This window comes from Cobetia sp. 5-25-4-2, from assembly GCF_013374075.1.
In the GTDB taxonomy this organism is placed as follows: Bacteria; Pseudomonadota; Gammaproteobacteria; order Pseudomonadales; family Halomonadaceae; genus Cobetia; species Cobetia marina.
Genome location: NZ_BLWK01000008.1, coordinates 57,672 through 115,342, shown reverse-complemented (window position 1 = coordinate 115,342; position 57,671 = coordinate 57,672). Strand labels below are relative to the sequence as shown.

48 protein-coding genes (1 of these 48 only partly in view) are annotated in these 57,671 nt (G+C 63.2%); 28 read left to right on the top strand and 20 right to left on the bottom strand.

Annotated elements, in window-relative coordinates; genetic code table 11:
- The 4 genes from tgt to secF all read left to right on the top strand — a co-directional run.
- Positions 1-387, top strand: the final stretch of a protein-coding gene (tgt, locus tag HXS65_RS15395) for a tRNA guanosine(34) transglycosylase Tgt (protein WP_084207905.1). The gene continues 750 nt to the left of window position 1, outside the view; the window shows 387 of its 1,137 coding nt (coding positions 751-1,137); its start codon lies beyond the left edge, outside the window; it ends in the stop codon at positions 385-387.
- A 131-nt stretch (positions 388-518) separates the two neighbouring features.
- A complete protein-coding gene (gene yajC, locus HXS65_RS15390; protein WP_077380041.1) occupies positions 519-854 on the top strand; it encodes a preprotein translocase subunit YajC in 336 nt (111 codons plus the stop codon).
- 73 nt (positions 855-927) lie between these two features.
- Positions 928-2,778: a protein translocase subunit SecD gene (secD, locus tag HXS65_RS15385; RefSeq protein ID WP_176494326.1), complete on the top strand. Its 1,851-nt coding sequence runs from the start codon at positions 928-930 to the stop codon at positions 2,776-2,778.
- A gap of 12 nt (positions 2,779-2,790) precedes the next feature.
- The gene (secF, locus tag HXS65_RS15380; protein WP_077380045.1) at positions 2,791-3,696 is read left to right on the top strand and encodes a protein translocase subunit SecF; all 906 of its coding nucleotides are present in this window, start codon (positions 2,791-2,793) and stop codon (positions 3,694-3,696) included.
- Positions 3,697-3,819: 123 nt separating this feature from the next.
- On the opposite strand, the gene HXS65_RS15375 is transcribed toward secF, so the two are convergent.
- Entirely contained in the window at positions 3,820-4,614 is a 795-nt protein-coding gene (locus HXS65_RS15375) for an inositol monophosphatase family protein (protein WP_077380047.1), read from the bottom strand.
- Between the two features lie 362 nt (positions 4,615-4,976).
- Between HXS65_RS15375 and trmJ the strand changes: the two genes are divergently transcribed.
- From trmJ to der, 14 genes are all read left to right on the top strand, one after another.
- On the top strand, positions 4,977-5,774 hold the full coding sequence (gene trmJ / locus HXS65_RS15370; protein WP_077380049.1) for a tRNA (cytosine(32)/uridine(32)-2'-O)-methyltransferase TrmJ: 798 nt from the start codon (positions 4,977-4,979) through the stop codon (positions 5,772-5,774).
- 9 nt (positions 5,775-5,783) lie between these two features.
- Complete coding sequence (gene cysE, locus HXS65_RS15365) at positions 5,784-6,680, top strand: serine O-acetyltransferase (RefSeq protein WP_077380051.1); 897 nt, start codon at positions 5,784-5,786, stop codon at positions 6,678-6,680.
- A 142-nt stretch (positions 6,681-6,822) separates the two neighbouring features.
- Positions 6,823-7,296, top strand: coding sequence for a Fe-S cluster assembly transcriptional regulator IscR (gene iscR / locus HXS65_RS15360; protein WP_077380053.1), 474 nt, complete (start codon positions 6,823-6,825; stop codon positions 7,294-7,296).
- Positions 7,297-7,326: 30 nt separating this feature from the next.
- Positions 7,327-8,475: an aminotransferase class V-fold PLP-dependent enzyme gene (locus tag HXS65_RS15355; RefSeq protein ID WP_136939675.1), complete on the top strand. Its 1,149-nt coding sequence runs from the start codon at positions 7,327-7,329 to the stop codon at positions 8,473-8,475.
- A 15-nt stretch (positions 8,476-8,490) separates the two neighbouring features.
- Positions 8,491-8,817 (top strand): iron-sulfur cluster assembly accessory protein, encoded by a 327-nt coding sequence (locus HXS65_RS15350; protein WP_176494313.1) that lies wholly within the window; start codon positions 8,491-8,493, stop codon positions 8,815-8,817.
- A gap of 260 nt (positions 8,818-9,077) precedes the next feature.
- The gene (gene ndk, locus HXS65_RS15345; RefSeq protein ID WP_043333812.1) at positions 9,078-9,503 is read left to right on the top strand and encodes a nucleoside-diphosphate kinase; all 426 of its coding nucleotides are present in this window, start codon (positions 9,078-9,080) and stop codon (positions 9,501-9,503) included.
- Between the two features lie 357 nt (positions 9,504-9,860).
- A complete protein-coding gene (gene rlmN / locus HXS65_RS15340; protein ID WP_077380059.1) occupies positions 9,861-11,018 on the top strand; it encodes a 23S rRNA (adenine(2503)-C(2))-methyltransferase RlmN in 1,158 nt (385 codons plus the stop codon).
- Between the two features lie 332 nt (positions 11,019-11,350).
- Positions 11,351-12,097: a type IV pilus biogenesis/stability protein PilW gene (pilW, locus tag HXS65_RS15335; protein ID WP_127734460.1), complete on the top strand. Its 747-nt coding sequence runs from the start codon at positions 11,351-11,353 to the stop codon at positions 12,095-12,097.
- Between the two features lie 362 nt (positions 12,098-12,459).
- On the top strand, positions 12,460-13,470 hold the full coding sequence (locus tag HXS65_RS15330; RefSeq protein ID WP_176494312.1) for a RodZ domain-containing protein: 1,011 nt from the start codon (positions 12,460-12,462) through the stop codon (positions 13,468-13,470).
- 11 nt (positions 13,471-13,481) lie between these two features.
- Positions 13,482-14,597 carry a flavodoxin-dependent (E)-4-hydroxy-3-methylbut-2-enyl-diphosphate synthase gene (ispG, locus tag HXS65_RS15325; protein ID WP_077380065.1) on the top strand — a complete coding sequence of 372 codons (1,116 nt, stop codon included), beginning with the start codon at positions 13,482-13,484 and terminating at the stop codon, positions 14,595-14,597.
- Between the two features lie 113 nt (positions 14,598-14,710).
- On the top strand, positions 14,711-15,994 hold the full coding sequence (gene hisS, locus HXS65_RS15320; protein WP_127734456.1) for a histidine--tRNA ligase: 1,284 nt from the start codon (positions 14,711-14,713) through the stop codon (positions 15,992-15,994).
- An 87-nt stretch (positions 15,995-16,081) separates the two neighbouring features.
- Positions 16,082-16,738, top strand: coding sequence for a tetratricopeptide repeat protein (locus tag HXS65_RS15315; RefSeq protein WP_084207900.1), 657 nt, complete (start codon positions 16,082-16,084; stop codon positions 16,736-16,738).
- A complete protein-coding gene (gene bamB / locus HXS65_RS15310) occupies positions 16,735-17,895 on the top strand; it encodes an outer membrane protein assembly factor BamB (protein WP_077380072.1) in 1,161 nt (386 codons plus the stop codon). Before HXS65_RS15315 ends, bamB begins: the two co-directional genes overlap by 4 nt.
- A gap of 399 nt (positions 17,896-18,294) precedes the next feature.
- Positions 18,295-19,719 carry a ribosome biogenesis GTPase Der gene (gene der / locus HXS65_RS15305; RefSeq protein WP_077380074.1) on the top strand — a complete coding sequence of 475 codons (1,425 nt, stop codon included), beginning with the start codon at positions 18,295-18,297 and terminating at the stop codon, positions 19,717-19,719.
- 142 nt (positions 19,720-19,861) lie between these two features.
- Here the strand turns inward: der and HXS65_RS15300 are convergent, their stop codons facing one another.
- Positions 19,862-20,725: an ATP-binding protein gene (locus HXS65_RS15300; RefSeq protein WP_077380076.1), complete on the bottom strand. Its 864-nt coding sequence runs from the start codon at positions 20,723-20,725 to the stop codon at positions 19,862-19,864.
- Positions 20,726-20,964: 239 nt separating this feature from the next.
- Between HXS65_RS15300 and HXS65_RS15295 the strand changes: the two genes are divergently transcribed.
- Together HXS65_RS15295 and HXS65_RS15290 are read left to right on the top strand one after the other, a co-directional pair.
- On the top strand, positions 20,965-21,804 hold the full coding sequence (locus tag HXS65_RS15295; RefSeq protein WP_170877501.1) for a M48 family metallopeptidase: 840 nt from the start codon (positions 20,965-20,967) through the stop codon (positions 21,802-21,804).
- Between the two features lie 284 nt (positions 21,805-22,088).
- Positions 22,089-23,276, top strand: a complete 1,188-nt coding sequence (locus HXS65_RS15290; protein ID WP_176494311.1) for an EAL domain-containing response regulator — start codon at positions 22,089-22,091, stop codon at positions 23,274-23,276.
- Between the two features lie 232 nt (positions 23,277-23,508).
- On the opposite strand, the gene HXS65_RS15285 is transcribed toward HXS65_RS15290, so the two are convergent.
- Both HXS65_RS15285 and HXS65_RS15280 read right to left on the bottom strand, forming a co-directional pair.
- On the bottom strand, positions 23,509-25,920 hold the full coding sequence (locus HXS65_RS15285; protein ID WP_176494310.1) for an ATP-binding protein: 2,412 nt from the start codon (positions 25,918-25,920) through the stop codon (positions 23,509-23,511).
- A gap of 48 nt (positions 25,921-25,968) precedes the next feature.
- Positions 25,969-26,508: a hypothetical protein gene (locus HXS65_RS15280; protein ID WP_240499648.1), complete on the bottom strand. Its 540-nt coding sequence runs from the start codon at positions 26,506-26,508 to the stop codon at positions 25,969-25,971.
- A 230-nt stretch (positions 26,509-26,738) separates the two neighbouring features.
- On the opposite strand from HXS65_RS15280, the gene HXS65_RS15275 reads away from it, so the two are divergent.
- Positions 26,739-27,464, top strand: a complete 726-nt coding sequence (locus HXS65_RS15275; protein WP_077380082.1) for a response regulator transcription factor — start codon at positions 26,739-26,741, stop codon at positions 27,462-27,464.
- A 144-nt stretch (positions 27,465-27,608) separates the two neighbouring features.
- On the opposite strand, the gene aroE is transcribed toward HXS65_RS15275, so the two are convergent.
- From aroE to HXS65_RS15260, 3 genes are all read right to left on the bottom strand, one after another.
- Positions 27,609-28,442, bottom strand: a complete 834-nt coding sequence (gene aroE, locus HXS65_RS15270; RefSeq protein ID WP_176494325.1) for a shikimate dehydrogenase — start codon at positions 28,440-28,442, stop codon at positions 27,609-27,611.
- A 45-nt stretch (positions 28,443-28,487) separates the two neighbouring features.
- A complete protein-coding gene (gene hemF / locus HXS65_RS15265; RefSeq protein WP_077380086.1) occupies positions 28,488-29,408 on the bottom strand; it encodes an oxygen-dependent coproporphyrinogen oxidase in 921 nt (306 codons plus the stop codon).
- Positions 29,409-29,562: 154 nt separating this feature from the next.
- Complete coding sequence (locus HXS65_RS15260; RefSeq protein WP_176494309.1) at positions 29,563-30,144, bottom strand: L-threonylcarbamoyladenylate synthase; 582 nt, start codon at positions 30,142-30,144, stop codon at positions 29,563-29,565.
- A gap of 255 nt (positions 30,145-30,399) precedes the next feature.
- On the opposite strand from HXS65_RS15260, the gene HXS65_RS15255 reads away from it, so the two are divergent.
- Positions 30,400-31,293, top strand: coding sequence for a 5'-nucleotidase, lipoprotein e(P4) family (locus HXS65_RS15255; protein ID WP_176494308.1), 894 nt, complete (start codon positions 30,400-30,402; stop codon positions 31,291-31,293).
- A 190-nt stretch (positions 31,294-31,483) separates the two neighbouring features.
- On the opposite strand, the gene dprA is transcribed toward HXS65_RS15255, so the two are convergent.
- Entirely contained in the window at positions 31,484-32,743 is a 1,260-nt protein-coding gene (gene dprA, locus HXS65_RS15250) for a DNA-processing protein DprA (RefSeq protein WP_254696564.1), read from the bottom strand.
- Between the two features lie 56 nt (positions 32,744-32,799).
- Entirely contained in the window at positions 32,800-33,852 is a 1,053-nt protein-coding gene (locus tag HXS65_RS15245; RefSeq protein ID WP_218015102.1) for a LysM peptidoglycan-binding domain-containing protein, read from the bottom strand.
- 239 nt (positions 33,853-34,091) lie between these two features.
- On the opposite strand from HXS65_RS15245, the gene def reads away from it, so the two are divergent.
- The 5 genes from def (at position 34,092) to HXS65_RS15220 (ending at position 40,294) form a co-directional block, all read left to right on the top strand.
- A complete protein-coding gene (gene def / locus HXS65_RS15240) occupies positions 34,092-34,601 on the top strand; it encodes a peptide deformylase (protein ID WP_077380095.1) in 510 nt (169 codons plus the stop codon).
- 175 nt (positions 34,602-34,776) lie between these two features.
- Positions 34,777-35,781, top strand: a complete 1,005-nt coding sequence (gene fmt / locus HXS65_RS15235) for a methionyl-tRNA formyltransferase (RefSeq protein WP_176494307.1) — start codon at positions 34,777-34,779, stop codon at positions 35,779-35,781.
- Complete coding sequence (gene rsmB / locus HXS65_RS15230; RefSeq protein ID WP_084207894.1) at positions 35,778-37,229, top strand: 16S rRNA (cytosine(967)-C(5))-methyltransferase RsmB; 1,452 nt, start codon at positions 35,778-35,780, stop codon at positions 37,227-37,229. Before fmt ends, rsmB begins: the two co-directional genes overlap by 4 nt.
- A 160-nt stretch (positions 37,230-37,389) precedes the next feature.
- Positions 37,390-38,763 (top strand): Trk system potassium transporter TrkA, encoded by a 1,374-nt coding sequence (trkA, locus tag HXS65_RS15225; RefSeq protein ID WP_077380101.1) that lies wholly within the window; start codon positions 37,390-37,392, stop codon positions 38,761-38,763.
- An 82-nt stretch (positions 38,764-38,845) separates the two neighbouring features.
- Positions 38,846-40,294 (top strand): TrkH family potassium uptake protein, encoded by a 1,449-nt coding sequence (locus HXS65_RS15220; RefSeq protein WP_077380103.1) that lies wholly within the window; start codon positions 38,846-38,848, stop codon positions 40,292-40,294.
- A 106-nt stretch (positions 40,295-40,400) separates the two neighbouring features.
- Here HXS65_RS15220 and HXS65_RS15215 read toward each other — a convergent pair whose 3' ends face one another.
- From HXS65_RS15215 to HXS65_RS15170, 10 genes are all read right to left on the bottom strand, one after another.
- The gene (locus HXS65_RS15215) at positions 40,401-41,165 is read right to left on the bottom strand and encodes a tRNA-uridine aminocarboxypropyltransferase (RefSeq protein ID WP_176494323.1); all 765 of its coding nucleotides are present in this window, start codon (positions 41,163-41,165) and stop codon (positions 40,401-40,403) included.
- 218 nt (positions 41,166-41,383) lie between these two features.
- The gene (locus tag HXS65_RS15210) at positions 41,384-42,328 is read right to left on the bottom strand and encodes a bile acid:sodium symporter family protein (RefSeq protein WP_077380107.1); all 945 of its coding nucleotides are present in this window, start codon (positions 42,326-42,328) and stop codon (positions 41,384-41,386) included.
- Positions 42,329-42,408: 80 nt separating this feature from the next.
- Complete coding sequence (locus tag HXS65_RS15205) at positions 42,409-43,158, bottom strand: Sir2 family NAD-dependent protein deacetylase (RefSeq protein ID WP_077380110.1); 750 nt, start codon at positions 43,156-43,158, stop codon at positions 42,409-42,411.
- 81 nt (positions 43,159-43,239) lie between these two features.
- Entirely contained in the window at positions 43,240-45,012 is a 1,773-nt protein-coding gene (aceK, locus tag HXS65_RS15200; protein WP_077380112.1) for a bifunctional isocitrate dehydrogenase kinase/phosphatase, read from the bottom strand.
- A gap of 230 nt (positions 45,013-45,242) precedes the next feature.
- The gene (ttcA, locus tag HXS65_RS15195; RefSeq protein WP_077380114.1) at positions 45,243-46,208 is read right to left on the bottom strand and encodes a tRNA 2-thiocytidine(32) synthetase TtcA; all 966 of its coding nucleotides are present in this window, start codon (positions 46,206-46,208) and stop codon (positions 45,243-45,245) included.
- Positions 46,209-46,350: 142 nt separating this feature from the next.
- Positions 46,351-46,572, bottom strand: coding sequence for a hypothetical protein (locus tag HXS65_RS15190; protein ID WP_077380116.1), 222 nt, complete (start codon positions 46,570-46,572; stop codon positions 46,351-46,353).
- Between the two features lie 546 nt (positions 46,573-47,118).
- Complete coding sequence (locus HXS65_RS15185; RefSeq protein ID WP_077380118.1) at positions 47,119-47,775, bottom strand: 3'-5' exonuclease; 657 nt, start codon at positions 47,773-47,775, stop codon at positions 47,119-47,121.
- A gap of 29 nt (positions 47,776-47,804) precedes the next feature.
- Positions 47,805-49,760, bottom strand: coding sequence for a DUF294 nucleotidyltransferase-like domain-containing protein (locus HXS65_RS15180; RefSeq protein WP_176494306.1), 1,956 nt, complete (start codon positions 49,758-49,760; stop codon positions 47,805-47,807).
- 147 nt (positions 49,761-49,907) lie between these two features.
- The gene (locus HXS65_RS15175; RefSeq protein WP_077380122.1) at positions 49,908-51,710 is read right to left on the bottom strand and encodes a sodium:solute symporter family protein; all 1,803 of its coding nucleotides are present in this window, start codon (positions 51,708-51,710) and stop codon (positions 49,908-49,910) included.
- 129 nt (positions 51,711-51,839) lie between these two features.
- Positions 51,840-52,097: a DUF4212 domain-containing protein gene (locus HXS65_RS15170; RefSeq protein ID WP_077380124.1), complete on the bottom strand. Its 258-nt coding sequence runs from the start codon at positions 52,095-52,097 to the stop codon at positions 51,840-51,842.
- A gap of 550 nt (positions 52,098-52,647) precedes the next feature.
- Here HXS65_RS15170 and HXS65_RS15165 point away from each other — a divergent pair.
- The gene (locus HXS65_RS15165) at positions 52,648-56,646 is read left to right on the top strand and encodes a NahK/ErcS family hybrid sensor histidine kinase/response regulator (RefSeq protein ID WP_077380126.1); all 3,999 of its coding nucleotides are present in this window, start codon (positions 52,648-52,650) and stop codon (positions 56,644-56,646) included.
- 148 nt (positions 56,647-56,794) lie between these two features.
- Here HXS65_RS15165 and HXS65_RS15160 read toward each other — a convergent pair whose 3' ends face one another.
- On the bottom strand, positions 56,795-57,457 hold the full coding sequence (locus tag HXS65_RS15160) for a response regulator transcription factor (RefSeq protein ID WP_077380128.1): 663 nt from the start codon (positions 57,455-57,457) through the stop codon (positions 56,795-56,797).
- Positions 57,458-57,671: the final 214 nt, after the last annotated feature.

Genomic DNA, 57,671 nt, shown 5'->3' with positions numbered 1-57,671 from the left:
GGCAAGCCGGAGGATCTCGTGGAAGGCGTGCGCCGTGGTGTCGACATGTTCGATTGCGTGATGCCGACCCGCAACGCGCGCAACGGCCACCTGTTCACGCCGACCGGTACGGTCAAGATCCGCAATGCCGTCCACAAGCACGATACGTCACCGCTGGACCCGGACTGCGATTGCTACACCTGCACCAACTTCTCACGCGGCTACCTGCATCACCTTGATCGCTGTGGAGAAATGCTCGGTTCCATGCTCAACACCATCCACAATCTGCGCTACTACCAGACCGTGATGGCTGGTTTGCGCGGTGCAATTGAAGCGGGTACATTGCAGGACTTCGTGGAACAGTTCTATGCCGCGCGCGGCCTGCCGGTGCCGCCGCTGGCCGACTGATCGAATCGAAGCGCGACCGGAGAGCAACCCGCTCCGGTCGCCTTGGTATCTGACTCGAGACAGGCGTGAAGCAGCGCTCGAATCACGCTCATTGCATAACAACAGTTCACTCGTAACCTCTGGAGATACACATGCTGGAATTCCTGATTCCTGCCGCACACGCGGAAGCCGAAGCGGCTGTCGCCGGCGGCGGCGCCATCGGCCAGATCGTCATGCTGGTCGGCTTCGTGGTCATTTTCTATTTCCTGCTCTGGCGTCCGCAGTCCAAGCGCGCCAAGGAACACAAGAACCTGATCAGCAACCTGGCCAAGGGTGACGAGATCGTCATCGGTGGTGGCCTGGTCGGCCGCATCACCAAGGTCAGCGAGCAGTTCATCACCATGGAGCTGAACGAAGGCAACGAAGTCAACGTGCAGAAGTCCGCCGTGGCTGCGGTCCTGCCGAAGGGCACCATCAAGTCCATCTGATCTCCCTCCTGCTGCCGGCCCCTGTGCCGGCAGCATGCTATTTCTCTCCCGCTCCACCAAGGACAGGGCTGCCATGCTCAACCGCTATCCGCTTTGGAAGTACCTGGTGATCTGCCTGGTACTTGCCGTCGGCGTGATCTACGCATTGCCGAATCTCTACCCCGAAGACCCGGCCGTGCAGATCAGTGCCGCCAGCGGCGCCGATGCCATCGACCAGCAAGATCTCGATCGCGCCACCAGCGCCCTCGAAAACGCCGGCATCACGCCCAAATCCGAGGAACTCAATGGTTCCACCGGCCTGATTCGCCTCACCAGCAACGACCAGCAGCTGCGTGCCAAGGAACTGATCAGCGACACCCTTGGCGATGACGCCATCGTCGCGCTGAATCTGGCTGATGCCACGCCGTCCTGGCTTTCCAGTCTCGGCGCCTCGCCGATGAAGCTGGGGCTTGATCTGCGCGGCGGGGTCCACTTCCAGCTGGAAGTCGACATGGACGCCGCGGTCAAGCAACGCCTGGAAGTCAACGCCAGCGCCATCAAGGAAACCCTGCGCGAGGAGCGTATCCGCTACCGCGGCAGTGAGGTCAACGATGGCACGCTGAGCCTGACCTTCTCCGACGACGAAGACCGCTCGAAGGCACGTTCACTGGTCTCGCGCGACTTCCAGAACTTCGAATACGATGAGCGCGATGTCGATCGTGGGGCCGTACTGGATCTCACTCTGACGACCGCCGCCATCAAGGAGATTCAGGATTACGCGGTCAATCAGAACCTGACCACGATCCGCAATCGCGTCAACGAGCTGGGCGTCTCCGAGCCGCTGGTGCAGCGTCAGGGCCCGAACCGCATCGTGGTCGAGCTGCCGGGCGTGCAGGACACGGCCGCCGCCAAGCGCGTACTGGGTGCCACCGCCAACCTCGAGTTCCGTCTCGAAGCGGCCAGCGACACGCCCTCCAGCGAGATGGAAACCTTCGCCTTCCGCAACCAGCCGGGGCGCACCGCCAGCATCATGAAAGACGTGATCATCAGCGGTGACAGTGTCTCCAGCGCCAGCACCAGCTTCGATGAAAGTGGCCGTCCGCAGGTCAACATCAACCTGGATGGCACCGGTGGCTCGATCATGAACCGCGTCACGCGTGCTGCCATCGGCCGCAACATGGCGGTGCTGTTCATCGAGCACAAGACCCGCACGCGCACCGTGATGGAGGATGGCGAGGAAGTCGAGAAGCGCATCCCCTACACCGAGAAGGGCCTGATCAGTCTGGCGACCATCCAGAGCGCGCTGGGCAACAGCTTCCGCATCACCGGTCTGGATTCCCCGACCGAGGCGAAGGAGCTGTCGCTGCTGCTGCGTTCCGGCTCGCTGGCCGCGCCGATCTACTTCGTGCAGGAACGCACCATCGGCCCGAGCCTGGGTGCCGAGAACATCTCGCGCGGCATCCTGTCCGTCGAGCTGGGCCTGCTGCTGGTCGTGCTGTTCATGCTGGCCCGCTACAAGGCCTTCGGTGTCGTCGCCAACGTGGCCCTGACCGCCAACCTGGCGATCCTGATCGCCGCGATGTCGATGCTGGGCGCTACCCTGACCCTGCCGGGCATTGCCGGTATCGTGCTGACGCTGGGCATGGCGGTGGATGCTAACGTGCTGATCTTCGAGCGTATCCGCGAGGAAATGCGCTCCAAGATGCCGCTGCACCAGGCCGTGCATACCGGCTTCGAACGCGCCTTCACCTCCATCGTCGATGCGAACATCACCACCCTGCTGGTCGCGGTGATCCTGTTCTCCATCGGCAGTGGCCCGGTCAAGGGCTTCGCGGTCACGCTGTCCATCGGCATCCTGACGTCAATGTTCACGGCGATCATGGTCTCGCGCGGCATCATCAATCTTGCCATTGGCGGCAAGACACTCAAGAAACTCTGGATCTGAGGGGCCATCGTGATGCGACAGTTTGACTTCATGAGCAAGCGGCGCGCGGCCTTCATCGTCTCCATCGTGCTGACGATCGTGGCCATTGGCGCCCTTGTGATTCACGGCCTGAACCTGGGCCTCGACTTTACCGGTGGCACCCTGGTGGAAGTGCAATACCAGGCGGCGCCGGCGCTGGACAGCGTACGCCAGACACTGGAAGCCGCCGGCTACAAGGACGTCTCGGTTCAGACCTTCGGTGCCAGCAACGAGATTCTGGTGCGTCTGCAGCAGAGCTTCGAGGCCGGCATCGGCAATGACATCGTGGCGCACCTGCAGGCCACCGGCGATAGCGTGAACCTGATCCGCGCCGAGTTCGTCGGTGCTCAGGTCGGTGATCAGCTGCGTGACCAGTCCGGTCTCGGCATGCTGCTCGCCCTGGCCGTGGTGATGGTCTACGTGGCCTTCCGCTTCCAGTACAAGTTCGCCCTCGGCGCCCTCATCTCGCTGGGTCACGACGTCATCATCCTGCTGGGCATCTTTGCCCTGTTCGGACTCGACTTCGACCTGACGGTACTGGCCGCGGTGCTGGCCGTGATCGGCTACTCATTGAACGACACCATCATCGTCTACGACCGCATTCGCGAGAACATTCGCAAATCACGTACCGATGACATGCCGTCGATCTTCAATGACGCGATCAACGCGACGCTGTCACGCACGCTGTCCACCTCCGGCACCACCTTGCTGGTGCTGCTGGCGCTGTTCTTCCTGGGCGGCGACATGATCCACAACTTCGCCATCGCGCTGATCATCGGCGTGGTCGCGGGGACCTTCTCGTCCATCTACGTGGCAGCGGCGCTGTTACTGGTGGTCGGCCTGAAGCGCGTGGATCTGATTCCCCCGCCCAAGGAGCAGTTCGAGGACGGCGCGCCGTAAGCGCCTCGCTCGACCGCCCGGCACGGATCGCCAGGCACAAAAAAACCCCACCTCGCATGAGGTGGGGTTTTTTTTCGTTCTCCGCGTCGCCCTGCGGCTGGCAGGACTGCGAATCACGGCATCTTACAGGTGCGGCTGCATGGTCTGCGCCAGCGCCTTGTACAGGCGGGCACCCGCGGCCATCAGCGTGCCTTCCGCCACGACAACCGGCGTACCATCGGCGCTGCCGGCCAGTGCGCCACATTCCTTCAGGAACAGGCTGACGATCTCGCTGTCACCGGCTTCCAGGCCCAGCACGTAGACGGCATCGACACGGCCGGCGGCCAGTTCGAGCACATCCAGCAGTGCACAGCCATTGGCACGCAGGGTATCGAGCTGCGGGCCGACCTGCTGGACGATGGACAGGTAGGTGGCCAGATGACGCGGACGCTGCCAGCTTTCCGGCAGACCCATCGCCAGACGCGCACCTTCGATGGAGGTGGCATTGGTCACGCGGATACGGTGACCGGAATGCTGGGCGCCACGACCACGGCTGACGATGTACTCTTCGTCGGTGAACGGCGCGATGACCACGGCGTGCTCGGCACGCCCCTTGAACAGGCAGACCACGGACAGCGCGAAGCCGGAAGAGGCGGATGCGAGGTTGGAATACCCGTGCACCGGCTCGATGCGCCAGTGGTAGTCAGCGCCTTGGCCTTCGCCATCACGATGGTCGGTGTAACGGCCGGAGAGGCCGTGCTGCGGATAGCCGCGTTCCAGCTGACGCACGATGTGCGCTTCGGCGCGGCGTGCGGTGTCAGCGATGAAGGTATCGAGATCGTTGTCGTTGCGCGCGACTTCGATACGTTCACGAACACGGACGAACTGCTCTGCGGCGCCGCGTGCAGCACGCAGCGCAAATTGGACCATCGGATGCATGATCAAGGCCTTGACGAGTCGGAAGCTGTTAAAGAACGGTGTGTAACGCAGTAAGGCGGCTGGCCCGGGAATCTGCCAGCGGGTGCAACGGCCACGCTCATGGCACCTGCCGGACACGGGGGTCGGCAATGCAGGAGAGCGAATACGCTACAACAGGACGGCGAAGTCTAGCAGATGCGACGCCCGGCTGCCATCGCCATCCCCGACCTTCGGCGAAGAGAGCCGGCCTGATCGGTCAGCGCCTGACTGCTCCCCGCGCCGGCTTCATGCTAGGATATCGGGTCCTGACGCACGTCCCGCCCTGCCCGGTGTCCGGGCCGCGTCGATTGCCCCGCCCTTCAATCGCTATCCTGGAAGTCCTCATGCTTGAACGTCTGCGCATTGTCCTGATCGGTACCAGCCATCCCGGCAACATCGGTGGTGCAGCCCGCGCCATGCTCAACATGGGCCTGGCCGACCTCGCTCTGGTCGCGCCGCGCTGTCAGGTGCAATGTCAGGAGTCCGCCTCACGCGCCTCCGGTGCCGATACTCTGGTCGCCAATGCCCACGTGCATGAGACGCTGGAAGAGGCCGTGGCGGACTGCAGTCTGGTGGTCGGGTGCAGCGCACGCTCCCGCAATCTGCCATGGCCGATGATCACGCCGCGCGCCTTCGGCGCCACCCTGGCCGATGAGACCCGCCTGCCGGAGGCCCGCGTGGCCATCGTGTTCGGGCGCGAGGACTCCGGGCTCTCCAATGAAGAGCTGCAACGCTGCCATCGTCACGTCCACATCCCGACCAATCCGGACTTCAGCTCGCTGAATCTGGCCGCGGCCGTGCAGGTGCTGGCCTACGAGTGCCGCCAGGCATGGCTGGCTGATCAGGAAGCCGCCGGCGAGACCCCGCGGGCCGAGGATGACCAGCCATTCGGCATCGACTGGGACAGTCCGTTGGCCAGCCACGCAGACCTCGAGCGCCTGTTCGAGCATCTGGAAAAGACGCTGATCAGCATCGATTTCCTGGACCCGGAACAACCGCGCCAGCTGATGGCACGCCTGCGCAGACTGTACCTGCGCGCCCGCCCCGACAGCATGGAAATCAACATCCTGCGCGGGATTCTCTCGTCAGTCGACAAGCAGGTCCGCCTGGCACAGACCGACGCGGCAAACCGCACTCTTTGAGGACACGCCATGTTCACTCGACTGCGTGAAGACATCAACAGCGTCTTTGCTCGCGACCCGGCGGCACGCAATTTCTTTGAAGTCCTGACCAACTATCCGGGTCTGCACGCCCTGCTGGCGCATCGCATCAATCATTGGTTGTGGCGTCACAACGCCAAGTGGCTGGCGCGCACCGGTTCGACCCTGATGCGCTGGCTGACGGGCATCGAGATCCATCCCGGTGCCACCATCGGACGCCGCTTCTTCATCGACCACGGCATGGGCGTCGTGATCGGCGAGACGGCGCTGATCGGTGATGACGTGACGCTCTATCACGGCGTCACCCTCGGCGGCACCACCTGGAATGCCGGCAAGCGTCACCCGACCCTCGGCGATGGCGTCATCGTCGGGGCCGGCGCCAAGATTCTCGGCCCGTTCACGGTCGGCGCCGGGGCCAAGGTCGGCTCCAACGCCGTGGTCACACGCGAAGTCCCGGCCGGTGCCACCGTGGTCGGGATTCCCGGCAAGATCGTCAAGCGCGCCGAACCGGACGTGGCGGAGGAGCCGCCCGTCGATCCGGAAAGCCGCGAAGCCATGAAGGAGAAGTTCGGCTTCGATGCCTACGGCATGGGCCAGGACATGCCCGACCCGGTCGCGCGCTCCATGCACGCGATGCTCGATCACATGCATGCGGTGGACAAGCGGATCGAACAGATGTGCGGCACGCTGCGCAAGCTGGATGCCAGCTATCGCGCCGGCCACCTTCCCGAGCTGGATGATGCCGATTTCGCGCAGCTGATCGATGAGCTGGGCCCCTGTGGTGGTGAGCCCGCGGACAAGCGTCCGCAGGCCCGGCCGGTCACCCGCGAAGCCGACGCCACACCCAGCGCCTCCGGTCATGGCGAGTCCGAGCGCCAGCACGGATAAAGTTGACCAAATCAGTCGGGATTGACCCCCTCGCCGCGTCTCACCATAATGGACAGTCTGATGCGCCGTCTGCCTGCAGACGGCGCCGACACTGCGGCCCTGTCGCCGATGCCATTCGCTCCACCAGCTCACGAGTTCCGCCATGCGCCTGACCACCAAGGGACGCTACGCCGTCACCGCGATGCTCGATCTGGCGCTTCATGCCAGTTGTGGTCCGACCTGCCTTGCCGACATCTCCGTGCGCCAAGGCATTTCCCTGTCCTATCTCGAGCAGCTGTTCGCTCGCCTGCGCCGTGCCGGGCTGGTCAAGAGCGTACGCGGCCCGGGTGGCGGCTACTTGCTGGACGTCGAGCTGGAAAGCACCTCCGTGGCGCGCATCATCGATGCCGTGAATGAATCGGTGGATGCCACCCGCTGCCAGGGACTCTCGGACTGTCAGGCAGGCGACACCTGCCTCACGCACCATCTGTGGTGTGACCTGTCCGATGAGATCCATGGCTTTCTCGATGGCATCAGCCTGGCGGACCTTGTCGCACGTGAGGAGGTTCGCCAGATTGCCAGTCGTCAGCGCAAGGCCTGCGAGCCGACACCGATCACCGTCATGCCCGGCAGCTGAACCCGTTCGTCATGTCTTCAGGAAGTCACCATGTCCCAGCCGATCTACCTTGACTATGCTGCCACCACGCCCGTCGACCCACGCGTCGCCGAGCTGATGATGCGTCACCTGACGCAGGACGGCACCTTCGCCAACCCGGCCTCGCGCAGTCACATGCCGGGCTGGCTGGCCGAGCAGGCGGTCGAGGGCGCGCGTCGTCAGGTAGCCGACGCCATCGGCGCCGACCCGCGCGAGATTGTCTGGACCAGCGGTGCCACCGAAGCCGACAACCTGGCGCTGACCGGCTACATGCGCGCCAATGCCGAGCGTGGGCGTCACCTGATCACCTCGACCATCGAGCACAAGGCGATTCTGGATACCGCCAGTGCGCTGGAAGCCGAGGGCTTCGAGGTCACGCGTATCGCACCGCAGCCGGATGGCCGCATCAGCCCCCAGAGCCTGCGTGACGCTCTGCGCGCCGACACGATCCTGGTATCGCTGATGGCAGTGAACAATGAGCTGGGCAGCCTGAATGATCTCGATGCCCTCGGCGATATCGCCCGCTCGCATGGCGCGGCCTTCCATGTCGATGCCGCCCAGGCTCCCGGCAAGGTGCAGCTCGATGTCGGCCGACAGCCCATCGACATGCTGTCGCTGTCCGCGCACAAGGCCTACGGCCCCAAGGGGGTTGGCGCGCTGTACGTGCGACGTCAGCCGCAGATCAAGGTAGAGGCCCTGATCCACGGCGGCGGGCATGAGCGCGGCATGCGCTCCGGCACCCTGCCCACCCATCAGATCGTCGGCATGGGCGAGGCCTACCGCCTGTGCGCCGAACAGTTCGATGCCGACCACCAGCACCTGATCGCGCTGCGCCAGCAATTCGTCGCCGGACTATCCGGCCTTGAAGGCGTGCATTTCAATACCGATATAGACGTCAGCGCCCCCGGCATCCTCAACCTCGCCTTCGAAGGCGTGGACGGTGAGGCGATGCTGATGGCACTGCGCGGCATCGCGATTTCCACCGGTTCGGCCTGCAATTCCGCCAGTGTCGAACCGTCCTTCGTACTCACCGGCATCGGGGTGCCCCGTCCACTGGCGCTGGCGTCACTGCGCTTCAGCTTCGGACGCTTCACCACCGCCGCCGACATTGAATCCGCGCTCGGCGAGCTCAGGCATGCCCTGACCTCGCTGCGCGCCTGACCCGGGAGACTGCTCATGGCACACCTGTCGATTTCCCCCTCCGCCGCCGACCAGATCCGTGTCGTGCTGGCCGAGCGCGGCCACGGCCTTGGCCTGCGCGTCTCGGTCAAGCCCAGCGGCTGCTCCGGCTACAGCTACGTGCTCGACTTCGCCGATGAGGCCAACGAGGAAGATGTGGTCTTCGTCGATCACGGCGCGACTGTCTATGTCGACAGCGAAGCGCTGGCCGTGCTCGACGGCTCCGAAGTGGACTACATCAAGGACGGTCTGAACCGCTACTTCCGCTTCAACAACCCCAACGTCAAGGACGAGTGTGGTTGTGGCGAGAGCTTCAGCGTGTAGACCTGGCTCAGCGTGTAGATCCAGCTTCAGCGTGTAGATCCAGCGTCAGCGTGTAGAGCTGGCTCAGCGCGTAGAGCGTCATTGCAGACAAGACGCCTGCCATCCGCGTGTCATCCAGTATCCGCATGATGGATGCAGTGGATGACGCGAGCAGCTATAATGCCGCCCACTTTTGTCGAGCCCTGCGTCGACAGAGCCCTTTTTCCGCCGCAAGGCCCCAGGCCGTGCGGCTCTTCAAAGCTTGTCTCAGGAGATTCACCATGACCCAGCGTACTCTGTCCATCATCAAGCCGGACGCCGTCGCCAAGAACGTGATCGGCGAGATCTACTCTCGCTTCGAGAAGGCCGGTCTGCAGATCGTCGCTTCCAAGATGGTTCACCTGTCCAAGGAACAGGCCGAAGGCTTCTACGCTGAGCACAGCGAACGTGGCTTCTTCGGTGAGCTGGTCGGCTTCATGACCTCCGGCCCGGTCATGATCCAGGTGCTGGAAGGCGAAGACGCCATCACCAAGAACCGCGACCTGATGGGCGCTACCAACCCGAAGGAAGCAGAAGCTGGCACCATCCGTGCAGACTTCGCCACTTCCATCGACGCCAACGCCGTTCACGGTTCTGACGCGCCGGAATCCGCTGCTCGCGAAATCGCCTACTTCTTCGGCGACAACGAAATCTGCCCGCGCGGTTGATTTCGCCTTGTGCGCCTGATGATGTCTGTCCCTTGCGGGCGTGATATCACCAGCCGTGCATGACTCGACGGCCCTGCCTGCGTGGCGGGGCCGTCGTGGTATCGGACGTGCTGAAGCGTCGTGCGCCAGCCTGCATTCCCTGAAGCAGATTCGACGCTTGAGCAGGTCCGATACGCTTTTCTTGAAGCCCTGCAGCTACCTCCGCCAGTGCCGTGCGGCCATTCCCTGCCCATTGCCTGACTGCGAGTGTCCATTGAGGTCCGCGATTCATCGCCACCTCCGCTGACAGCGCCACCCTGCAGACGTCTATCCTTGTGGCTGACGCCTGCCCATCCCTGACACGACCGGCCCGAGACCATGACTGATACCACTGCAACCGCTACCGATGCCGCGGCACCTGCCGACGTGAAGCTCACCAACCTGCTTGGCCTGCCGCGCCCGGCGATGGAAGCCTTCTTCGAGAGCATCGGCGAGAAGAAATTCCGCGCCACCCAGGTGATGAAATGGATTCACCAGGAAGGCGTCGACAGCTTCGACGAGATGACCAATCTCGCCAAGCCCCTGCGCGAACGCCTCAAGCAGGTCGCCGAGATTCGCGCGCCGGGCATCGTCTATGAAGGCGAGTCCAAGGACGGTACCCGCAAGTGGGTGCTGGAAGTCAGCGACGGCAGCTATGTCGAGACCGTGCTGATTCCGTCCGAGAACGGCAATCGTCGCACCCTGTGCGTGTCTTCCCAGGTCGGCTGCTCGCTGGACTGCAGCTTCTGCTCCACCGGCAAGCAGGGCTTCGAGCGTGACCTGACCGCCGCCGAGATCATCGGCCAGGTGTGGGTCGCCACCCGTGGCGCCGAAGACCGCAAGGACACCCGCAAGCGTCCGGTCACCAACGTGGTGATGATGGGCATGGGCGAGCCGCTGATGAACTACGACAACGTCGTGCCGGCAATGAAGCTGATGCTGGACGACAACGCCTACGGCCTGTCCAAGCGTCGCGTCACCCTCTCCACCTCCGGTGTGGTGCCCAAGCTGGACCAGCTCGGCGACGAGATGGACGTCAGCCTGGCGATCTCGCTGCACGCGGCCAACGATGAACTGCGCAACGTGCTGGTGCCGATCAACCGCAAGTGGAACATCCGCGCGCTGCTCGACTCCTGCCATCGCTACCTGGCCAAGTGTGACGACGCGCGTATCGTCACCATCGAGTACACCCTGATCAAGGACGTCAACGACCAGATCCAGCACGCCGAGGAACTGGCCGCGCTGCTCGACGAGCTGCCGTGCAAGATCAACCTGATCCCGTTCAACCCGTTCCCGCATTCCGGTTACGAGAAGCCGTCACGCAATCAGGTGATGCGCTTCCAGCAGCGTCTCTATGAGCTGGGCTACACCGCCCCGGTGCGCGCGACACGTGGCGATGACATCGACGCCGCCTGTGGCCAGCTGGTCGGTCAGGTCAAGGACCGCACCCGTCGCGCCGAGCGTTACATCAACGCCATCCAGCTCGACGCCGACTGAGCCAGAGCATTTGTCGGGGCCAGATACCTGAGGCCACCACGGTGACTCCCAGCGCCAGCCATGAGCTTTTCATGGCTGGCGTTTTCGCGCGGGGAAGCCGCAAATGGCCCATGGGGATGCCTGCCGCGCGACTGTGACGACCCCCACCGCCCTGCCTGACAAACCCGCCTTGACTTGTCTGGAGTGCAGCGCTTTGATGGAGGCGCTTCTGTTGCCTGCAGCGATCCTCGCCCGCAGGCAGATCACGAGCCTTATCTCGCGAGGATTGCATGTCGAGTCGTCTGCCACTTCATCGCTTTTCCCGCCGCGGCGCCACAGCGCGAGTTCGCGGCATGCTGCTGTGCCTGAGTCTTGCCGGCCTGACCCTGTCGGGCTGCGCGACGCGCGTGGAAACCAATGACCCTTACGCGGCCCCCGATGACAACAAGGCATCGACGGCCTATGTGGAACTTGGCGAGGCCTATCTGAGTCGTAATCAGTTGCAACGCGCGGACAATGCCTTCCAGAAGGCACTCAAGCTGCAGCAGGGGAATGCCGAAGCCAAGGCCGGGCTGGCGATGATCTATCAGCGTCAGGGCGAGAACGTGCTGGCAGATGACTACTTCAAGCAGTCCATCGCCAGTGACCCCTCGTTCACGCGGGCACGCAACAACTATGCGGCATTCCTGTACTCGCGCGGGGAATACGTCGCCGCCTGCGAGCAGCTGGAAAAAGCCACGCAGGATCTGACCTATGACAACCGCGGCCAGCTCTACACCAACCTGGGGCGCTGTCAGCTGCAGCTGGGCAAGACGAGCGAGGCACGGGCGAACTTCGATCGTGCCGTCAAGATCAACCCGCGGGAAGCCGAGGCGTGGCTCGCCAAGGCGCGCATGGAACATGAAGCCGGTGACGATGACGCTGCCCAGCAGGCGCTGAGCCGATATTTCCGACTGAACGGCACCGACAGTGACAGTCTGGAACTGGCCGTGGATGTCGCCGTGGCACGCGGTGATGCACGTCTGGCGGACCTCTACGGCCGACAGCTGGAGCAGATCAGAACACGCGAGGCCGGACGCGCGGTCATCCGCACACCATGAAACCGGAGCTCGGGCGTGGCGTGACGCGGGAAACGCCCTGCGCGCCCGGCTCACCGGGCGCCACTCGGCGACAGGTCGCTTCGTTGAGGCACCGGAAGACCGAAATGCCGGTGAAAATTCTGGCCCGGCCTTGGTATAGTGCCGACGTCAACATGGCATGACGGCTTGCCATCGCCGGCGAGATCACGTCACCGTCGTGGCATGTCAGCTCGACAGCCGGAGCGGATGGTCACTCCTGTTGGCAGTCACCCGTTTTCACGACCATCGTTCACAGCAGTTGTTTACAGTAACTGTTCACAGCAATACCGGAAGAGTGCCCGGACAGGTATCCGGTCGTCCGTTCTTCCCTACAAGGATGCGCCATGAGCGAACATCAGCCCTCCCCTGACATGTCCGTCAGCGACACACTGCCTGGCAAGCTTCTCAAGGCTGAGCGGGAGCATCAGGGGCTGTCACGTGATGAAGTGGCAACACAGCTCAACCTGCGCCCCAGTCTGGTCGATGACCTGGAACGCGACCACTACGACCAGATCCCCATCGCGGCCTACCGCCGCGGTTACCTGCGCGCCTATGCCCGCTTGCTGGGCATGGATGAGAAAGCGGTCGTCGGCCAGTACAATGCCCAGTTCGGCACCACCGAGGTGGAGCGCCATCCTCCTGCGATGAGCCCCTCGGTGCGCCCGCCCGGCAAGCTGGGCAAGTACCTGTTTCGACTCGTCAGCCTGCTGGTCATCGCCGGACTGATCGGCCTCAGCTACGTCTGGTGGCAGAGTGGAGACTATGGACGCACCTCACCGTCAGAGACGTCCGACGCCGCTCCCCTCAGCGAAGGCGCGACCGACGATGGTTCACCGGTCGTCAACGCCGATGGCTCGATCGAGCTGACCCTCTCCCAGACGGCAGCAGCGCCTGCCGCTGACGATGCCGGGGAGGCCAGCACCGGCGAATCCGTCGCGACGACACCCGGCGCGACTCCGGCCACGACTGGCGGCGACGTCAGCGAAACCGGCACCACGCCGGCGGATGCCAGCCTCGCGGCGGACACCGCAAGCGACACCGCGGCTGCCGGCGCAGAGGACACGACAGAACCGCAAGCGGTACAGGAAGCTACCGCCCCTGCCCCTGCCGCTGACCCGCGCAAGCTGACACTGACCTTCAATACGGATTCCTGGACCGATATCCGTGATGCTGATGGCAAGAAACTGCTTTACGGCACCAACCCGCCAGGCAGCAGCAAGACGCTGGAAGGCAAGCCGCCGTTCAAGCTCACCATCGGCAAATCCGCGGGCGTCGTCCTTGAATACATGAACGAGCCGGTTGATCTGAAAAGCGCCACACGCGGCACCGTCGCCAAACTCACACTCGGTGAATGATCCGGAATCCCATGCATAGTCACTCCCCCATCAAGCGCCGCGTCTCGCGCAAGATTCATGTCGGCAACGTCGCCGTCGGCGGCGATGCACCGATTTCCGTGCAGAGCATGACCAATACCGACACCAACGATGTCGCCGCCACCGTCGCGCAGATCAAGCGCCTCGAGGATGCCGGTGCCGATATCGTGCGTGTCAGCGTGCCGGACATGGATGCCGCTGAAGCCTTCGGTCGCATCAAGCAGCAGAGCAACATCCCGCTGGTGGCCGATATCCACTTCGACTACAAGATCGCCCTGCGCGTCGCCGAGCTCGGCGTGGATTGCCTGCGCATCAACCCGGGCAACATCGGCCGTGAAGACCGTGTGCGTGCCGTGGTCAGTGCCGCGCGTGACAACGGTATCCCGATCCGAATCGGCGTCAACGCGGGCTCCCTGGAAAAGGACCTCCAGAAGAAATACGGCGAACCGACGCCGGCCGCGCTGGTCGAATCCGCCATGCGCCACATCGATCACCTCGATCGCCTCGACTTCCAGGAGTACAAGGTCAGCGTCAAGGCCAGCGACATCTTCATGGCCGTCGCCGCCTATCGTGATCTGGCCACGCGCATCGAACAGCCGCTGCACCTGGGGATCACCGAAGCCGGTGGTCTGCGTTCCGGTACCGTGAAATCCTCCATCGGCCTCGGTATGCTGCTGATGGACGGCATCGGCGACACCATTCGTGTCTCGCTGGCCGCGGACCCGGTCGAGGAGATCAAGGTCGGCTTCGACATGCTCAAGAGTCTCAAGCTGCGTGCCAAGGGCATCAACTTCATTGCCTGCCCCAGCTGCTCACGTCAGAACTTCGACGTCATCAAGACCATGAACGAGTTGGAGAATCGCCTCGAGGACGTGCTGACGCCGCTGAACGTCTCGGTGATCGGCTGTGTCGTCAACGGCCCCGGTGAAGCCAAGGAGACCGATGTCGGTCTGACCGGCGGCAGCCCGGCGAATCTGGTCTATCTGGACGGCAAGCCGGCCAGCAAGCTGACCAACGACACGCTCGTCGATGACCTGGAACGTCTGATTCGAGACAAGGTCGCCGAAAAAGAGGCCCGTGAGGCCGATACCATCATCCGCCAGGGCTGAGCACGTCTCAGTCGGCTTGCGCATCATCACGATGCGCCTTCGTCTCCCCGCCTGACGTCATGCTGCTGCATGCCGCTGCCGCGGGGAGATGCGCAAGGATTCAGGAGAGAACGTTGAGCACCAAGATCCAGGCCATCCGTGGCATGAACGACCTGCTGCCGGACCACTCACCGGTATGGCAATACTTCGAACGCCAGGTGCAGACCCTGATGGGCCAGTACGGCTATCGCGAGATTCGCACGCCCATCGTCGAGCAGACCGCGCTGTTCAAGCGCTCCATCGGCGAGGTGACCGACATCGTCGAGAAGGAGATGTACACCTTCGAGGATCGCAACGGCGACAGCCTGACCCTGCGTCCGGAAGGCACGGCCAGCTGCGTGCGCATGGCGATGGAGAACGGTCTGGTCCACAACCAGATCCAGCGCCTGTGGTATGCCGGCCCCATGTTCCGCCACGAGCGCCCGCAGAAAGGCCGTTATCGTCAGTTCCATCAGGTGGGTGTCGAAGCCTACGGCATGGATGGCCCGGACATCGATGCCGAGATGATCCTGATCTCGGCACGCCTGTGGCGTCAGCTGGGCCTGCTGGAGCACGTCACGCTCGAACTGAACTCACTGGGTAGCCTGGAAGCACGTGCTGCCTATCGTGACCTGCTGATCGAATACTTCGAGCAGCACCTGGATGTGCTCGACGAGGACGCCAAGCGTCGCCTGCACAGCAATCCGCTGCGCATTCTCGATACCAAGAACCCGGACATGGCCGCCGTCGTCGATGCCGCGCCGCGTCTCGGCGATCACCTGGATGAAGCTTCCCGCGTGCACTTCGAGGGCCTCAAGGCACGTCTCGATGCGGCGGGCATCCAGTACGTCATCAATCCGCGCCTGGTACGTGGCCTGGATTACTATTCGCGCAGCGTGTTCGAGTGGACCACCACCGCACTGGGCAGCCAGGGCACCGTGTGTGCCGGTGGCCGCTATGACAGCCTGTTCGAACAGCTGGGCGGCAAGCCGGTGCCGGCGGTCGGCTTCGCCATGGGTGTCGAGCGCCTGATCCTGCTGCTCGAGACACTGGAACTGGTCCCGGAGGCCGTGCGTGAGACCGTCGATGTCTATCTGATGTCGATGGGCGAGCAGGCCGAAGCCGAATCCATGCGTCTGGCCGAAGATCTGCGCAGCGCCCTGCCCGACCTGCGCCTCGTGCTGCATTGCGGCGGCGGCAGCTTCAAGAGCCAGATGAAGAAGGCCGACAAGAGCGGCGCACGCGTGGCATTGATTCTCGGTGAGAATGAAGTCATCGAAGGGACCGTGGGACTCAAGTTCCTGCGCGAGGAGCGTGATCAGGAAACCCTGAATCAGCGCGCCCTCGGCGAGCGTCTCGCGAGTGTCTTCAGCGCCTGAGACGGCCAGTGAATATCCGGCGGGGCCAGTGCGCCCCGCCTCCCGAATGCATGTGCCGGCGTACCGGCCAGGTCAAGGAGACCGCCCGTGGCGGAAGAGCTCAGAAGCGAAGAAGAACAGCTTGAGGCCATCAAGCGCTGGTGGAGCGAGAACGGCAAGTCACTGATCGCCGGTGTCGTGCTGGCCGGTGCCGGCATCTTTGCCTTCAAGGCCTGGCAGAATTACGAGGCCAGTCAGTCCGAGGCAGCCTCCATGCGCTATCAGCAGCTGATCAGCCTCGTCAGTCAGCCCACGCTGGAAGATGCGGGTGTCCAGCGGGCACGCAACCTGATCAGTGAGCTGGAAAGCGAGCACGCCGACAGTCTCTATACCCAGATGGCCCACCTGCTGGATGCCAGCATGTCGGTGAAGGCCGATGACCTCGACGCTGCCGCCAAGGCACTGCAGAGCGTGGTGGACAGCGACGCCGACAGCTATCTCAAGGGGCTGGCCAGCCTGCGTCTGGCCCGACTCCATGTGGAGCTCGGCGAGCAGGACAAGGCCTTGAGCCTGCTGGAGAACCCGCCCACGACCCTCGCGGCACAGGCCGCCGCCGTGCGCGGGGATGCACTGGTGGCACAAGGCAAGCGTGATGAAGCCGTCGCGGCCTATCAAGAAGCCAGCCGCCTGTCCGAGCAGAGCGGCCAGCCGGTCTACGGGCTGGATCTGAAACTCGCCGACCTCGCCGTGGAGAGCCCGTCATGAAACTGAATCACCGCCTGTCGCTGCCTGTGTCGCTGCTGACCGTCAGCCTGTTGGCCGGTTGCGCCAGCAGTGCCCAGCCAGAGTATGCCCCCAAGGAACTCGTCGACTTCGATGCCACGGTGGCGCTGGATTCCGCCTGGAGCGAATCGGTCGGCAACGGCCTGGGTCGCGCTCACTACCCGCTGGCCCCCATCGTGGCCAATGACCGGCTGTTCGTGGCGGCTGAAGAGGGTGAGCTGGAAGCCTTCGATGCCAAGACCGGCGACGAGGTCTGGCAGATCACCCTGCCGGCCGGCATCACCAGTGCACTGAATGCCGACCCGTCTCGCCTGTATGTCGGTACCCGCGATGGCAAGGTCAGCGCCATTGACCAGCAGGACGGCAGCATCGAATGGAGCACGCGAGTCTCCAGCGAAGTGCTGGCCGCACCTCAGTACAACGAGGAGCTGATCGTGGTGCAGAGCGTCGATGGCAGCGTGACCGCACTGGATCGCTTCACCGGCGAGGAACAGTGGGTCTATTCCGCGACCATCCCCGCGTTGACGCTGCGCGGCACCGGCGCACCGCGCGTCATCCAGCCGGTCACCTTTGCCGGCTTCGCCAATGGCAAGCTCGTGACCCTGGACAACCGCTCGGGTCAGGAGTTGTGGGACCTGCGGGTCGCGGTGCCCTCCGGGCGTACCGAAGTGGATCAGCTGGTGGATCTGGATGGCCAGCCGGTGCTGACCCGTGACGGTCGCCTGTACGTCACCAGCTACAACGGCCGTCTGATCGCGCTGGATGCTCGCAATGGCGAGCCGCTGTGGGACAAGCCTTCCTCCAGCTACCTGACACCGATCGTCGTGGGTGACTACCTGTTCAGCATCGACAACGCCAGCCACATCCTGGCGATGGATGCCAACACCGGCAACGTGCTGTGGAAATCGGAAGACCTCGAGGGTCGCTGGCTGACCTCACCCGCCTTCATCGATGGCAAGCTGGTGGTGGGAGATTATGAAGGCTACGTGCACCTGATCGATGCCCAGAGTGGGGAAATGGCTGGCCGCTACGACGTCGGTGGCGACGGCATCAGCATCACGCCGCTCACCGAAGGCAAGCGCATCTTCGTCTACACCAATGATGGCGAGCTGACCGCACTGGATCTCGAAGCTCCCTGAGTCTGGTCGGGAAGCTTCTGCAACGCATCAACGGCAGCCCCAGTGCTGCCGTTGATGCGTTGTGGGCACGCAATGCCGTCTACGCCATTGGTAGCGTCATGCTCGCAGTGCTAGAATACCGCCCCCGCTGACCACACGAGTCGGCTGACGCGCCAAGGTGTCGGCAGATTCGCTGAACTCAGCCCCGAGATCATTTCCGCAGAGAGTGCCAAGGCCCACTCTGCGGGCCATACTGGAGACACGCCTCGTCAGGCGCCTGCCGACGACGCCCTTCAGTGACCCAAGTCCGATATCATCGCTATCGCCCTGCCTGCACAAGGTGCTTTCCAGCCGTCATGGTTCGAAGCAGACCGCCCGGGGCCGGCATCGATGCTATCCCTGCGAATGCTGTGAGATTTCATGAACCCCGTGATCGCCCTGGTCGGCCGCCCGAATGTCGGCAAGTCGACGCTATTCAATCGCCTCACCAAGACCCGTGATGCCCTGGTCGCCGACTTCCCGGGCCTGACCCGTGACCGCAAGTACGGCACCGGCAAGGTCGGTGGCAAGCCCTACACCGTCATCGACACCGGCGGCATCAGCGGTGACGAGGAAGGTATCGACCTGATGATGGCGGGCCAGTCGCTGGCCGCCATCGATGAGGCCGACATCGTGCTGTTCATGGTCGACGCGCGCGCCGGCCTGAACATGGCCGATGAAGCCATCGCCAACCACCTGCGCATCAACCAGAAGAAGACCTGGCTGGTGGTCAACAAGACCGACGGCATGGACGAGGAAATCGGCAAGTCCGACTTCTGGACCCTGGGTCTGGGTGACCCGCGCGCCATCGCCGCCGAGCATGGTCGCAACGTCACCACGCTGCTGGAAGAGGTACTCTCCCCCTACCCGGAAGTCGAGGAAGGCGAAGACGAGGACCTGCATCCGGAGCTGGATGACCGCGGCGTGCGCATCGGCATCATCGGTCGCCCGAACGTCGGCAAGTCGACGCTGGTCAACCGCCTGCTGGGCGAGGAGCGCGTGGTCGTCTTTGACCAGGCCGGCACCACCACCGACGCCGTGGAGATTCCCTTCGAGCGTCGTGGCAAGCCGTATCTGCTGGTCGATACCGCCGGGATCCGTCGCCGCAAGAACGTGCGCGAAGTGGTGGAGAAGTTCTCCATCATCAAGACCCTGGAAGCGATCAAGAAGTGCAACGTCGCCGTGATGGTGCTCGATGCCCGTCAGGGCCTGGTCGAGCAGGATCTCCACCTGTTGGACTTCGTGCTGACCAGCGGTCGCGCTCTGGTGCTGGTGGTCAACAAGTGGGATGGCCTGGAAAGCGAAGCCAAGGAGAAGATGCGTTCCGAGATCAAGCGTCGCCTGGGCTTTGCCGACTACGCCGACCTGCACTTCATCTCCGCACTGCACGGTACGGCGGTGGGTGACCTCTACCCGTCCATCGACCGCGCCTTCGAGAGTGCCGTGGCCCGCTGGTCAACCAAACGCCTGACCACCCTGCTGCAGGATGCCACTCAGGCGCACCAGCCGCCGATGGTCAACGGCCGTCGCATCAAGCTGCGCATGGCGCACCAGGGCGGCGCCAATCCGCCGCTGATCGTGGTGCACGGCAACCAGACCAACAAGCTGCCGGAAGCCTACAAGCGCTATCTGACCAACACCTTCCGCAAGGTGCTCAAGGTCAAGGGCACGCCGATGCGCTTTGAGTTCCGCTCAGGCGACAACCCCTTCGACGGTGCCCAGGGCAGCGATGACCGCGAGCGCGCGAAAGAGCGTTCACTGGCGCGCACCAAGGAAGCCCGCAAGGAACGCAAGCAACGCCGCTGATCACAGCCGCCGCGCATGCTCTGAACAGGTTCCGCACCTGAACGACGCCGCCCCCGCAGATGACTGCAGGGGCGGCGTCTTCGTCTGGGCGCATTGCCTCAGGCCAGTGGCCAGTGCTGCACACTCCGGTCATATGATGGCATCAGGCTTCCAGCGTCTTCTGTCCCGCCCACAGATTGGCGAACTGCCAGGCAGCACGCCCGCTGCGCACCCCGCGCTGAGTGGCGTAACGCAACGCCTCGGCACGCGCCGCCTCGTCGAAGCTGCCCGCGCCGAGACGCCATTCCACCCAGTGCTGACAGGTCTCCAGGTAGGCATCCTGATTGAAGGGATGGAAGGCCAGCCACAGGCCGAAGCGGTCCGACAGCGAGATCTTCTCTTCCACCGCATCGCCATGATGCAGCTCGCCATCGACGATATGGGTGTCGTGATTGTCGCTCATGTGCTCCGGCAGCAGATGACGACGGTTGGACGTGGCGTACAGCAGCACGTTCTCCGGCGGGCCCGTCAGGGTGCCATCCAACACGCTCTTGAGCGCCTTGTAGGCGTCATCGCTACCCTCGAAGGACAGGTCATCACAATAGACGATGAAGCGGTGCGGCTGTTGTGCCAGCTCGGCGACCAGCCCCGGCAGCGCCGGCAGGTCGTGACGGTCTATCTGGATCAACCGCAGGCCTTCACTGCCCAGGGTGTTGAGCAGCGCACGTACCAGCGATGACTTGCCGGTGCCACGCGCGCCCCACAGCAGCGCGTGGTTGGCCGGCCGACCCGCCAGGAAGGCGCGGGTATTGGCCAGCAGCTCGCGCTTCTGACGGGCGATGCCGAGCAGATCCTCGAGCGTCAGGGCATCACGCGGCGCGATCGGGGTCAGGCGGCCGCCCAGGGGGTGGCGGGTCCACAAGGCGGCGACGTCTCGTGTCCAGTCCACCTCGACAGCCGTCGGCGGCAGCATCGGCTCCAGACGGTCCAGCAACTGCGAGAGGCGGTGTTCAAACTCTGGTGACATGATGACTCCCTGTCAGGTACATGGGGCAAGGGCCGTGGCAGGCCCATGAGATCGCGCCCAGTATCTCATGCCCGGCGAGCCCGTCTGGCCTGACGTTGCTGTGATCTCAGCAACGTATCATTTCGCTGACTGCACCACTGCGCCTATCCGGTTATGCTGTCTGCACGTTTCTTGCACGTTCAGCACCGCCTTGCCGTGCACTCGAAGGTTGTCATCGTCACCATTGCCAGGAGGCCTCAATGCCAGGATTGCTCGATCACTCATCTCCCCGCGCCCTGCGCCGTCTGCTCCCGCTGGCGGCTCTTGCGGCGTCCGTCACCCTGAGTGCCTGCGCCAGTTCTCCTCTGGGCCGAAGCCAATTGACGCTCTATTCGGATCAGGAGCTGGAGAAGATGGGAGAAGCCAGCTTCAGCAAGTACCAACAGGAGCTGCCGGTGGTGGAAGGCCGCCAGGATGCCTATGTCAGCTGCGTGGCAGATGCCGTGACCGCCAAGGTGCCCGCCAGCTATGGCATCAGCGAGTGGCAGGTCAAGGTATTCGAGGATGACTCTGCCAATGCCTTCGCACTGCCGGGCGGCTACATCGGCGTCAACACCGGTCTGCTGGAAGTCGCCGAGAATCAGGATCAGCTGGCGACCGTCATCGGCCATGAGATCGCCCACGTGCTGGCCCGCCATGCCAATGAGCGCGTCTCGACCCAATCCCTGACGTCCGCAGGTCTTTCCCTGACCCAGGCACTGGCCGGGCTGGAAGGCACCGGTGGTGATCAGCTCATGGGATTGCTGGGCATGGGCGCCGAATATGGCGTGCTCAAGCCGTTCTCGCGTTCACATGAGTCCGAAGCCGACCTGCTGGGGCTGGACCTGATGGCCGAAGCCGGCTTTGACCCACGTGCCAGCATCAAGCTGTGGGCCAACATGAACGCCTCCGGTGGCGCTCAGCCCCCGGTCTGGATGTCCACTCACCCCAGTGACGAGCAGCGCATGACCGCGCTCAACGAGCGCCTCGAGACCGCATTGCCGACCTACCAACAGGCACGGGCCGCCGGCGAGAAGCCCAACTGCGACAGGCTGCGCTGAGCCGGCTTACGCAGGAGAACGTCCCCGTCTGCCAGAGGCGCCTGTCGGGCGCCTCTGGCATCTCTGCCGCGCATTCATCGATCTCGTGTCCCGACGTCTCACCGCCGTGCGCCACTCTGAATCCGGACGACTCCACCAGGCGCATGAATGTAAAAAGGTGGCGCCAAATGTGTCGATATACGCGTTGTGAGTGGCGACGTTGCTAGTCTTCAGACATGCGCTCACCTACCCCTCGAGAAATGTCACCGTGAGCGTCCTCTCGCCCCCAGCCAAGGATGTATCACATGACGCGACATGCACTCATCATCGACGATGATCCGGACTTTCGTGAGCTGATCGCCGGACTGCTTTCCACCTTCGGATTCAGCTGCATGGAAAGTGAGGGACTGCAGGACATCGCCTGTGACCCTTCCTCTCTGCAGGCAGACCTCATCCTGGTGGATTATGAACTGGGGGACTTCACCGGCGCTGATGTTCTCAGCTATCTGCGTGAGCGCAATGTCGAGGCGGGCATCATTCTGATGAGCGCCTGTCACGATGACGACATGCAGGCGATGATCAATCAGGGCCGACGCAGTGGCCTGGACATGCTGGGACAGCTCAGCAAGCCGTTCGATCTCAAGCATCTGGCGTCCATGCTCAATGATCTCGATGAACACCATAATCCGCTGACGCTCGCGGAGCTGGATGAGGCTCTGGCCCAGCAGCAGCTGCATCTCGTCTATCAACCCAAGATCGATCTTGCCAGTGGCCAGCTGAGTGGTGCCGAGGCCCTCGTGCGTTGGCATCACCCTCTGCGCGGCATGGTCATGCCCAACCAGTTCATCGCCCTGGCGGAGCGCAGCAATCGCATCGAATCGCTTACCTGGCAGGTCATCAATCAGGGATTCGGTCAGCAGCAGGAGTGGCAATCACAGGGCCTCACGCTGAATCTGGCGCTCAATCTTTCCCCACAACTGCTTCGCTCGCGTGACATGCTGAAGAAGCTTGATGCGCTTGCCAGCCAGCATCAGGTCGACCCCCATACGATCACTCTGGAGCTCACGGAAAGTTGCGGTATCGACTGTCTGACCTACGCCCGCCATCTCCTGAACGCCATTCGCGAGCGCGGTTATCGCCTGGCACTGGATGACTTCGGTACCGGCTTCTCCTCGATGATGCAGCTCTACAATCTGCCCTTTGACGAGCTGAAGATCGACCAGTGCTTCGTCGGCCGCAGCGATAGCCACCCGGAAGCCCGTGCCATCACGCGCACCATCGTCGAGCTTGGCCAGCGACTCAATCTCGCTGTCGTCGGGGAAGGCATCGAGACGACACAGCAACGCGACTACCTCTGCGATACTCGCTGCAATCTCGGCCAGGGCTATCTCTTCGCGCGGCCCATGACAGTCACCGACTTCAATGCCTGGAGCCACTGCCCACCCACTGTCGTCAGTGCCCTCATCCAGCGCCATGCGCCTTCCGTTCACTGACAGACAGGCTTCCCATCAACGCATGCCCGGATCAAGAAAGCCGACTCGAGCAAGCGGATGCTCCTTCAAGACAGAAACGCCACTCATGTCACCATGGGTGGCGTTTCTGTCTTGCGAGCCCTGCACTTCCTGCACTTCCTGCACTCTTTTCTCTTCCGTTTCACTTCCCTTCGCTCGCCTATCGCCCTCACATGAGGGCTCCTGCAAAAGGCACTTCAGGAGAAAAGGCCCTTCAGGAGAGCAGATATCCCTGCTCGAGAAGACTGTCGCGCGTCGGCACACTCAAGGCGCGCAGCGTGGCGACATGATGATGAACCCGGGTCATGTCTTCGGAGATCGCGGCCTCCTCCAACGCCCTGGCACCGCTGGCGATACCGCTGCATCCCAACGAAGCAGAGGCCCCTTTCAGGGAATGCGCTTCCCGCTTGAGCTCCCCGAGATCCCTCTGCTGCAGCAGGGTCAACATCACGTCGAGTCGCCCCTCGAGGCGCGCCAGGTAATTGCTCAACAGTCGTGAGTAAGCCTCGCGACTCAGGGTGGCAAGCAGCTCCTGACAGGTCGCCTGCTGAAGCAGCGATGACGGATTGCCCTGCAGGTCACACTGATCAGAGGCCGGATCGGCGCCAGCATGTGTCTCGTCAGATGACGGCTCCGTACCGAGCGGCGCCGCTTGCTCATCCGCCAACGGCACGTTGACGCCACTGGCGGAGGGCTCCTCCGCCAGGCTCGCCATGGCGAGAACTTCCGTGCCAGATTTCGCGTCAGACTCCGCGCCAGAGCCCACACCAGCGTCCACGGGGATCTCCCGCTGGCGGGACGTCAGATATTGGTGCAGCACCTGCTGCAGGTCATCACGAGTGAAGGGTTTGTGCAGGACACCGTCCATTCCGGCCTCGATGCAACGGCGTGCATCTTCCTGCATCACGTTGGCAGTCATCGCGATGATCGGCAGGCGGGTCGCGGACGTCTCGGCTTCCCGTTGACGCCAGCGTCGTGTCGTCTCCAGACCATCCAGCACTGGCATCTGCATGTCCATGAAGATCAGATCAACCTCATGGTCCGCCTGCGACAGCCAGGCCAGCGCCTGCTCACCCTCCTCGACGATCGTGACCTGCTGCCCCAGATATTCCAGCATTGCGCGAGCCAGCGACTGATTGACCTCGTTGTCTTCCACCACCAGAACGCGGGCCTCGGGCAAGGGGGCTTCCCTCGCCGTCTGCTGGGGGCAGGCCTCGGAGGCTGTCAGCACCGGCAACGGCACGCGACACCAGAATCGACTGCCGAGGCCAAGATGACTCTCCACGCCGATCTCTCCACCCATTGCCTCCACCAGCCGCTTGCAGATGGCCAACCCCAGCCCGGTCCCTTCATGGCGACGTGCCATCGAGGTATCCACCTGGGTGAAGGGGGCAAACAGCTGACTCACCTGGTCAGAGGCGATACCGCAACCGCTGTCGTGGACCTCGAAATGAAGGGTCTCGTCCTCTTGCGACGACACCCGCAACCGGATGGTCCCCTGGGGACAGAACTTGAACGCGTTGTTGAGCAGGTTGGTCAGCACCTGGCGCAGACGATTGACGTCTCCCTCGACCCAGACAGGCAGGTCATCGGCAAGCTCCTCCAGGAAGATGCGCGAGCACCCCTTGCCGGCACCGTCTGCCTGACGGGTGTAATGCGCGGACAATGACTCGAGAAAGTCGGGCAGCGAGAAGCAGCGCCGGTCCAGCTCCAGCTTGCCGGCCTCGATCTTGGAATAATCCAGCACGTCATTGATGACGGCCTGCAGACTCTCGGCACTCTGACGCAGCATCACCAGATATTGCTGCCCACGCTGGGTCGAGACTTCCTCACCGATGAGGTCCGATACGCCGACCATGCCGTTGAGAGGCGTGCGTATCTCATGACTCATGATCGCCATGAATTCCGACTTGGCACGACTGGCGGCCTGCGCCAGCTGCACCATGCCATCCAGCTCCTGCGTACGCTCCTCCAGCTTGCGGGTCTTGGAGGCCCGCCCGCGACTCTCGACGATCAGAGCGACCACCAGGACAGTGCCGCTCAGAGTCATCAGCAGGACCAGTGACAGCGCGAGTGCATACAGATTGAGAAGCTCCGTACGCTCCTTCGTGCGCTGCAAGGCAGCTTCCGCATTGATATCCAGCAGCAGCTTGCCTGTCTGCTCCTGAAGAGAGACCAGGCGACTGAGCAGCTGCGCGTAGAGTGCCTCTTCACGCTGCTGACGACTCGCAAGCTCCATGATGCCGTTGTCCAGCACCTCGATTCTGGGCAGCATCGCCAGCAGCTGGACATGCAGTTCCGGCATCCCCGCCAGCATGCTGCCGAGTTGACCGTTCTGCAGCAGCTGTACCCGGCTGTACAGGATGTCCAGACGCAACAGCAGCTCACTGTCATCCATCAGTTCCGGTGGCGTGGGAGACTGCTGCTCCTCTGCCACCACCATGCGCAGCTCGCGCACCTCCCTGTCGAACTGATAGACCGCCCAGATCAGGTTCTCGCGCAGCTTGTGCTCAAGGGCCTGCTGGCGTTGGTAGACCAACACGCCAGTCACCAGTGCCGAGACGAAAAACAGCGTCGCGGCAATGGCGATGGCGGTTCTGAAATGCAGAGAACGAAGAGGATTCATGCACAGGCATCCTGCCAGAGCTCATCAGACGGAGCGGAGAATGTGGGCTCAGCGTTCGATGACGATCCGCTTCACCTGCCAGACAGAGCGAGTCATGATTTCCTCGTTGAGGAGATCCGGCTGCTCGCTGAAGGGATAGATGATGAAGATCGGGCCATTGTCGCGTACCCGAAGACGCTTGCCCTCGGCCTGCATGGCCAGTATCACCGGGTAGTCGAAGTAATCCTGCACCGGGGCATTGGCCGCGTAGTCATTGAGCGCGACGATGCGCATGGTGCCACTGTCAACGCCCACCGCCTCCATCAGCGCCGAACCGAGCGGTCCGCTGAAGCTGACTTCACCGTCATGCCATGGCGTGGTGGTCACGGTTTCCCGCTGTGGCAGCGCTTGTAGCATCGCGCGATCGAAATGTGCCTCATCACCGGCATTGACGTGACGGATATCACCCGTGACGCGCAGCACGACCGGCCCTTGCGGTGCTTCCAGCGCCATGGCGAAGGGTGAGAGCGACAACGCCATCAGCAGGAGCCAGTGGCGCATGCGACGTGACGCCAGAATGAAGCGGCGTGAGAGTACGAGAAGAGGCATGAGGGAGACTCCTGTTGATCATGGGTAGCCATTGATCACGGCCAGTGATTCACCGTCGCGAGGCATCATCGCCAATCACGAGCCACCATGAGCAGAGGTGCACGACAGCAAGAGAGCAGCTGGAAACGAGTATAAGCCGCCATCGTCGGGCCAAACGTGAACCATTGTGACGCGGTCTCACGCAAGGGGCGCGTAGACTGCTGGTCATACCCACGCAGGGAGGCAACGACATGCATATCGGCATTCTCGAAGATGACCATGATCAACGTGATTATCTGACCCTGTGTCTCGAGTCCCAGGGGCATGAAGTGGCAGGATTCGAACGCGCGAGCCAACTGTTGCGCGCATTGCGTGAACGCAGCTTCGATCTGCTGATCATCGACTGGCAGCTGCCGGATGCCTGCGGCATGGAACTGACGCGTACGCTGCGCAATGAACACGGCTGGCAGGGGTTGATCCTGTTCATCACCGCAAGCCAGGGAGAGGAGGATGTCGTGCATGCCTTGCAGCATGGTGCCGACGACTTCCTGAGCAAACCCATCAATCCCAGAGAGCTGTCAGCCCGGGTGTCCGCGCTGGGACGACGCCTTGCCAACAGCAAGGCCAGCAATGGATCGCAGGAAGTGGAAGCGCTCCCCGGCCAGTACCGGATCGAACAGGATGAGCACACCATCTGGTGCGGCGAACATCCCGTCAATCTGACGCAGCGCGAATACCGGCTTGCCGTGCTGCTGTTGCGTCATGTTGGAGAGCTGTTCTCGCGGGCTTACCTGCTCGAGATGGTCTGGGGGATCAATGGCGACATCTCCACCCGCACCGTCGACACCCATATCAGTCGCCTGCGCCGCAAGCTGGAACTCGACGGTCGGCGTGGCCTGCGCCTGAAGAGCGTGTATCAACATGGCTATCGTCTGGAAACCTGCACGCCATCGGCGCTGTCCGCTGCCAGCGCTTGAGAATCGTACCCACCTCCTCGGTATCCACTTTCTTTTCTGTCCCGCAACGCAAGGAGCCGGCACGTCGTTGAATGAAGTGCCGGCTCCTGCATGCATCCCGGACACCCGGGCTGCAGTCACTGACTGACCTGCCTCAGCGACCTGTCAGCCGCTGACCAGCATCTTGCGCAGCATGTCCGCCACGGGTGCCGTATCCGGGCGCTTGTGGCGCCACAGGAAGTAGGACTCGGCTGCCTGCTCCACCAGCATGCCGAGACCATCCTCGCCCCGTGCCCCCTGCTCGCTGGCCCAGCGCATGAAGACGGTCGGCTCGGCGGCATACATCATGTCGTAGGCCAGTGCCTGCGATGAGAACAACGAGTCCGGCAACGGCGGCAACTCACCGCCCAGCGATGCGCTGGTGCCATTGATGACCAGATCGAACTGACCCTCGATGGCCTCGTAGCTGCCACCGGAGAGCTGACAGCCATCTCCCGCCAGGTCCGCGAAGTCCTCGGCCAGCGCGCTGGCCTTGGCAGCGGTGCGATTGGCGACCACCAATGCCGCAGGCTGCTTGGCCAACAGAGGCTCCAGCACGCCACGCACGGCGCCGCCAGCGCCAAGAATCAGGATACGCGCGTCCGTGAGCGGGGCCTCGAGACGCTCGAGGTCACGGGTCAGCCCGACGCCATCAGTGGTATCGCCATACAGCTGGCCATTCTTGCCCAGCAGCAGAGTATTCACGGCACCGGCGCGACGAGCTCGCGGACTCAATACCTCGACCAGCCGATAGGCCTGCTCCTTGAAGGGCATGGTGACATTCGCCCCCTGCCCGCCTTCAGCGACGAACTCGGCCCAGCCAGCCGCGAAGTCATCCACCGGCGCCAGTCGCGCCTCGTAGCTCAGGGAGTCCTTGAGCTGCTCAGCGAAGGCACGATGAATCAGCGGGGATTTCGAGTGGGCAATCGGGTTGCCGAATACAGCGTAGCGGGACATCAGGACTCCGGTGACAATCACAGTGAAACATCAGGGCCAATGACGCGATCAGGCCTCTTCGCCCAGCCAGTCGCGGGCATGCAGGAAGTCACGATAGAGCGCGGCTTCGGGACTGCCTTCCTCGGGCTGGTAACCATACTCCCAGTGGACCACCGGCGGCATCGACATCAGGATGGACTCGGTGCGTCCGCCGCTCTGCAGGCCGAACAGGGTGCCACGGTCCCAGACCAGATTGAATTCCACGTACCGGCCACGACGATAGAGCTGGAAGTTGCGTTCACGCTCGCCATGGGCCGTATCACGACGGCGCTCGACGATGGGCAGATAGGCATCGAGGAAGCTGTCTCCCACTGACTGCTGGAAGGCGAAGCAACGCTCGAAGCCCCACTCGTTGAGATCATCGAAGAACAGGCCGCCGATGCCACGCGTCTCACCGCGATGCTTGAGATAGAAATACTCGTCACACCAGGCCTTGTAGCGAGGATAGACATCACTGCCGAAGGCGATGCAGGCATCGTGCGCGGTCTGGTGCCAATGACGGGCATCTTCCAGCACCGGATAGAACGGCGTCAGGTCGTAACCGCCTCCGAACCACCAGACCGGCTCCTCGCCTTCCTTCTCGGCGATGAAGAAGCGCACGTTGCCATGACTGGTCGGGACATGCGGATTATGGGGATGCAACACCCAGCTGACCCCCACCGCGTGGAAACTGCGGCCCGCCAGTTCAGGGCGAACGGCAGTCGCCGAGGCCGGCAGCTCATGACCGAAGACATGCGAGAAATTGACGCCGCCCTTCTCGAAGACACCGCCATTCTCGATGACTCGTGAGCGGCCGCCGCCACCTTCGGCACGCTCCCAGCTGTCTTCCCGAAAGTCAGCCTTGCCATCGCAGGCTTGCAATGCATCACACAGGCGGTCCTGCAGGTCGAGCAGGTAGACCTTCACGTCTTCAAGATTGGCGTGTGCCACGATGCCTCCGGTGAATCGAAAAATGAAAGATGTCAAAGCGACGATAACGTCGCTGCGCTTGCCGAGGAAAACGAAAGCGCCAGCATACCCCTCCCGCGCGGGCCGGGCAGACGAACTCGTCTGCGTGCCTGACCTGCATCAAGAAAGTGAACGCTCAGGCCCGCAGGACCTCGCCGGTCACCAGATCACGAATGGTACTGGGGCGAGGATTGCCGCCCAGCGGCCCCGTCAGAATCACGTCATCCGCCAGCGCCTCACCGAAGGCAGCCTGCACTTCGGCAGCCGTCATCGCCGGAGCGTCTCCCGCACGATTGGCCGAGGTGGATACCAGCGGGCCATCCAGCGCCGCACACAGCGCCTGGACCAGAGGATGATCACTGACACGTACCGCCAGACTCACGTGCTCTCCCTTGAGCAGCGGATGGGCGCGACCATTGTCAGGCACCAGCCAGGTGAAGGGGCCAGGCCAGCTGGCCATCAACCGTTCACGTTGCTGCTCGGAGATCCCTTCAAGCCAGGGCTCGATCTGCATCACGTCGCCGGCGATCAGGATCAGTCCCTTGGACGGATCGCGCTCCTTGAGCCGGATCAGGCGCGACAGCGCCTCGCCATCGTCGGGGTCACATCCCAACCCCCACACGGCCTCGGTGGGATAGGCGACGATGCCGCCACCACGCACATGCTCGGCAGCCGCCGCTACCGCGGAAAGATCGAACGAAACAGCACTGGCATTCATGATCCGCACGGACTCCTGGAAATGGACACTGGCAGAGGGGATACGGCGAGGCGGCTTGCCTGTCGCCGCATCGACAGTCGGCGGATTCTACCACGCCACTCAGCGCGAGGCCGACGCAACGCTGAGTCGCGCAGGCATGACTTATGATGGCACCGACATCACGTCATCATCCCGCAATCGCATCATCCCTGGATCACGATGACCGCAGGTCACCACGAATCCACCCTCTCCTCCCGAACAAGGAAACCCTGCCTCATGCGCCGTCTTGCGACCCTCGGTACGTCTGCCGCCCTCCTGTTGACGATGGCCGGCTGTGCCAGCTCTGGAGCCCCGACAGCGGAACAGACGCCTTCCCTGAATTCCACCGAAGGTGGGGCCCCCGCCGCCGCCCAGGCCGCTCCACTCAGCGACCAGGCCATGCTGGCGACCCTCTGGATACAACGCAGCGCTGAATTCCATGGTCTGTCGCTGCAGGCCTTCAATGTGGCGCACGATCGCCTGAATCTGGCACTCGCGCGTCGCAGTGCCGAGGACAAGCCACTCGCGGTGGTCGTGGATGTCGATGATACCGTGCTCGACACCACCAGCTATGGTGGCTGGGCGCTGCGCGAAGGCCGTACCTACGACAGCCAGAGCTGGGCGGACTGGGTAGACGACGCCGTCTCCACCGCCTCCCCGGGCGCCGTCGACTTCCTCAACTACGCCCACGACAGCGGTGTCGATGTCTACTACATCACCAATCGCAAGGCAGGCGGCAAGCAGGCGACCATCGACAATCTCGCCACACTGGGCTTCCCGCAGGCGAATGCCGAGCACGTGATGCCGCGTACCGACAGCTCCGACAAGACCGCACGCCGCGCCAGCGTCACGGCCGAGCACGACATCGTCATCCTGATGGGTGACAACCTGGGGGACTTCGATCAGGCCTTCCAGCAAGCCACCAGCGCGGCACGCCACGCGGAAGTCGAGAAGCAGGCCGGTGAATTCGGACGCCGCTTCATCATGCTGCCCAACCCGACCTACGGCGAGTGGGAAGGTGTCGTCTATGACGGCAACTGGGGGGCAAGCGATGCAGAGAAGCGTGCCATGCGCGAGGCGGCACTGAATGTCTGGCAACCCGAGAGCGGCAGCGTCAGCCAAGGCAAGTGAGTTCACGTTGCCGGCCATGCATGGCCGGCAACGCCCTCAGGCGAGCGTGACTCGCCTGAGGGTTGCAGAAAACAGGAACGCCCTTCAGATGCCGCCGAGGCAGCGCTGAAGGGCGTTTTGATGTCTAGAGACGGCTCGCTGCGCAAGCTTGCGTGAAACACGACGGGCCATGACGGGATGTCTGAACGGCTTACAGGCGTTTCCAGCCTCCCGGCGCCTGCACCACACGCCCTTCCAGCTCCAGCTCCAGAAGCTGCATGCTCAGGACACTCACATGCGTCCCCGAGAGCTCCACCAGTTGATCCAGTGCCAGTGGCATCGCACTCAGATAACACAGCGGGGCAGGCACAGGTGACGTCTCCGCGACAGGCCTGTCCCCCTCCAGCAGCGGCAGATTCTCGGGTAGCGCATTGCCGCGCGCCCCCGTCGGCACGGAACGGGAGGAGGAGACGCGAGGCGTGGATGGCGAGTCAACGACACCTCGAGGGCTGGCCAAGGGGCGACGCTGCTCCGTCGGCATCAGATGGCTCAGCTCGGCGAGCATGTCATCGACATCACGTACCAAGGTAGCCCCCTGACGGATCAGCTCCAGACATCCGCTGGAGGCGATGTCATCGATCCGCCCGGGCAAAGCGAAGACCTCGCGGTTCTGCTCCATCGCCAGACGCGCGCTGACCAACGAGCCGCTGCGCAGCGTGGCCTCCACCACCAGCACGCCATGCGAGAGGCCGGTGATCAGACGATTGCGACGCGGGAAATGACGGGCATGCGCCCCGGTACCAGGCGGATGCTCCGACAGCAGCAGGCCTCCGCTCTCCAGCAGCCGGAGCCGCAACTGATGGTGCTGGGCAGGATAGGTCACGTCGACGCCACACCCGAGCACGGCGAGAGTCGAGGGTGGCGCGGGATAGGCATCGGCTTCCAGGCGCAGCGCAGCATTCAAGGCCCCCTGATGCGCTGCGGCATCGATGCCCAGCGCCAGGCCACTGGCAACGCTCCAGCCCCGGGAGACCAGCTCGGCGGCCAGGTCATGCGCATGCGTCATGCCAGCGGGGCTCGCCTTGCGGGCACCGACGATGGCCAGCATGGGCTGCTCGAGCAGGGAGCGCCTGCCCAGGGCCCACAGCGCGATGGGCGGGTCTGGCAACAGCGCCAGCATGGCAGGCCAGTCGGCATCGGCGGGGGTCAGCAGATGACGCCCCTGCTCTGGCGCATGCCAGGCAAGATCCGTCATCACCTGCTGATGAAGCGGTGAAGATGCGGGTCGCTCACACCACAGCCGCACAGGCGCGGCAAGGCGCGACGGCAGTGCCGCCAGCCACCCCTGTGGCCAGTCAGCTCGTTCAAGCAGCTTGGCCACGGTGTGCGTACCGATACCCGGAAGACGCGCCAGAAAGACGAAATCCGCCCGCGAGGGGCGGCGCTGCTCGACATCACCATCGATCGACACGCCACACCTCCCGAGCGGATGCTCACAGTTGCGGATCAAATACCGGGCATGTCTGCTCAGCCATGCGGCTCCAGCAGCTTGTCTCCGACACTCAGCGGGCGCTCCGCCCTCATCACCAGGGCATAGCTGACCTTGTCATAGATACGGAAGACCATGAGCAGGCCGCCCTCTTCACCCGGCAGAGTGATCGGCTCCCCTGTCTTGGGGTCGGTGATCGTCTCGCCCTGACGCTCGACACCGAACACGAAGCCCGGCTCCACGCCATCCCGGCTCCCGCGGTTGAGCGCCACGATGTCATTGCGACCGATGTTGCGCAGTCCGTCCGGTGCCGCGAGAATCTCGCCACCCGACACCTCGACGGGAGGCTGTGGCTGGAAGCTGGTGCTGATGGCCCCGCCATCGGCCGGCAACAGCAGATCACCGTTGAGAATCTCGCGATTGGCCGAGACCACATGCATCACGCCGATGTCGCCCTCGCGACGCTCCAGCTGGACATCCCCGATGCTGATCATCTCCAGGCCCAGGAATTCCTGGGTGACAGGGTCCAGGTAACGCTGCCCCGTCCGGTAGATGCTGAAGGTGTCATAGGCCGGCCACTGACCACGCGCATAGACGGTATCCCCGGCACCACTGATCAGACGCGTGTCGTCACCGGCCACCACGTAGGGCGCATTCTCGAGCAGACCAGGATCGACCACGCGGTGGTCCTTGAGGAAGGCGGAGATCTTCTCGAGCGGGATCGGTGGCACGGCCTCGCGCTTGGGAATCTTGCGAATCTTGGGCGAGAGCTTGACCACGCCGCCCTGGCCACGCTCCAGGCGCAGACGAGGCTCGCCATTCTCGTAATAGAGCGAGATGCGATCTCCCGGATAGATCAGGTGTGGATTCTTGATCTGCGGATTGGCACGCCAGACTTCCGGCCACAGCCAGGGTTCACGCAGAAAGCGTCCCGAGATGTCCCACAGGGTATCGCCGCGCACCACCACATAGGTGGAGGGTACGTCATCACGTACGGTTGCCGCCTGCGCCAGCGACGTCCCTGCGCTTGCCCCCAGCGTCGCCATGCCAAGGAGTGCCGTGAACACGGCGTTGCCGACCAGTCGTTTCATGCCCATTCCTGCGTCCCTTGCGTTGATGCCACCTGTTGTTGTCGGTGGTGATGGCCTGTCTCAAACCCGCGCCGAGCGCGTGCCGCCCAGCCTTGCCCCTGCCTGACGGAACTCGCGATCAATCATGACTATTGCCGCGATAGTAGCAGCATTGAAGGCCATCGGTTCCGTTCCTCGGCTGTGCACACTACAATATCAGGCAAATCTCCACTGACAGCACAACGGTAATTACACCAGTCATGGCCAAGCGCGAAATTCTTGAATTCCCCGATGAGCGTCTGCGCAATGTTGCCGCCCCGATCGACACCTTCGACGCGGAACTGCAGACCCTGATCGACGACATGATCGAGACCATGTATGACGCGCGTGGCATTGGCCTCGCCGCTACCCAGGTCGACGTGCATCGTCGTCTGATCGTCATCGACGTCAGCGAAGATCAATCCCAGCCCTTGGTATTGGTCAATCCCGAATACACGCCCATCGGCGAAGCGCAGGAGCCGATGCAGGAAGGCTGCCTGTCGATCCCGGAATACTACGCCGAAGTGCCGCGCTATCTGAAAGTACGGCTCAACGCTCAGGATCGCAACGGTGAGGCCTACGAACTCGAGGCCGAAGGCCTGCTGGCACATTGCATCCAGCACGAGAACGACCACCTCGAAGGCAAGCTGTTCGTCGACTACCTCTCCCCGCTCAAGCGTGATCGGGTGATGAAGAAGATGCAGAAGCGCCACAAGCTGCAGGAAGCGTGATCCGCACGCTGGAGGGGACTCCGGTGCGCCATGTCACATCGCAGGGAGGCCGGAGGATTTCCTCTGGCCTCCCTGCTTGTTGATGAGTGATTCACCGGCACCGCCTGAATCCCTCCTTTACCGTCAGCACCTTGAGCCTGGCCCTCGGCCGCGCTCCCCATATGAGAGCTCTTGCATGTCGAAAGCCCTGCGCATCGCCTTTGCCGGCACCCCCGATTTCGCCGCCGAATGTCTCGCCGCGCTGCTCGAAAGCCGCCATGAGATCGTCAGTGTCCATACCCAGCCTGACCGCCCTTCCGGGCGCGGCCGCAAGCTGACCCCCGGCCCCGTCAAGCAGCTGGCACTCCAGCACGACCTTCCCGTCCATCAGCCGCTCAACTTCAAGGACGAGGCCGATCGCCAGATCCTGCGCGATCTCGAGGCCGACATCATGGTGGTGGTGGCCTACGGGCTGATCCTGCCGCAGGCCGTGCTCGACATCCCGCGCCTCGGTTGCCTGAACATCCATGCCTCCCTGCTGCCACGCTGGCGCGGTGCCGCGCCGATCCAGCGCGCCATCGAGGCCGGCGACAGCGAATCCGGTGTCACCATCATGCAGATGGATGCCGGCCTGGACACCGGCGACATGCTGCTGATCCGTCGCACCCCGATCACCGCCAGCACCACTGGCGGCGAGCTGCATGATGCCCTGGCGGCACAGGGCGGCGAGGCCATCGTCACGGCCCTCGACGCCATCGCCGATGGCGATCTTCCGGCTACCCGACAGCCCGAGGAAGGTGTCACCTACGCCGCCAAGCTCTCCAAGGCCGAGGCGGAACTCGACTTCACCCGTCCCGCCGCCGAGCTGGACGCGCGCATTCGCGCCTTCAATCCGTGGCCGGTGGCCTGGACACGCCTGGACGGCGAGCCGCTACGCCTGTGGATGTCGCGCACGGGCGAGCAGCGCCTCGCAGACTTCGTACCACCCGGCACTCTGCTGGCGCCCGGCAATGATTGCCTGCGCATCGCCTGCGGTGATGGCCATCAGGTGCTGGAGATCACCCGTGCCCAGCTGCCCGGTGCCAAGCCGCTGTCCGTCAAGGACCTGCTCAACTCACGTGCCGCGCGCTTCCCCGAGGGCCTTGTCCTCGGCGCCGACCACGCCCCTGATTCCGATTCACAGACCGAGACTTCCGCATGAGCCAGTCAGACAACCCGTCCTCCAAGGGCAACGGCAAGAAGCGCAACTCCCTGCCGCCGGCCCGCAGCAAGGGCGGTGGTTCGAAGCACGGTGGTGCGCGCCGCAAGCCTGACAATGCCCCGGCCTCACCGGGCGCTGCCGTCCGGGTTGCCGCTGCGCGCACCCTGGCGCCGGTACTGGCGGCAAAGACCTCTCTGAATCTGGACGGCCTGCCGTCTGGCGTCGCCGGGCGTGACCAGGGCCTCTACAAGGCACTGTGCTTCGGTGTCTGCCGCCAGCTGCCGCGTCTGGACGCACTCGCGGGCAAGCTTTTGAAATCGTCCTTCAAGGCGCAGGACCAGGATATCCACGCCCTGCTGCTGCTCGGCCTCTACCAGCTGCTGTACATGCGCATCGCGCCGCATGCGGCCGTCGGTGAGACCGCTGGCGCCGCACGCGGCCTGGGCAAGGGCTGGGCGACGGGCGTGCTCAATGCCTGCCTGCGTCGTTTCCAGCGTGAGCAGGAAGCACTGGAAGCCGAGGTCGACAAGGACCCCGCCGTGGCGCTTTCCCACCCGCAGTGGCTGCTGGACACCTTCCAGCGCAACTGGCCGGACGACTGGGAAGCCATCGCCGCCGCCAACAACGCCCAGGCCCCGATGACATTGCGCGTCAACGTCGCCGCCATCAGCCGCGAGGACTACCTCGCCCAGCTGGCCGACGCCGAGATCGACGCCGTCGCCTGCCCCTTCGCCGAGCACGGCATCACCCTGGCTAGCGCCTGCGACGTCAGCGCCCTGCCGGGCTTCGAGGAAGGCCTGGTCAGCGTGCAGGATGAGGCCGCCCAGCTGGCCGGTCAGCTGCTGGCCCCCGCCGTGACGGCCATCAACCCCGAAGGGGAAGGCGTGCGCCTGCTGGATGCCTGCACCGCGCCGGGCGGCAAGCTGGCGGACATGCTGGAGCGCTTCCCCTCGCTGGACGCCACTGCCATCGACATCGACGGCGAGCGTCTCGAACGCGTGGAAGAGACACTGGAGCGTCTGGAACTGGGCGCCGGCGTCGTGTGCGCCGATGCCAGCGAGCGCGACTGGTGGGACGGCGAAGCCTTCGATGTCATCCTGCTCGACGCGCCCTGCTCCGGCAGTGGCGTCATCCGCCGTCACCCGGACATCAAGCTACTGCGTCGCCCGAACGACATCGGGGACCTGGCGCGCCTGCAGGGCAAGCTGCTGGAGAACCTGTGGGGCATGCTCAAGCCCGGCGGCACCCTGGTCTACGGCACCTGCTCCATCATCACCCAGGAAAACGCCCGGGTGATGGATCGCTTCCTGGCCGCCACGCCGGATGCCAAGGCCGAGACCATCAAGGCCGACTGGGGCCGTGTCTCCGGTGCCGGTCGTCAGATGCTGCCGCAGGTCAATGGCCACGATGGCTTCTATCTGGCGCACATCACCAAGGCCGGCGCCTGACGCTCGGCAGGATCACCGGACAGGCGTACCGCATCCCGGCTTGCGAGATGATGCGCCTGGCACACCAGGACAGCCGTGCCCCGACTCCCGGGGCACGGCTGTCTTCCGTCATGGCACTGGTTTATCCTGTGCCGACTGAGCAACAGCGGACGAGCCGGACATGAAAATCATCATTCTGGGTGCAGGTCAGGTCGGCGGCACACTCGCCGAACACCTGGCCCATGAAGAAAATGACATCACGGTCGTGGACACCGACACCGAGCGGCTGCGCGAGCTGCACAACCGTCTCGATATCCGTACCGTCACCGGCGCGGCCAGCTATCCCCAGGTGCTGCGTCAGGCCGGCGGCGAAGATGCCGACATGCTGATCGCGGTGACCAATTCTGACGAGGTCAACATGATTGCCTGTCAGATCGCCCACAGCCTGTTCCATACCCCGACCAAGATCGCGCGGGTGCGCTCCACCGCCTATCTGACCCGCAAGGGCCTGTTCTCCCACGATGCCATTCCGGTGGACGTGCTGATCAGTCCCGAGCAGGTGGTGACGGATCACATCCGCCGCCTGATCGAGTATCCCGGCGCCCTGCAGGTGCTGGACTTCGCCAATGGCGTCGCCCAGCTGGTAGCGGTAAAGGCCTACTATGGCGGTCCGCTGGTCGGTCAGGAACTCGGTTTCCTGCGTCGTCACATGCCCAACGTGGATACTCGCGTGGCAGCCATCTACCGGCGCAATCGTCCGATCATCCCGCGTGGCGATACCGTGATCGAGGCCGATGACGAGGTGTTCTTCATCGCGGCGCGCAAGGATATCCGCACCGTGATGGGCGAACTGCGCCGTGTGGACCGCAACTTCCGTCGCGTGGTGATCGCCGGTGGCGGCCACATCGGTGAGCGCCTGGCCGAGACGCTCGAGCACACCCATCAGGTCAAGATCATCGAGCACTCGCTGGCCCGATGCACCGACCTGTCCGAGCGCCTCGACCGCACCGTGGTCCTGCACGGCAGCGCCACCTCCAAGCGCCTGTTGCTGGAGGAGAACATCGAGGACTGCGACATCTTCTGCGCGCTGACCAATGATGACGAGGTCAACATCATGTCCTCGATGCTGGCCAAGCGACTCGGCGCCAAGAAGGTACTGACGCTGATCAACAACGCGGCCTACGTGGACCTGGTGCAAGGTGGCGAGATCGATATCGCCATCTCGCCGCAGCAGGCCACCATCGGCGGTCTGCTGACGCATGTGCGCAAGGGCGACATCGTCAACGTGCACTCTCTCAGGCGCGGCGCGGCAGAAGCCATCGAGGCCATCGCCCACGGCGATGAGCGCTCCTCCAAGGTGGTGGGCCGGCGCATCGAGGACATCAATCTGCCCGAGGGTGCCACCATCGGTGCCGTGGTGCGTGGCAAGGAAGTGCTGGTCGCGCATCACGATCTGGTGGTGGAATCCAACGACCACGTCATCCTGTTCGTGGTCGACAAGCGCCGTATCCGGGAAGTCGAGCGCCTGTTCCAGGTCGGGCTGACCTTCTTCTGATGATGGCCGCCACGATGTCTCTCGCAAGCCGGGCTCGCTGCATGGGCCGCCACATTCGCGTCATGATGCGTGGGGGTCGTGCATGAGCCTGCGCGTCATCTATCGCATCCTCGGCATTCTGCTGATGCTGTTCAGCCTGACGCTGGTCCCGCCGATGCTCATCTCGCTGGCCTTCGAGGACCATACCCTCAGCGCCTTTGCCATCGCCCTCGGCATCACCCTGCTGACCGGCTTCGCGCTGTTCTATCCCAACCGGCATGCCCGCAAGGAGTTGCGCAACCGCGATGGCTTCTTGATCACGGTACTGTTCTGGACGGTGCTGGGTGCCTTCGGGTCGTTGCCCTTCCTGCTCGCCGAAGACCCGAACCTGTCGATCATCGACGCCATGTTCGAGTCGTTCTCGGGACTTACCACCACCGGGGCGACGGTGATGACGGGGCTCGATCTGCTGCCCCACTCCATCCTCTACTATCGCCAGCAGCTGCAGTGGCTGGGCGGCATGGGGATCGTGGTACTGGCGGTGGCGATCCTGCCGACTCTCGGTATCGGCGGCATGCAGCTCTATCGCACCGAGATCCCCGGGCCGCTGAAAGACTCCAAGCTGACGCCGCGCATCACCGAGACGGCCAAGGCGCTCTGGTACATCTACGCCGCCCTGACCCTGGTGTGCTTCGCCAGCTACTGGGCCGCCGGCATGAGCTGGTTCGATGCCCTCGGCCACAGCTTCTCCACCGTCGCGGTGGGCGGCTTCTCGACCCACGATGCCAGCATCGGCTACTTCGATTCCGCCACCATCGAGATGATCTGCGTGTTCTTCATGGTGGTGTCCTCGATCAGTTTCGGCCTGCACTTCGCCGCTTGGCGCGAGGGGCGGATCAGTCATTATCTGCGCGATCCCGAGACCCGCTTCTTCCTGATCCTGCTGCTGATCCTGACCTGCGTGACCATCGCCGGCCTGCTGCTCACCGGCAGCTACGATGACAGCAAGGCGCTGCGCCATGGCCTGTTCGAGGCCGTCTCGGTGGCCACCACCACCGGCTTCGGCGTCGCCGACTTCACCGGCTGGCCGGGCGTATTGCCGATGATGCTGTTCATCGCCGCCTTCATCGGCGCGTGCTCCGGGTCCGCCGGCGGCGGCATGAAGGTCATCCGTATCCTGCTGATTCTCAAGCAGGGCGTGCGTGAGGTGCATCGTCTGATCCACCCCAACGCCATCCTCTCGGTCAAGGTGGGCAAGATGCGCATCTCCGAAGGGGTCGCGGAGGCAGTGTGGGGCTTCTTCTCCGTCTACCTGCTGCTGTTCGTGCTGATGATGCTGGGCATGCTGGCCACCGGACTGGATCAGGTCACGGCCTGGTCGGCGGTCGGCTCTGCGCTCAACAACCTGGGGCCGGGACTCGGTGAGGTCGCGACCCACTACGGCGATATCCCGGGGGCAGCCAAGGGCATCCTGATTCTGGCGATGCTGCTGGGACGCCTGGAGATCTTCACGGTTCTGGTTCTGTTCACGCCGGCCTTCTGGCGACGCTGAGTCCTGCCCGTCGAGCAGGCGGAGCGGACAAGCTCCTGCCCGCCCCTCAACGCGAACGCCCCCGCCGGATGGCTCCGACGGGGGCGTTCTCACTTCTGTGTCACGGCTATTCGCCGTCCTTGGCCTCACGGCGAGCCAACAGCCGACGCATCGGTGCGGTCGGCTCCAGCACATAGTGAATCCGGCTGGCGCGATAGCAGTCGTTGAAGGCGTCGAAGTAATCATCCAGCACGTTGGCCGCCTCCTCCTCCCCCGCCTGACGCAGCAACTCCGCCGCCACCTCCGCCGTGCACAGATGTGACTGGGACGCCGGCTTGCGCAGGTGATAGCGCGTCAGACGCGTGGTGTGCAGCGGCAGCACCGGCAGACCGTCCAGATAAGGGCTCTTGCGGAAGATGCGACGCGCCTGACGCCAGGTCCCGTCCAGCAGGATGAAGACCGGAATGCGCTCCTCGCCACTGGCGGTATGCGTCGCCACCTCGGGCCCGACACCGGCGATGGCGTTCACGTCGACCACGCGATCAGCGTAGTCCGGCTGATCGTCCGGGAAGATGATGAACGGCTGATAGCGCTCATCTTCCAGCAGCGCCAGCAGGCGGGGGTCCGGCTCGACACGATACCAGCTGAAGACCTCGGTGCCCGCCAGCACATCCGCGATCAGGCGCCCGGTATTGGTGGGCTTGTAGTGCTCCAGCGGGTGGGTGATCAACCAGAACGTGATCCGTGATTGCGCGCTGACCTGATACGGACACAGGCAGTTGAGCCTGGGCAGACGGCAGGCCTCGCAACGGATCACCTGGCTGCCACGCGCCTTGAATTCCCGTCGCGGGTGGCGTCCGTGCCACTCATCCGGCTCGCCACTGGGAAGCATCGTGATACCGCTGGCCTCGCCCGGCTCGGTCGACTCCGGGGCGGAGGAAGCGGCTTGATCAACGCTGGCGGGATGACCAGCGGCCGGCGTAAGACGGGAATCACACATGATGGGTGGTCAGTACCAAAGAAAAAGGGACGCGCATTCTAGCATGCGTGTCCCTTTCTCATGTGGCCGTCTCATGTCGCCGAGCGTGGTTCACTCAGCGAGTGTCGCGGCTATACCTCGTAGCGGTGCTTGCCGCCGGTCACGAACTTCGGCGGCCGACGCTTCCAGTAACCGGCCAGCAACGAGCCGGAGACGTTGTGCCAGATGGAGAAGATCGCTCCCGGCAACGCCGCCGTGGCGGAGAAGAACTGGCTGGCCAGTGACGCCGCCAGTCCGGAGTTCTGCATGCCGACCTCGATGGCGATGGTGCGCGAGGTACGCTCATCCAGTCCGAACAGGCGCGACAGGCCATAGCCGGCGCTCAGGCCGATGGCGTTGTGCGCCACGACGGCCAATGCCACCAGCGGGCCCAGCGTGGCCAGGCGACCGACATTGAGCGACACCACGATGGCGATGATCAGCACGATCGCCAGCATGGCCAGACTCGCCAGCGCCGATTCCCACTCGCGGATGGCGTCACGCGCGAAGTGATGCACGATGACACCCAGCACGATGGGCGCCACCACCAGCTTGGCGATGCTCAGCAGCATGCCGCTCACCGGCACGTCGATGTCCGTCCCCAGCAGCCACCAGGTCAACAGCGGCGTCATCACGATGGAGAGCAGTGTCGAGGCCATGGTCATCGAGACGGACAGGGCCACGTGACCACCGGCAAGCCAGGTCATCACGTTGGAGGAGGTTCCCCCCGCAGTGGCCCCCACCAGCACCATGCCGACCGTCAACGCGGGGTCCAGCCCCAGCAGCCGCGCGATCAGGAAGGCAGCCAGCGGCATCACGCTGTATTGCAGCAGCAGGCCCAGCGCGATGGGCCCCGGGCGACGTGCGACACGCATGAAATCCTCACGCGACAGCGTCAGTCCCATGGCGAACATGATCAGGGCCAGCAGCGGCTGGATGACATCCTTGAGGGCCACGAAAGGCGCCGGCGCCAGCACGGCGAGGCCGGCGAACAACAGGGCCCACAGCGGGAAGAAACGATTCAGCGTCTCAAACATGCTTTCAATTTCCGGTCACCGAAGGTTGCTTGCCTCCGGGATTGCTGGCCCACCGCCCATGGCAGGCCTGAAGCCGCGCATCATAACGTATCAGGCAGGCCCAGGTGTCCCTGATACAACCAATGGCGCACAAGACGTGGCACTGCCTGCCCGGCGCTTTCCGCCAGGGGATGCACGCCGGGCTCCGCCAGCTCATGGGCATTCGGGTCCACCAGCACGATGGGGGCATCCAACGGTGCCGCTGCATAGAGATTCGAGGCCGGCATCACCTTGAGCGAGGTCCCCACGATCAACAGCAGATCCGCTTCCGCCGCGATGCCTTCGGCGACGCCGTAAAGTGGCACTGCCTCGCCGAACCACACCACGTCCGGGCGCAACTGACTGCCCTTGTCACACAGATCTCCCAGCCGAATGCCACCGCGCGGCAGCGGGTAGCGCAAGCCGTGGTCGACGCTCGAGCGTGCCTTGAGAATCTCGCCATGCAGATGCATGACCTCGCGCGAGCCGGCGCGCTCGTGCAGATCATCGATATTCTGGGTAATCACCGAGACACGAAAACCGGCCTGTTCAAGTTCTGCCAGTGCCTTGTGCGCCGCGTTGGGCCTGGCCCGCCGGACCTGGGCACGGCGATCATCATAGAAGCGCAGCACCTTCTGCGGATCACGCCGAAATGCCTGCGGAGTGGCTATCTCCTCCAGACGGTGCTCTTCCCACAGGCCATCTTCCGCACGGAAGGTGCGCAGACCGCTTTCCGCGCTGATGCCTGCGCCACTGAGCACGACCAGATGCCGACCATGGCGCGCGCCAGGATCCCTGAAACCTTCACTCATCCAACACTCTCTCTCGCTGTGAACTTGATCGTGACGTCCCATTGCCGAGCCTGGGGGCGCTTCCTGTCCGAACGCAAGCCTTCAGTCATCGATGAAGTCCTGGCTGCGATCGACCCCGAAACGTCGTTTGTTGCGATAGGGGTAGACATCGATCACCCGTCCCGCCGTGATGGCATCCTGCAGCCCCTTCCACCAGCTGGCCTGGAAGATTTCCGGATGCAGCTCGTAGAACAGCTTGCGCAGCCCAAGATCCGCGAACAGGAAGGGGCCGAATTCTTCCGGGAAGATGTCGTTCGGTCCCACGGAATACCAGGGTTCGCTGGCCATCTCCTGCTCAGGGTAGAGCGCTTCGGGAATCTCGCGGAAATTGCACTCGGTGAGATAGTTGATCTCGTCGTAATCGTAGAAGACCACCCGACCATGACGGGTCACGCCGAAGTTCTTCAGCAGCATGTCGCCGGGGAAGATGTTGGCCGCGGCCAGCTGCTTGATCGCATTGCCGTAGTCATTGAGCACGGCGCGAGTCTCATCCTCATCACACTGCTCGAGATAGAGATTGAGCGGCGTCATCATGCGTTCGGTATAACAATGCCGAATCAGTACCTTGTTGCCGCGCAGCGTGATGGAGGAGCTGCAGACCTCCAGCAGCTCGGCCAGGCAGTCGGGATCGAAATGATCGCGTCCGACGGCGAAATTGGAGAACTCCTGGGTGTCCGCCAGACGGCCGACGCGGTCGTGGCGCTTGACCAGACGATACTTCTGGCGCACCTGGTCGCGGCTCATGTCCTTGCTGGGCGCAAAGCGATCCTTGATCAGCTTGAAGACCAGTCGATAGCTGGGCAGCACGAAGACCGCCATCACCATGCCTCGCACGCCCGGCGCGATGATGAATCGGTCGGTGCGACTGGCGACGTGGTCGTTGAGGCCACGGAAAAGCTCGGTCTTGCCGTGCTTGTAGAACCCGATGGCAGCGTAGAGCTCGCCGATGGGCTTGTCGGGCATCAGTGTCTGCAGGAAGCCCACCACCTCACCGGGCACCTCGATCTCGACCTGGAAGTAGGCGCGGGTGAAGGAGAAGATGATCGAGACTTCCTCGGGCTCGATGATCACGGTATCGAGATAGACGCCGTCGCGTTCGGTATGCAGTACCGGCAGCACCAGCGGCAGCGTCTGCCCGCCGCCCTCGATGCGTCCGATGAGGTAGGCCCCCTTGTTGCGATAGAAGACGCTGCGCAGCACCTCGAAGGTGGCATCGGAGGCCTCACGCACCTCGGGTGGCAGCACCTCGAGCAGCATCTCGGCGCCCAATGTCACGTCGCGCCCCTGGTGTTCGAAGGCGATCCCCAGCGGGGCCTCGCTCAATACCGTGTCCAGCGCCCCTGCCCAATCACCCTCGACCGGCACACGGTGGCTGATGCTCATCCCGGAGTGGCGAGCTGGCGCCTGCCGGGAAGATGACACGAACATCCAGTCGTCCCGGATATGACGGTGGGAAAAGACACTGCAGAAGATGGAGTTGTAGAAGGTCTCGGCCAGCTTGTAGTCCAGGCGCTGATCGATCAGCGTCATGTAATGGCGTCGGGCCTCGCCCCACAGGGTGCATTCGCTCAGACGCTCAGGCTCGAAGGCGCGCGCCAGACGCTCCATGGTCGCGGCGACCTTCTCGTCATAGAGGTTGATGCGTGCCGCCGAGGCCTGCTGTGCCTCACGCCAGTCGGCCTCGATGAAACGCCGTCTGGCATCGCTGGAAATCTGCTTGAAGCGCGAGCGGTACTCATCAAAGCCATGCAGCACCGTCGCCGCCAGACGTTGGCCCTGCTGACCATTGCCACGTTCATCGACATCATTGTCCATCACCGCCCCCTGCCCTTGGGTCATCCGACATCCTCAGAGCATGCGGACAGTTGCCCCGTCAGGCGAGACGACAATGGTCGCGGGCCATCAACTGTCGATGACGTTCCACTCACGCACGCCAGCGCTGTCCCGTCTTGCCATTTACGGATTACCGGCCCTGAAACGCACGACGCCACCTCGCGACAGGCGAGATGGCGTCGGGGATTCGCGGATGTCAGCAGGATCCGGGCTTAGAGCTCCCGGCCCAATGAGGCCGCAGTCTCGGAGGCAGTCTGAACACGGCGCTCGGCTTCGAAGAGGTCTTCTGCCATGCCGGCCTGCTCCGAGTCCATGTCCAGCGCATCGATACGCGTGGCCTGGAAGCGATCGCGCTTCTCATCCAGCCCCGCGAAGTCGAACAGCTCACGGTCCGCCAGGTGCGAGGGTGCCACGGAAGTGACGGCACGGAACATGGTCTCGAGCCGCCCGGGATGCTGCGTCTCCCAGTCCTGCAGCATCTCCTTGACCACCTGACGCTGCAGGTTCTCCTGGGAGCCACACAGGTTGCAGGGAATGATCGGGAACTGACGCGCCGTGGAATAGGCTTCGATGTCCGATTCGCGGCAATAGGCCAGCGGACGAATGACGATATGCCGCTGATCATCCGACAGCAGCTTGGGCGGCATCGTCTTGAGCTTGCCACCGAAGAACATGTTCAAAAACAGCGTCTCGAGAATGTCATCGCGGTGATGGCCAAGGGCGATCTTGGTCGCCCCTATCTCGGTGGCAAAGCCGTACAGCGAGCCACGCCGCAAGCGTGAGCACAGCCCGCAGGTCGTCTTGCCCTCGGGCACCTTCTCCTTGACGATGGAATAGGTGTCACGCTCGAGAATGTGGTATTCCACGCCCACTGACTCAAGCCATGCCGGCAGCACGTGCTCCGGGAAACCGGGCTGTTTCTGATCCAGATTCACCGCCACCAGACTGAACTGGACCGGCGCATTGCGCTGCAGGTTCATCAGGATGTCCAGCATGGTGTAGGAGTCCTTGCCACCTGACAGGCACACCATCACCTTGTCGCCATCGCGGATCATGCCGTAATCCGTGATGGCGGTGCCGACATTGCGGCGCAGCCGCTTCTGCAGCTTGTTCAGCTCATGCTTGGCATCCGCTGCGTCATGCGTGCGGGAGGTGGCGTCAGTTTCAGGTGTGAACATGGGGCATCAGACAGGCAGTTTGGGAGGGCACACAGTCTAGCATCGGCCAGTGTCACGTCACAGAGGCGGACGGCCTGCCGCAATACGCAAGACGCCCGCAGTCAGCGGGCGTGGGGGGATTCGTGCAGATGACGGGAAGCGATCAGAACAGCCGCAGGACTTCCAGATAGCGGATGACCACTCCGCCCAGCATCACCATGATGCCGAATCGCTGCAGTCGGAATTCGAGCGCGGTGAGCGCCAGCTTGCGAGACCAGAACATCAGTACTCCCCGGACATCCTGGGTACGACGGATGTAGAGGGAATAGGCAAACAGAACGATGGCAAGGCCAATGATCAATAACGTGTTGGTCGCGATCAGCATGTCGCACCTCGTGGGCAAGAACCCTGAATAGGCAAGAAAGGCAACAGCTCGTGGTGCCCAATCTGAAACCGGGCCTCAGGCAGGTGCCCAAGGCCCGGTGCCATCACCTGGCGTAGTGATGGCGATCCCGAGAGTGCATCCGTCATCGCGCAGGGCGAAGCGTTCACATCCCTCGGGCCTGACTGGGGCTGGCTGACAGCAGGTCTTCGTCGATCATGACCTCTGCACGCTGTCGCTACCCCGTTATGATTATCAAGCTGCTCGGTAATGCATCCTGCATGGCTGACCGTGTTGCTGGTCGGTACTGCACTGGCGTGTAATCCGGTTCGACAAGGGCTCGCGCATGCCTGTCACGATGAGGAAAAGCAGCGTGGCGTCGTCGTATGGGGCCAGTGTGGCCAAGCTGGTGATGTCTTGCCATTGGACATTCCGGCAACAGACCTTGGTTTATTAGCCAAGAGGTTTAACAACGACAGGGCCATCAATCGCAGGGCCATCAACCACAGGCTCGTCGCCCGGGCGACGCATGGACCAGGTGGTTCAGGCTCATGAGCCTGAACAGGCATCGTGACGTGGCACGACTTGAGTGACCGGCAGCATCAGGCGCTGCGCCATCATGGCGCTGGTCACGGCATCCCCCAGCGCGGTGTGCCGCCCGATCACCGGCACCTGCAGCGCCTCGGCCATGGCCTCGAAGCGCAGGTCCGGCGCGGCCTCGGGCTGAGCGTGACGACAGCGCTTCAGGTAGTCGCGCGCGAGATCATGACGCAGATTGGGCAGGTCGAAGCCGAAACGTGGCCGCAGGTGGCGATTGATCACCGCGACATCAAAATCGATGCACCACCCCACCAGCGGGCGATTGCCGATGAAGGCCAGCAACTGGTGCAAGGCGTCGCCGAGCGCCTCGCCACCATGCAGGTCGATTCCGCGCAGGCGATGAATCCGGATGGAGTCACCGCGCAGGCCTTCCGGACACTGGAGCTGCAACGACAGCGCGCTGGCCGTCCTCACCCGGCGCGCATCGAAACGTACCGCCGCCAGCGAGACCAGCTCGGCACGCTCGACATCGAGACTGGTGGTCTCGCAATCCAGTGCCACCCGCTCTCCCTCATGTTCACTGGCGTGCCAAGGTCTGAACAGCTCGGCAAACTCGCCATGCCCATGGCGGCGGCGGTCTGCCGCACGACGTAGCTGCTGGAACATGCCATCTCCTTGCGGCGCTCGGCCGCGCGTCAGTAATCCAGGTGATAACGATGGGTCAGGCGCTGCTTGAAATCCTTGACCCGACTCAAGGCATCGCGCAGCAGGTCCCGCTCCAGCGAAGACAACGACTGGGTGATGATGAGATTGGCACTGGCGGTGCTGGCGTTACCCCGTGCCTCGGACAGCTCTTGCTCAGCGTGTCGGCCAGCGTTGGCCGGCGCCTCCTCGAGATGCCGCAACTGCTGACGCAGACGCAGTTCGGAGAACAGCGACAGGGCCTCAGACAGATCTTCGCTGTCGCTGGCCTCGATACGCCCCTCCTCTACCAGCGCCTCAAGACGCGCAAAGGTGCCGGTCGCCATCACGCCACGCTCCAGCGCCATGGTGCGTACCCCATGCACGATGGGAAAGATGCCGCCCTTCTTGATGTCGATGCCATGGCGGGGTGAGCGCAGTGAGCCGAACAGCGTCAACGGCGTCGAGAACCGCAATGCCGGGCGCGCGAAGTGCGACAGCAGCAATTCATCACGTCGGGCATGCTGCACCAGGTGTCCGCGCAGACTGTCGACCAGCTCGGCATTGCCACCGCTGGCGCGTGCATCGAAGACGATGGCTAGATTCATCAGCGCCTCCCCATCGCGTCCGGCACACCAGCGCGCCACCTTGCCGCGCCAGCGGGATTCGGTCGCGACCCACTCTGGATTGGAGACCATGATGTTGCCCGGACACGGTGGATAGCCGAGGCGTGCCAGGGTAGCGCTGAAGGTCTGCATGGTGTCGCTGCAGTCTGGCCATTGATGTCCATCAGCGAGAATCAGCCCGTTGTCCTGGTCGGTCTTGAGCATCTGCTCGCCACGCCCCTCACTGCCCATCAGCATCAGACAGCAGGAGACTCGGTGCTGCTCTTCCACCAGCAGGGCGAAGGTGCGCTCGATCAGACGTCCATTGAGGGCGCTGAGCAGTGCCATGGCATGGCGCAGATGCGCGCCCTGGAGAACCAGCGCGCGTACCAGCTCCGGCAGGCGAGCACTGGCCAGCGCCAGCGCCTCCAGATCCGCCGCGCGCTCGATCTCGAGACTGACCAGCTGGCTACGATTGGAGAAGAAGCCCAGCACATCGGTCAGCTCGATGACCCCGACCACCTTGGCATCGGCAGCGAGCGATTCCTGCACCACCACGCGGGCGACCCGATGACGCGTCATCTGGACCAGTGCCTGAAACAGATAATCCTCGGCGGTGACCGCCACCAGCGCGAAGGTGCCCAGAGGGGCGAGACGATGCGTGGCAGGGAGTCCCTCCAGCACCAGTGCGTTGAGCAGATCGGTGCGCGTTACCACGCCACAACGGCCCTGTACCTCGATGATCAGACTGTCAGCACCAGCCTCTCCCATGGCCTTCACGCCTGCCTCGATGCTACTGCTGGCTGGCATCACCAGTGGCGGACGCATGCAATCCATCACCCTCGCCAGCATGAAGCCTGTCTGGTCCCGGCTGCTGCCGAGTCGGGTGTCCCGATACGCCGCGAGCAGTCGGGCCTTGTCACGCAGGCTGTGCTGGAAATACTCCTCAAACCCGGGATTGTCTTCACACAGCTGACGGAAGTGGTCGGCCGGCAATTGATAGCAGAGCGTTTCCTGCTCGCAGACGAAGCGTGTCCGGCATTCGCCATTGAGCAGGGTCAAGGCCCCGAACAGATCTCCCTTGCTGTAATGCCCGATGCGCAGACTCAGCCAGGCGTCGTGACCCTCACGTCGCGCCTGCTCCAGGGTGGCGGTGTCCGGCAATGGCGTTTCTGCCGCCAGCTCGACCACCTCGCCCTTGTGGATGATGAAGAGCGCCTCTCCCACCGCTCCCGGTATCAGCGGTTGCTCCAGGGCCGCGAAGTACTGCAGGTCGACGTTCTCGGCCAGCCGTGCCCGGCTGCGCTCATCCAGCAGGCTGAACGGCGGCTCGCCGAACGGAATTTCGACTAATGTGGCTTGCATGACACGACTCCACTGGCTCTCCGTCCCGAAGGGCACGGATCATCAAGCCATGAGGCCCCGCCTGCGAATGCACGACGGGGCCTCGGGATATGTAGGGCCTGACCCGCAGACCGAGAGGTCAAGCGGGCCAGGCGCTGTCGTCAGGGATCAGTGATCCACTGCCGTTCCTGCCCCGCGCGGCACGCGGATATCCTCGACGATATGCTGGATGTGCTCGGGCGGCGGCGGTGTCACCTTGCAGACGACGACCGCGACGACGAAGTTGAGCACCATGCCCAGCGAGCCGATCCCCTCCGGCGACACGCCCAGCAGCCAGTACTCCGCCGTGTTGAGCTCCGGCGAGATGAACTTGAAGTAGACGATGTAGCTGAAGGTGAACACCAGCCCGACCAGCATGCCCGCGATGGCGCCTTCCTTGTTCATGCGCTTGGAGAAGATCCCCAGCAGGATGACCGGGAAGAAGCTCGAGGCCGCGAGACCGAAGGCAAAGGCCACCACCTGCGCCACGAAGCCTGGCGGATTGATGCCGAAGTAACCGGCGATCACGATGGCCACCGCTGCCGCCATGCGAGCTGCCATCAACTCCTGTTTCTCGGTGATGTCTGGCTTGAAGGTCTTCTTGAGCAGGTCATGCGAGATGGCCGAGGAGATGACCAGCAACAGCCCCGCTGCCGTCGAGAGCGCCGCCGCCACGCCACCTGCCGCCACCAGCGCGATGACCCATGCCGGCAGGTTGCCGATTTCCGGGTTGGCCAGCACGATGATGTCGCGGTCGATGTAGACCTCGCTCTCGTTGTCGGTGGGCGTGTTGCTCACCAGACGCTGACCATACTCACCACGAGCGGCCTGGCTGTCGGCGTCGCCTTCATAGCTCGGCTTGCCCGCGAAGGGGTCACCGCCGCGCATCTGGATGATGCCGTCGCCATTCTTGTCGACCCAGCCGATCAGACCGGTGTTCTCCCAGTTGTAGAACCAGCCCGGCAGTTCCTCATAGGCTGTCTCGTTGACGGTCTCGACCAGGTTCACCCGCGCAAAGGCACCCACGGCCGGCGCAGTGGTGTAGAGCAGTGCGATGAAGAACAGCGCCCAGCCAGCGGAGATACGTGCATCCCTGACGGTCGGTACCGTGAAGAAGCGCACGATGACGTGCGGCAGACCCGCGGTCCCGCACATCAGTGCCGCCGTGATGAAGAAGACATCGATGGTGGATTTGGAGCCTTCGGTGTACTCGCGGAAGCCGAGGTCAGTCACGACCTGATCCAGCTTCTGCAGCAGATAGACGCCGGTATCGTTGCCCTGTGCATCCACCAGCGTGCCGCCGAAGCCGGTCTGAGGCAGCACGTGTCCGGTCATCATGATCGACAGGAAGACGGCCGGTACCAGGAAGGCGAAGATCAACACGCAGTACTGCGCCACCTGGGTATAGGTGATCCCCTTCATGCCACCCAGAACGGCATAGAAGAAGACGATCGCCATGCCGATGACGACACCGACGTTCACGTCCACTTCAAGGAAGCGCGCGAAGACGATGCCGGTGCCGCGCATCTGACCCGCGACATAGGTGAAGGAAATGAAGATGACACAGACCACCGCCACGGTACGTGCGACGCTCGAGTAATAACGGTCACCGACGAAATCCGGCACCGTGAACTTGCCGAACTTGCGCAGATACGGTGCCAGCAACATCGCCAGCAACACATAGCCACCCGTCCAGCCCATCAGATAGACGGAGGCGTCATAGCCCACATAGGCGATGATGCCCGCCATGGAGATGAAGGAGGCGGCAGACATCCAGTCCGCAGCGGTGGCGGCCCCGTTGGCGATGGGATGGACCCCTCCGCCCGCCACGTAGAATTCCTTGGTAGAGCCGGCACGCGACCACACCGCAATGCCGATGTAGAGCGCGAACGAGGCGCCCACGAAAAGGTACGTCAGTAATTGAACATCCATTGGCGTTGTCCTTGGCGATATCGATCATCTTGTTGTCGTGAGAGATGAAACGCTCAGTCCTGTTCCTTTCCTGCAGAGCCGTCGCTGTAATTCATCGCAGACCTGACCACGAAAGCGGTTCAACACCACTCATTGCTCGTGGAGGTCGAAGCGTTCATCCAGCTTGTTCATCGAACGGGCGTACAAGATGATCAGCGCGAGGAAGAAATAGATCGCCCCTTGCTGAGCAAACCAGAAACCGAGTTTGAAACCGAAGAACTGGATATTGTTGAGGACATCCACCAACAGGATTCCGCATCCATAGGACACGACAAACCAGATCACGAGATACCCCATGATCAGTCTGATATTGGCGGCCCAATACGCCTTGGCATTCTCTTCCTTCATGACGGAGTTCTCGCATTGTTATTGTGATTGGCGAGAGACCCATCGGCGATGAACCGATGAATGGTCTCCATTGACTGAATCATTCGTCCTCATGGAGTGAGTGATATTCCCTGCGTCTTGCGTTGCTTATCAGGAAACTTGGCGACTCGCTTCTGACAGTAGCCAAGGGGCCAGCTCATCGCAGGCTGACTTTAGTCGAGAGCATGAGCATCCGCTTGAAGACCTCATGACGCCTCTCATCAATTCCTTAAATAACAGATACTTGAAAGATAAACTAAAGACGCACTCCCTTGGTCTATTGGCCAAATGAGTAACGAGACATTCTCGTGACGCGTCGGAAATGACGGCGAGACGGCCCCGCTCTTTCGTCATGTCACTGAAAGAAAGCGGCGCAATTTTCTGCCGGAGACACCTCAGGCCGGGTGAGAACGGACGAGCGAGAGCAGACATCTTGTCGTCTGATGGCCAGGAGGAAGCCCTGAGCGGCCTGCAAGGCTTGGGACTCATGGCCGGGCCTGCGTAGAATGGCGCTTCCAGAGAGGAGAGCAACATGTTCCAGGGGTGGTGGCTAATCGCAGTGGCGCTGGGCTATATCGCGGTACTGTTCATGATTGCGTGGCGAGGGGATCGCAACGCCAAGAAGCACGGGTCGGCCAGTCGCCGACCGGCAGTCTACAGTCTGGGGCTTGCGGTCTACTGCACCAGCTGGACCTTTTACGGCAGTGTCGGCCAGGCCGCGACCAGTGGCTGGAGCTACCTGAGCATCTTCATCGGGCCGATCCTGACCTGTCTGCTGTTCTGGCCGATCCTCTTGAAGATGATTCGCGTCGCCAAGCGACAGAACATCACCTCGATCGCCGATTTCATCGCCTCGCGCTACGGCAAGACGCAGTCACTGGCCGTGTTTGCCTCGCTGGTGGCACTGGTCGGCACCCTGCCCTACATCGCTCTGCAGCTGAAGGCGGTGTCGAGTGCCTATCAGGTACTGACCGACACCAGTGACGTCACGCGCACTGCCTGGCTGGGGGATACCGCCTTCTATGTCGCGGCGGTGATGGCGATATTCGCCATCCTGTTCGGCACGCGGCATACCGATGCCACCGAGCACCATGTCGGCCTGTTGCAGGCCATCGCCTTCGAATCTCTGGTCAAGCTGATCGCCTTTTTGACGCTGGGCGCCTATGTCACCTGGGGCATGTTCAATGGCCTGGGGGATCTTTTCACCAAGGCGGACACCTATCTGGAGCTCCAGCAACAGCTCGAGAACCAGACCTTCGGCTCCGGCTTCTGGGCCCAGACATTGCTGGCGATGCTGGCCATCTTCTGCCTGCCGCGCCAGTTCCATGTCGCGGTGGTCGAGAACACCCACCACTCGGATGCCCGCCGCGCCCGCTGGCTGTTCCCGATCTATCTGATCGCCATCTCCTTCTTCGTGCTGCCCATCGCCGCCGCCGGCCTGACGATGTTCCCGGATGGCTCGGTGTCACCGGACAGCTTCGTGCTGGCACTGCCGATGGCGGCAGATCAGACCTGGTTGACCCTGCTGACCTTCATCGGGGGCTTCTCGGCCGCGACCGGCATGGTCATCGTCGCGGCGGTCGCGGTCTCGATCATGATCTCCAACGAGATCGTCATCCCGCTGCTGTTCCGTTTGCGCTGGTTCGATACCGAAGCCCGCGACTACAGTCATATCGTGCTGCTGGCCCGCCGCCTGACCATCGTGATGATTCTCGGCCTGGCCTACGGCTTCTATCTGCTGATCGCCGAATACAGCACGCTGTCAGCCATCGGGCTGCTGTCATTCGCCGCCGTGGCCCAGTTCGCGCCCTCTCTGCTGGGCGGGCTCTACTGGAAGCGTGGCAATCGCCTGGGGGTCATCGTCGGCCTCAACCTCGGCTTCGCCGTCTGGGCCTGGACCCTGCTGGTTCCGGCACTGGCCCAGGCAGGCCTGATGCCCGCCGACATGGTCAATTACGGTCCGCTCGGCATCGACTGGCTCTCGCCGCATGGCCTGTTCGGCTTCCGCTTCAGTGACCCGCTGACCCATGGCGTGATGCTGTCTCTCGGCCTCAACCTGTTCGGCTATATCTTCGTCTCGCAGATGACGCCGCAACGCGTGGTCGAACGCATCCAGGCATCCTTGTTCGTCGATAGCGTCGAGACGCGTCAGACCAGCGTCTCGCGCCCGTGGACCGGCTCTACCTCCGTCTCGGACCTGCGCGTACTCTGTGAGCGCTTCCTGAGCCATGAGCAGGTCGAACGCGCCTTCGAAGATTACGCACGCCGCAGCGGCCAGCCGCTGGAACTCCACGGGCGCGCGTCAATCGACCTGATCCAGTTCACCGAGCGCTTCCTGGCTTCCGTGCTCGGTGCCTCCTCGGCGCGGATCGTGGTCAACTCCGCCCTGCAGGGACGCGGCATCGGTATCTCGGATGTCATCTCCATCGTCGATGAAGCCTCACAGGTGCTGGAATTCAACCGCGCCCTGCTGCAGGCCACCATCGAGAACATCCACCAGGGCATCAGCGTGGTCGACCAGCACATGCGCCTGGTGGTGTGGAATCAGCGCTATCTGGACATGTTCCGCTTCCCTGACAACCTGATCCGTGTCGGCGCCCCGATCGATCGCATCTTCCGTTACAACGCGCACAATGGTGAATATGGCCCGGGCGACCCGGAAGAGCATGTCGATCAGCTGCTGGACGCCATCCGTGACGGCGAGCCGCATCGCTACGTGCGCTATCGCCAGGACGGCACCGTGATGGAGATCCAGGGCAACCCGATGCCCGGCGGCGGCTTCGTCTATACCTACCAGGACATCACCCAGCAGAAGCGCACCGAAGAGGCGTTGATCCGCTCGGAAAACAACATCCGCATCTACACCGACAACGTGCCGGCGCTGATCGCCTACTTCGACAAGGAGTGTCGTTACCTCTTCACCAACCGCGCCTATGAAGCGGTGATGGGCATCGACCGTACCGCCGTCATCGGCGAGCCGGCCGAGGCGGCGATGCCTGAAGACATCTATCGCCAGCGCGCCCCCTGGATGACGCGCGCCCTGGCGGGGGAACGCGTTTCCTTCGAGATCTCGCTGGAAGCCCCCGAGGGCGGTGTGCGTTACATGCTGGTGACCTATACGCCGCACTTCAGCGGCAAGGGCAACATCCTCGGCTTCTTCGCGCTCTATCAGGACATCACCGAACGCCGCCTGGCCGAGATTGCCCTCAAGGAAACCAACGAGAATCTGGAAGAACGCGTTCGCGTGCGTACCCAGGAGCTGTCACAGGTCAACGAGGCATTGCGTACCGAGAACCGTGTGCGCGCGGAAGCCGAGCAGGCACTGCGTCAGGCCAAGCAGCTGGCCGAGGATGCCAACGCCTCCAAGACGCGCTTTCTGGCCGCGGCCAGTCATGACCTGCTGCAACCCCTGAATGCCGCACGCCTGTTCACCTCCGCTCTCGCCCAGCAGGTGGAAGGCGAGATGAAGACCACCACCAATCACATCGACAACTCGCTGCAGGCCGCCGAGGAGCTGCTCAGCACCCTGCTCGACATCTCCAAGCTCGATGCCGGCGCGCTGGCGCCACGTCGCAGCGTGTTCCGCCTGTCGGATATTCTCAAGCCGCTGAAGGCCGAGTTCGAGGTGATGGCGGAAGACCGAGGGCTGGACCTGAAGGTGGTGATGACCCAGCTGGCGGTGGATTCTGACGGCCAGATGCTGCGGCGCATCGTGCAGAACTTCCTGTCCAACGCCGTGCGTTACACCCGTCAGGGCCACGTACTGCTGGGCTGTCGCCGCCTGGGGGATCGCATTCGCATCGAAGTCTGGGACACCGGCCCCGGCATCCCCGAGTCCAAGCTGACCGAGATCTTCCAGGAATTCCGGCGTCTCGATCAGAGCGAGCGTCACAAGGAGAGCGAGAAGGGGCTGGGACTGGGCCTGTCGATCGCCGAGCGCATGAGTCGCGTGCTCGATCACCCGATCACGGTGCGCAGCTGGGTCGGTGTGGGGACAGTCTTCGCGGTCAGCGTCCCGATCAGCAAGACACTGCCGGCCGCTGAACAGCCGGATGCCGTCCCGGCCCGCAAGCGCGCCGGCAACAAGCTGACCGGCACCCGCGTGCTGTGCATCGACAACGAGAGCCTGATTCTGGAAGGCATGAAGGCGATGCTGTCCGGCTGGGGCTGCGAAGTCTTCACCGCCACGTCCATCGGTGGTGCCAAATCCGTGATTCGCAATCTGGATGGTGATCCGGATGCCATCCTCGCCGATTATCACCTCGACAATGAAGTGACCGGTCTGATGGCGCTGGATGCTCTGGATGAACGCCTGGCAGGCTCCGTGCCCGGCATCGTCATCACCGCGGATCGCACTGACGAAGTCGCCGAGGAGGTACGCCGTGCCGGCTATCACCTGCTGCTCAAGCCGGTGCGTCCGGCGGCGCTGCGCGCACTGCTGACGCGTACCCTGCAGGCCAATCGTGCCGAGAAGCATGCCAGCGGTACCTCGGATGAGACAGGCGGAGCCCCGGAGAACGGCGATGGCTGATCGCGGGTGAATCGCGCAGCGCCTGTGAACGAGCAGGCGCTGTATCCGCAAAAAGCCCGCCCTGTCAGTGACAGGGCGGGCTTTTGTCTTTCCGAAGCAGGATCATGCTCATCGAACGGGATGCATCATCCCGTCAATCACAGCGACTTCAGGAGCGAACCTTCGGCGGCTCGACTTCCAGACGCTGCGCCGCGATGACGGCCTGGGTGCGGGAATGCACGCCAAGCTTGCGCAGAATGGCGGTCACGTGCGCCTTGATGGTGGCCTCGGACACATTCAGCTCATAGGCGATCTGCTTGTTGAGCAGGCCTTCCGTCAGCATGTTGAGCACGCGGAACTGCTGTGGCGTCAGCGAGGCGATCGCTTCGGCAAAGCGGGACTCATCTTCGCTGGACTCGCCCATGGCTTCGGCGATGTCCGTCGGCAGCCAGACTTCGCCTTCGAGAATCTCGCCGATCGCCTCGGCGATCACATCCAGACTTGCGGACTTGGGGATGAAACCGGAAGCGCCATAATCGATGGCGCGGCGCACCACGTAGGGCTCCTCGCTACCGGATACGACGGCGACCGGGATATCCGGCGTCTGACCACGCAGCTGGATCAGGCCTGAGAAGCCATGGGCTCCCGGCATGTGCAGGTCCAGCAGGATCAGATCAGCATCGGGGTGGCGGGCAACGATATCGTTGGTCGCGTCCATGCTGTCGGCTTCGACAATCTCTGCCTGTGAGGCCACTTGCCTGAGTGCCTGCGTCAGTGCGGCACGAAAGAGCGGATGATCGTCTGCAACGATGAACTTCTGGGCAAAGGCCATTGAGTCTCCTCCAAAACCCCGATGGTGATCATCACCGACCTTCCTGGCCGGTCAATGATCGCCGTTATTTTCTGGCATGTTACCCCATGGAACGCGCGTTTAACAAAGCAGCCCACCATCGGGAGACATACTGATGTTTCGCTCGGGGAACACGAGTATCGCACGGATTGCCCAATGATGAGTGGACAATGCACAAGTGAATTCTGACAGCATC

Coding starts and splice junctions, on each gene's coding strand:
- yajC (WP_077380041.1), top strand. CDS start 519: ATGCTGGAATTCCTGATTCCTGCCGCACACGCGGAAGCCGAAGCGGCT.
- secD (WP_176494326.1), top strand. CDS start 928: ATGCTCAACCGCTATCCGCTTTGGAAGTACCTGGTGATCTGCCTGGTA.
- secF (WP_077380045.1), top strand. CDS start 2,791: ATGCGACAGTTTGACTTCATGAGCAAGCGGCGCGCGGCCTTCATCGTC.
- HXS65_RS15375 (WP_077380047.1), bottom strand. CDS start 4,614: ATGCATCCGATGGTCCAATTTGCGCTGCGTGCTGCACGCGGCGCCGCA.
- trmJ (WP_077380049.1), top strand. CDS start 4,977: ATGCTTGAACGTCTGCGCATTGTCCTGATCGGTACCAGCCATCCCGGC.
- cysE (WP_077380051.1), top strand. CDS start 5,784: ATGTTCACTCGACTGCGTGAAGACATCAACAGCGTCTTTGCTCGCGAC.
- iscR (WP_077380053.1), top strand. CDS start 6,823: ATGCGCCTGACCACCAAGGGACGCTACGCCGTCACCGCGATGCTCGAT.
- HXS65_RS15355 (WP_136939675.1), top strand. CDS start 7,327: ATGTCCCAGCCGATCTACCTTGACTATGCTGCCACCACGCCCGTCGAC.
- HXS65_RS15350 (WP_176494313.1), top strand. CDS start 8,491: ATGGCACACCTGTCGATTTCCCCCTCCGCCGCCGACCAGATCCGTGTC.
- ndk (WP_043333812.1), top strand. CDS start 9,078: ATGACCCAGCGTACTCTGTCCATCATCAAGCCGGACGCCGTCGCCAAG.
- rlmN (WP_077380059.1), top strand. CDS start 9,861: ATGACTGATACCACTGCAACCGCTACCGATGCCGCGGCACCTGCCGAC.
- pilW (WP_127734460.1), top strand. CDS start 11,351: ATGCTGCTGTGCCTGAGTCTTGCCGGCCTGACCCTGTCGGGCTGCGCG.
- HXS65_RS15330 (WP_176494312.1), top strand. CDS start 12,460: ATGAGCGAACATCAGCCCTCCCCTGACATGTCCGTCAGCGACACACTG.
- ispG (WP_077380065.1), top strand. CDS start 13,482: ATGCATAGTCACTCCCCCATCAAGCGCCGCGTCTCGCGCAAGATTCAT.
- bamB (WP_077380072.1), top strand. CDS start 16,735: ATGAAACTGAATCACCGCCTGTCGCTGCCTGTGTCGCTGCTGACCGTC.
- der (WP_077380074.1), top strand. CDS start 18,295: ATGAACCCCGTGATCGCCCTGGTCGGCCGCCCGAATGTCGGCAAGTCG.
- HXS65_RS15300 (WP_077380076.1), bottom strand. CDS start 20,725: ATGTCACCAGAGTTTGAACACCGCCTCTCGCAGTTGCTGGACCGTCTG.
- HXS65_RS15295 (WP_170877501.1), top strand. CDS start 20,965: ATGCCAGGATTGCTCGATCACTCATCTCCCCGCGCCCTGCGCCGTCTG.
- HXS65_RS15290 (WP_176494311.1), top strand. CDS start 22,089: ATGACGCGACATGCACTCATCATCGACGATGATCCGGACTTTCGTGAG.
- HXS65_RS15285 (WP_176494310.1), bottom strand. CDS start 25,920: ATGAATCCTCTTCGTTCTCTGCATTTCAGAACCGCCATCGCCATTGCC.
- HXS65_RS15280 (WP_240499648.1), bottom strand. CDS start 26,508: ATGCCTCTTCTCGTACTCTCACGCCGCTTCATTCTGGCGTCACGTCGC.
- HXS65_RS15275 (WP_077380082.1), top strand. CDS start 26,739: ATGCATATCGGCATTCTCGAAGATGACCATGATCAACGTGATTATCTG.
- HXS65_RS15260 (WP_176494309.1), bottom strand. CDS start 30,144: ATGAATGCCAGTGCTGTTTCGTTCGATCTTTCCGCGGTAGCGGCGGCT.
- HXS65_RS15255 (WP_176494308.1), top strand. CDS start 30,400: ATGCGCCGTCTTGCGACCCTCGGTACGTCTGCCGCCCTCCTGTTGACG.
- HXS65_RS15245 (WP_218015102.1), bottom strand. CDS start 33,852: ATGAAACGACTGGTCGGCAACGCCGTGTTCACGGCACTCCTTGGCATG.
- def (WP_077380095.1), top strand. CDS start 34,092: ATGGCCAAGCGCGAAATTCTTGAATTCCCCGATGAGCGTCTGCGCAAT.
- fmt (WP_176494307.1), top strand. CDS start 34,777: ATGTCGAAAGCCCTGCGCATCGCCTTTGCCGGCACCCCCGATTTCGCC.
- rsmB (WP_084207894.1), top strand. CDS start 35,778: ATGAGCCAGTCAGACAACCCGTCCTCCAAGGGCAACGGCAAGAAGCGC.
- trkA (WP_077380101.1), top strand. CDS start 37,390: ATGAAAATCATCATTCTGGGTGCAGGTCAGGTCGGCGGCACACTCGCC.
- HXS65_RS15220 (WP_077380103.1), top strand. CDS start 38,846: ATGAGCCTGCGCGTCATCTATCGCATCCTCGGCATTCTGCTGATGCTG.
- HXS65_RS15215 (WP_176494323.1), bottom strand. CDS start 41,165: ATGCTTCCCAGTGGCGAGCCGGATGAGTGGCACGGACGCCACCCGCGA.
- HXS65_RS15210 (WP_077380107.1), bottom strand. CDS start 42,328: ATGTTTGAGACGCTGAATCGTTTCTTCCCGCTGTGGGCCCTGTTGTTC.
- HXS65_RS15205 (WP_077380110.1), bottom strand. CDS start 43,158: ATGAGTGAAGGTTTCAGGGATCCTGGCGCGCGCCATGGTCGGCATCTG.
- aceK (WP_077380112.1), bottom strand. CDS start 45,012: ATGGACAATGATGTCGATGAACGTGGCAATGGTCAGCAGGGCCAACGT.
- ttcA (WP_077380114.1), bottom strand. CDS start 46,208: ATGTTCACACCTGAAACTGACGCCACCTCCCGCACGCATGACGCAGCG.
- HXS65_RS15190 (WP_077380116.1), bottom strand. CDS start 46,572: ATGCTGATCGCGACCAACACGTTATTGATCATTGGCCTTGCCATCGTT.
- HXS65_RS15185 (WP_077380118.1), bottom strand. CDS start 47,775: ATGTTCCAGCAGCTACGTCGTGCGGCAGACCGCCGCCGCCATGGGCAT.
- HXS65_RS15180 (WP_176494306.1), bottom strand. CDS start 49,760: ATGCAAGCCACATTAGTCGAAATTCCGTTCGGCGAGCCGCCGTTCAGC.
- HXS65_RS15175 (WP_077380122.1), bottom strand. CDS start 51,710: ATGGATGTTCAATTACTGACGTACCTTTTCGTGGGCGCCTCGTTCGCG.
- HXS65_RS15170 (WP_077380124.1), bottom strand. CDS start 52,097: ATGAAGGAAGAGAATGCCAAGGCGTATTGGGCCGCCAATATCAGACTG.
- HXS65_RS15165 (WP_077380126.1), top strand. CDS start 52,648: ATGTTCCAGGGGTGGTGGCTAATCGCAGTGGCGCTGGGCTATATCGCG.
- HXS65_RS15160 (WP_077380128.1), bottom strand. CDS start 57,457: ATGGCCTTTGCCCAGAAGTTCATCGTTGCAGACGATCATCCGCTCTTT.